This is a genomic window from Bradyrhizobium sp. (assembly GCF_027307225.1).
GTDB lineage: Bacteria > Pseudomonadota > Alphaproteobacteria > Rhizobiales > Xanthobacteraceae > Bradyrhizobium.
Map to the genome: position 1 here is coordinate 1 of NZ_DAHUXJ010000078.1, position 54681 is coordinate 54681.

Genomic DNA, 54681 nt, shown 5'->3' on the forward strand with positions numbered 1-54681 from the left:
GTTTCGCGGTAACCTCGTCATAGGAACTTCAAATTCTAAACCGCACTAGAATCATATAATTGGCTAGTGCTCCTTTGATTCCGAAGTTCGTAAACGTGGAGCCGCAATATGATACGAACTTCGGAATCGGAGCACTAGTGCCGCCCAGGTGAAGGCTGCCTAACGATGGCCGATGAAGACGACTCTGGCGAACGCACAGAAGACCCTACGCAAAAACGTCTCGACGAAGCGCAGGAACGCGGCGACGTCGCCAAGAGCCAGGAGGTCAACACCTGGTTCATGATCTCCGGCGCGACCCTTGTGCTGTCGACCTTTTCCGGCTCCATCGGCGGCATCGAGACGCCGTTGCGCAATCTCGTCGCCAATTCGTGGATGATCCGCACCGATGGCCCGGATCTTTTGCGGCTGGCGCAAAACCTGGAATATGCCGTGTTTGGCGCCGTCGGCGTTCCGATCCTGATGCTGATGCTGGCGGCGATCGCCGCCAACATGCTGCAGCACCGTCTGGTCTGGTCGGGTGAATCGCTCAAGCCCAAGCTCTCGAAGATATCGCCGATGTCCGGTGCCGAACGCATTTTCGGCAAGCAGGCCCTGGCCAATTTCGCTAAGGGCCTGTTCAAGCTGGTGGCGCTCGGCTCGGTGATGACCGCGATCCTGTGGCCGGAGCGGCATCGTCTCGAATCGATGCTGAAGCTTGACCCATCGGCCATGCTGGGCGTGGTCGTCAGCATGGCGCTGCATCTGATGGGAGCCGTGGTGGCAATGCTCGCCGTTGTTGCGATTGCGGATTATTTTTTCCAGTACCGGCAGTGGTACGAGCGGCAGAAGATGTCGCTGCAGGAAATCAAGGACGAATTCAAGCAGTCGGAAGGAGATCCCCATATCAAGGGCCGTATCCGGCAGTTGCGTCATGCACGCATGAAGAAGCGCATGATGGCGGCGGTTCCCAAGGCCTCCGTCATCATCACCAACCCGACCCACTATTCGGTCGCCTTGTCCTACGAGCGTGGCATGCCGGCGCCGATTTGCGTCGCCAAGGGCGTGGACCTGATCGCGTTGAAGATCAGGGAAGTCGCCGGCCAACACAACATTCCGATCGTCGAGAACGTGCCGCTGGCCCGCGCGCTCTATGCCACCGTTGAAATCGACGAGGAGATACCGGTCGAACACTACCATGCGGTCGCCGGGATCATCGGCTACGTGATGGGCCTCAAGGGTGGGGCTTCGGCCCGGCGGTAGCCGTGACAGGCCGCCGGTTCCGGACGGATATCGTTGATTGCCTTGCGAAATACCGAGGGGTGGACTTGCGCTAACGGGGCCGATTCAGGCAGTGAGGGGCTCGTGGTCTGATTCCATCAGCGTGCCGGCACGCCGAATCTAGCGTAAATGTAAATACTGCGCGTTGTTTCCGTGTCGACAGGCTAGTTTCCTTACCTCATGATCGCCGAACCTGACCACTATCCGCCGCAACAACCGGCCGCTGCCCAGGAGCCGGTGCGGCGGAGCGGCAGTATCCTGCTGGTGCTCGTGGTGGCGGGCGCCATCGTGGCGATCGCGCTTGCGCTCACCACCCTCGGACGGGCGCAGGCGCAGCCTTATATTCTGGGCCTGCTCGCACTGCTCGCGATGGTCGGGCTGTTCAACCTCTTTGCCTTTGCCGCCGGCATCGTCCGCTTCGCCGACCGTTCCGCCGACGATCCGGTCGTGCGGCGGATCGCCGATCTCGCCTATGACGGAATTGCCGTCACCGACTCGCGCGGTCATGTCGTCTATTCCAATTCGGCCTATCTGACGCTGACGGGGGCGGCGAGCCCCCATGACGTGCGCCCGGTGGAGCGGGTTTTTATCGGCAATCCGGACGTATCGGAGGCGGTGTTCCGGCTGCTCAAGGCGGCGCGCGAAGGCAAGCGTCAGCAGGAAGAGGTCCGCATCGCCGGCACCGATGGCGGCCTTGGTCGCTGGCTTCGGATGCGGGTCCGTCCGCTCGGTCAGAACAAGGGCGAGGCGAAGTATGCGGTGTGGTCGGTCGCCGATATCACCCGTGACCGCGAGCGGCAGGAGGACGTGTTTCAGGAGCTGCAACACGCGATCGAATATCTCGATCACGCCCCGTGCGGCTTCTTCTCGGTCAACGCGGCCGGCGAAATCGCCTATGTCAACGCGACGCTCGCCAACTGGCTCGATTACGACCTCGCGGAGATCGGATCGGGCGGCTTGAAGCTGACCGATATCGTCGCCGGCGACGGGGCCGCGCTTCTGACGTCGATTACGCCCGCGCCGGGCGCTGTCACGACCGAAGTCTTCGATGTCGATTTGCGGATGCGGACCGGCAAGACGATGCCGGCGCGGCTTTATCACAAGCTCGCTTTCGGTGCCGACGGCGCGCCGGGCGCCTCGCGGACGCTCGTTATCAGCCGCGCACGCGACGAGCGCGCAGACCCGCAGCGGGCGGCCGAAGTGCGCTTCATGCGCTTCTTCGACCATACGCCGATGGCGATTGCGACGGTCGACCGCTCCGGCGCGATCGTGAGCGCCAACGCGCGCTTCGCCAAGCTGGCGCAGGCGCTGGGCTCCGACGGCAAATCGATCTTCAACACGGTCAATGCGCGCGACCGCAATCTCCTGGTGGCGGCCATCAACCAGGCGGCAATGGGGCAGGGCGACATCGCGCCTGCCGAGGTGATGCTCGACGGCGCCAAGGAACGCTGGGGGCAATTCTTCGTCACCGCCGTCGAGGAGGACGAGCGCGAGGCCGAGGCCGCCATCGTCTACATGCTGGAGACGACCGAACGCCGCGCGCTGGAGAACCAGATCAACCAGTCGCAGAAGATGGACATGGTCGGCCAGCTTGCCGGCGGCATCGCGCACGACTTCAATAACGTGCTGTCCGCGATCATGATGGCGAACGACTTCCTGTTGAACGCGCACAAGCCGACCGATCCGTCGTTCCAGGACATCATGCAGATCAAGCAGAACGCGACGCGGGCAGCGACGCTGGTGCGCCAGTTGCTGGCGTTCTCGCGCCGCCAGACGCTGCGGCCGCAGGTGCTCGATCTCGGCGATGCGCTGTCCGATCTCACCATGCTGCTGCGCCGCCTGATTGGCGAGAAGGTGAAACTCGACCTGATCCACGGCCGCGACCTCTGGCCGGTGAAGGTCGACGTCTCGCAATTCGAACAGGTGATCGTCAATCTCGCGGTCAACGCCCGCGACGCCATGGCCGATGGCGGCAAGCTCACGGTGCGAACGGCCAACGTCACGACTGAGGACGCCGCGCAACTCGCCTACAAGGGCATGCCGGCGGCTGAATATGTCCGGATTGACATCATTGACACCGGCACCGGCATTCCAGCCGAGATCATCGACAAGATCTTCGAGCCGTTCTTCTCGACCAAGGATGTCGGCAAGGGCACCGGACTTGGCCTCTCGACGGTCTACGGCATCGTCAAGCAGACCGGCGGCTTCGTCTATGTCGATTCCGAGCCCGGCAAAGGCACGTCATTCCGCATCTTCCTGCCGCGACATCATGCCGAGCAGGAAGTGGCGGTCGAACTCGCCGCCGTCAATGGTTCGGGCAAGGAGGCGCCTGCCGAAGCAAAGCCGCGCACCGAACTGACCGGGCATGGCACGATTCTGCTGGTCGAGGACGAGGAGGGTCTGCGTTCGCTCAATGCGCGCGGCCTGCGTTCGCGGGGCTACAGCGTGATCGAGGCCTCCAACGGCGTCGAGGCGCTGGAGGCGCTGGAAGAGAAGGATGGCGCCGTCGATCTCGTGGTGTCGGACGTGGTGATGCCGGAGATGGATGGCCCGACGCTGCTCAAGACCATGCGCCAGCGCAATCCCGACCTGAAGATCATCTTCGTGTCGGGCTATGCCGAAGACGCTTTCGAGAAGAGCCTGCCCGAGAACCAGCAGTTCGCATTCCTGCCGAAACCCTTCACACTGAGCCAGCTTGTCGCAGCGGTGAAGGAGACCATGGCGCCCTAGTGGTCCGATTCTAACATTTGCATCCCGGTCTGGCTGGCATTTTTGCAAATGTTAGAATCAAAGGACCACTAGCAAATATAGATTCCAGTGGAGTTTTGGATTTGGCATTCGCACTACGCATTCCGGGCGGGAGGGTAGCGAATGCCAAATCCACTCCACTGGTAAGGTTGATAATGAGTTGCAAGACCTGATACCCCGCGACGCCGCGCCGCAGCCTCGCCCCCTCGCTGTGGCTTCCCTTTACAGGCGACTTTGCCCATCTAAGGGGCGCTTCCTCCCAAAGGCATCAAGGCCGTTGGGAAAACGGGTTTCCAGGGAACATCGCCATGAATTTCAGGCAACGTGCTTTCGGTTTGGTGCAGGCGCTCGCCGTCGTTTTATCGCTGGCCGTGCCGCTCGTCGTCGCGGCATCGTCGGCGGACGCGCGGATCGGCCGTGGCGTCAGCTCGGGCTCGCGCGGATCGCGGACGTATTCCGCGCCGCCCTCGACCTCGACGGCACCGAGTGCCGCCCAGCCCTTCAACCGCACGTCCACCAATCCCGGCAGTTCCGGCTTTGGCAGGCCGGGCGGCGGTTTCTTCAACCGTCCCGGCTCAGGCCTGTTCCGCGGCCTCGCGGCGGGATTCCTCGGCGCCGGGCTGCTCGGCATGCTGTTCGGCGGCGGCCTGTTCGGCGGGATCGGCGGATTCTCATCGATCATCGGGCTTCTCCTGCAGATTGCCGTGATCGTGTTCCTGGTGCGGCTTGCGATGTCGTGGTGGCAGCGCCGCCATGAAATGGGCACGGCCTATGCCGGCGGTCCGTCGCCGCTCGGCGCCCAGGCCAGTTCCCGCTCCGCGACGGGTTTTGGACTGGGATCCGGCAGCGCGCCGCTTCAGATTCTCCCCGCCGACTATGAAGCGTTCGAACGGTTGCTTGGGGACACCCAGGCGGCATGGTCGAACGAGGATGTCGGGCGGCTTCGCACACTAGCGACGCCGGAGATGGTGTCGTATTTCTCCCGCGATCTCGACGAGAACAGGTCGCGCAACGTCGTCAACAAGGTTTCCGGCACGAGGCTTCTGCAGGGCGACCTTGCCGAAGCCTGGCGCGAGGGCGGCGCCGATTATGCCAGCGTCGCGATGCGCTATTCGCTGATCGACACGACGCTTGATCGCAACAGCGGCCGCATGGTCGAGGGCAGCGAACAGCCGGAGGAAGTGACGGAAGTATGGACCTTCCTGCGGCCTCGCGGCGGCAACTGGATCCTGTCGGCCATCCAGCAGACTTCCTGATCACTTGAAAACGTGCTGGCGAAAGAGCGACGCCGCGGCAAGACCGTGGCGTTTTTCCTGCCCGTGGAATAATTTCGGCTGGGATTTGTTGGTGTTGATTGGTCCAGCCCGTGGGCAAGCGAAGCAGTAAAGTTGAATCAAGAACGATGGGAGGAATTTCAATGTCTGCATTTGCCAGAGATATTTCTCATCTTGGTCTTCTCTCGGCGGTTGCCTTGTTCGCAGGCCTTGCCGTGCAGCCAGCGCAGGCCCAATCGGCCAATATGACCTTCTTCGTTACCTCCGCCGGCCCCGGCAAGGGCGCCGATCTCGGCGGACTCGACGGCGCCGACAAGCATTGCGCAACGCTGGCGGCTGCCGCCGGCGCGACCGGCAAGACGTGGCACGCCTATCTCTCCACCCAGGCCGCCGACGGCAAGCCCGCCGTGAATGCACGCGACCGTATCGGCAAGGGACCGTGGCAGAACGCGAAGGGCGTCGTGGTCGCCAGGAACGTTGCCGATCTGCACAGCGCCGCCAATAATCTCAGCAAGCAGACGTCGCTTAGTGAAAATGGCGAGGTGATCAATGGCCGCGGCGAAACGCCGAACCGTCATGACGCCCTGACCGGATCGCAAGCCGACGGCACGGCATTTCCGGCCGGCGAAGATCGTACCTGCAAGAACTGGACGAGCGCGACGCAAGGTGCGGCGATGCTCGGTCATATCGACCGCATCGGTCTGCGCGACGATGACGCTTCAAAGTCCTGGAACTCTGCGCATCCCTCGCGTGGTCCGGACGGCGGCTGCTCGCAGTCCGACCTGAAGAGCACTGGCGGTGACGGCCTGCTTTACTGCTTCGCGGCGAACTGACTTCGGCGCTGGTACTTTTCTTCACCTCTTCCTAGGTCGGCGAGCGGCGAAGCGCTCTTGCGCGCCGGCGCGAAGCTGGGGTGCGTGTTTTCAACAACAATTCTGGTCATTCAACGAAACCGGCGCTCCGCCGAGCGGCCTTCGATCGGCCACCCCCTACTGCTCGCTCTCGCTCGCGGGGAGGGATACGGGGTTGCCTCGTCAAACGTGATTTCCCTGCCGCAGGTTTTTCGGAAGCCTCAACCGTTTGGTTGATGCGGGCAAGCCGCGACGCTGGCATTGAGTTAGGTGGCAATATCCGCAAAAACGGTGATGGCTCGCCGCAAGCACATTTCATCATTCGAATCACGCTGGGTCCGCGACGCCGTGATTTTCAGCAGTCGATGCGCGGAAACAACCGCCGCTGTCGCATGCGAGATACCTGCATTGGCACGAATAGCCCATACAGCGATGGCAAAGCTTGCGGAGCGGTATGGGCTGACTCCGACCGAAGCCGGGGTGCTGCGGGCCGTCGTCGAAGAGAACGGCAGCGTGCAGGCGATTGCTGCTGCGATCCGCTGCCGGAGGCGACCGTCAAGACGCATCTGCAACACCTGTTTCAGAAGGCCGGCAGCAGGCGGCCGATCGATCTCGTCAAGCTGGTGCTGACCATGGCCCAGCGCTCGGTCGAGTGATGACGGTCGAACGCCCGTTCAAATTCCCCCCACGATCCACAACAGATGGAGCGCCGCGTGCCAGTTGATTTCGAAAATAGTTCTGCCGCATCCAATCGGATCACAACCACGGATCAGGAGCGTCGCGCCAAGACGCTCGTTTCGGTTCTCGCCTTGGCTGCGGTGGTCTCGCTGGCAATGGCGATATTGGCCAGCTCGCGCATTCCGCCCGAAGGGCGGGCCGAGCTGTTCCAGATGCAATCCGCTCTCGTCGTACCTTAGGACAGCGGCGATTCCGTTGCCGATGTTGTGATCCATTTCACAAAGCGCGCGCGGCCGATCGCATACGATTTCGATCGGCATCGCCGGCAAAGCCGTTGCACGGCTGTTGTTGGCGTGCGCATGTTTCACTAGGATAGCCCTATTTTCTGCGGAGAGATTGCGTTCATTTGTTGTGGGGGAGCGGCGATGCGCGACACCGACAGTTTTGATCACCTCGCCGATATCATCTATGACGCCGCGGTCGATGCGGCAGAGTGGCCTCGCGTGCTTCAGCGGCTTGCGAGCACCTTTGGTGCCTCTTCAGCGCATCTCTCGATCGAGGCAACGCGATCAGCGCCGGCCCGGCTGATCTCTTTCGGTACCGACCCAAGCTGGGATCGGCGCTACGCTGAATATTACGGTCCGCGCAACGTCGCCTGGCAGCGGATGCAGCAACGCAAACTCAACGGAATTGTCTGCGACCGCCAAGTCTTGCCAAAGGAAGAGTTTCGTCGGTCGGAGTTCTACAACGACTTTCTGCGTCCGCAGGATAGCGAAGAGATCCTTGCGTCTCTCGCCGTGCCGCAAACGAACACGACGGGTGCTGGCGTCGTTACTCTCTGGCGGTCGGAGCGCTTCGGACCATGGCAGTCCACGCATATCGAAACACTCACGAGGCTGACGCCGCATCTGCGCCGCGCGATCCGGGTCAACCTGCGGATGGGAGAGCTACAAACCGAGCACCATCTGACCAGAGAGGCGCTCTATCGGCTGAACTCTGGCGTCATCCTGCTCACTGAGCAGGGGACGGTGGAGCTCATCAACAAGGCCGCCGAAGCCGTGCTCGCTGACGGGGCGCTGCGTCTCGAAGGGCGGCAGCTCGCTGCTGCAACGGCATCCGAGGGCACCGCCTTGAAGCAACTGGTCGCGAACGCGGCCCGAGGCGGAGACAGCGGTTCGCTGGTGATTGGCCGCGAAGGAAAGCCTTGCGTGCTGGTGTTCGCGATCCCGGCACGCGCGGAGAGCTGTGGGCTGATTGGCGGAGCGCGGGGCGCGATCGTGTTTCTCCGCGACCTTGAGCGGCCGCTGCGGCGATGCCCGACAGCATTCGCCGATCATTTCGACCTGACGCCTGCGCAAGTCGCGCTCGCCAACGAACTCCTGCAGGGCGGCGGGCTCGCGGCCGTGGCGAGGCGGCTTGGAATCTCCCACGCCACCGCCCGAACGCATCTCATTCATATCTTCCAGAAGACTGGCGTGCGGCGCCAAGCCGAGCTGGTTAGCCTCGTGCTGGAATGGTCGAGGTGACGGACTGAAAGCAACCCGGCGGGCTGGTCCGGTTGACCCCTCAATAGCGGCCATCCGAGCACCCCCCGGACAGACGAGAAAAGGGCCACGGCAGACATCGGGCACAGCCAGTCAGGGCCCAGAAGAGAAATCTTGTTGATAATGTCGGCGCGCCTTAGGCTTCCGCCCTTGAGGGCCCTTATGGAAATCAAGCGTGCACTGCCCCGTTGCCAAATTCGAGACGTCGTGCGCTCGTTCGAAGAGAGACGGGTCGAATTGGGAAGCGCGGTGCTGTCCTGGCCAGTCGCTGCAAGGCCTCATCAGATCCTGAATATTCATCTGGCGGAGCCTTATCGCGTTCGCGTCAATGGTGGTCAGGAAAACACCGCGCCGGAAATGGGTGTGGTGGGGCCGCAAACCTATCGTCGTGCCCATGTTCGTCTGTCGGGCTCGATCCACGTTTTCAACATCTTGTTTCAGCCGACCGGCCTGAACCGTTTGGTCGGAATCAAGATGACGTCCTTGGTCAATCAAGACCCTGCAGCTTCAGACGTTCTTGGCAAATCCGCCGCCGATCTCGGCGATGCCGTACGTATGGCGCCGGACTTTAATCTGCGCGTTGCGGCCGTCGAACGGTGGATCGGGACGATCCTCGACAGGCGCGGCCCGGACGACGTGATCGGCCTCGCCTCACAACGGATGATTGCCGTCCGGGGACAAGTGCGGATCGAGGATTTGGTCGCGAAATCCGGTCTTAGTGCCAGTCAATTCCAGCGTCGTTTCGCGGCACAAGTCGGGATGACACCGAAACTGTTCACACGAACGATCCGGTTCGAAAGAGCGCTGATCGCGCGCCGCGATGCCCCGAACCGCCCCTGGACCGACATCATTCACGAACTCGGCTACTTTGATCAAGCGCATTTCATCCGCGAATGCCACGCCTTTGCTGGCTTGTCGCCGAGCGGGCTCGTCGGCGACTGGGACAACATCTTTTTCCCGGCAGATGACTAAAATCTACAAGCGCTTTCCCCAGTTTTCTCGCAAGCTATGGCCGAACGGGAGCAACGGCGAAGATGATAGTCACGCGGCGCAGATTCGGCATCATCGCAGCTGGAATTGCGGTCGTCGCGGGCAACCCAGACTTGGAGCGATAGGCATGTCGGCAAATCTGGAGCGCTTCAAAGCCATTATCGAGCGCGGCTTTTGTCGGGGGGACCTGACGGTTGCGGACGAAGTTTGCGCTGAGGAGCTGATCGAACATGAATATCTGTCAAAAACCGGCTTCCCCGGTCCACAAATATTGAAAGCGCAGATCGAGGATGCGAGGCACAACATCAAGGATCTTAAACTGACGATAGAGGCGATCGCGGAAACCGGTGATACGGTGTGGGCACGCAGCAAGGCAACGGGCTGCGATCCGCGCTCGGGAAAAACGGTGACCATCGATGTCATCGATATCTGTCGTTTCGCCGATGAAAAACTCGTGGAACATTGGGGGGTGCCCGATAGGTTTGCCCTTCTTCACCAAATCGGAGCGCTGCCGTCCCCACCCAAACCAACCTAACCTAACCTAACCTAACCTAACGCCGGCGATGACCCGATCGCAACCTGGTTCCCATGTCCTCATCGCGCCGCGTGCGGAAACGCCCTGTCTTTGGTCTGCTCCACTGTCGGCCGAAAACAGCAGGCTCGAAATGGACGTACATGACGTGGCTATTCAGCCCACAATGTGAGCGAGCTCAGGTCAGCAGCAATTTAGCGACCGACTGAGTTATAGATTGAAATGCGGAGACGGTGCGCAACTATGCGAGGCGGCTGGGACTGGGTATCAATGGTGAGCGCCATCTTTGTCGCAGGTTATGCAGCGATCGCGATTGGATATGTGGCGCACTACGATCTGGGGTTCTCGCTTAACGAAATTCGCGGCGCGGCAGCGTTAGTTGCGATTGTCATAGCGGCGCTAACTTGCATCGATTTCTTCGGCAAAAGGCTGCGCAAGCACAGATAAGCTTGCGAGACGGCCACTCGTTCCCGATGCTGGTAGTACGTTCACAACAAGGCGTTTTGATTTGCTATGCCGCCTTCCGGCTCAAACTTCCGCATCGGGATCACAACCGTGCTGTCGGTTGCGACGCTCTTGGGATGGCTCTATGCGCTTCGATCTGCGCTGGGGTGAGCCAAACGCCATCCTGCCGCTGAATCCTCGGAAGATCACAGCGGCTCCAGGGCGATGGACCTATTTATATTCGATATGCCAGGAACCGTCCCACTTCGCGGCCGGCGGGTTCTGCTTCAGTTTGGCGACGCGCGCGAGCAGGGCGATCGAAGGGCCGTCTTCGGGCACAGCCTCGAGCGCTGCGGCAAACGCAGCTTCAGCCTCGTCCCAGCGTTGCGCTCGATACGCCGTCAGTCCTGCCGCATAATGCGCGCATACCAGCTTCTGCTGCGGTGAAAGATCGTCTTTCCTGCCCATGATCTCATAGATCGTTTGCTGCCGGCTCTGGCCAGTGACCACCACGCGATCGATCTCGCGAAGCGCGAAGTCGGCCGCGCATATCTTCGCGGTCGCCTCCGAGATCAGGCAGCGGCTGCCATAGGCCTTGTTGGCCGTCTCCAGCCTCGCAGCGAAATTTACGGTGTCGCCCATTACCGTGAAGCTCATCATGTATTCCGAGCCGATGCTGCCGACCAGCGTCTCGCCCGTTGCGATCCCGATCCTGAGATCGCAATTGGCCGCGATCGCGCGTACCCCGAGCAGTTCCGGCAGCTCCTTTCGCAAGCTCGACAGATGGCCGATCATGTCGATGGCGGCAGAACAGGCGCATTTCGCCTGCTCGGCATCCTCAACGAAGGGCGGACCCCAATAGGCCATGATGCCGTCGCCAATATATTTATCGATCACGCCGCGATGGGTATGGATCGGTTCGGACATGGTCGACAGGTAGCGGTTCATGATCTTGACCAGGCCTTGCGGCGTGACGCCTTCGCTCAGCGCCGTGAAGCCCTTCATGTCGCAAAACATCACCGTCATCATCCGCCGCTGCCCCTCGGCGGCGGCAGCGGCAGGTTCGCCGAGCAGGCGTTCGGCGATCCGGGGATCGATATAGCGGCCAAAAGTCTCGCGGACCCGCTGGTTCTGGCGCAGCCGCTCGATCATTCGGTTGAAGGCCGCGGAGAGCTGGCCGATTTCATCGCGAGTGGTCACGCTGATGGATCCGTCCAGCCGGCCCGCCTCGACCTGGCGGGCGCCCTCCAGCAGGCGCAGCACCGGGCCGGTAATGCCGCTGCCCACCATCATCGCGAACACGAAGCCGAGCACCGCCGCGATGCCGGTCACGATCGCCGATATCCAGATCGCCTGCCGTTGTCCGCGGATGACGGTCGCGGCGCTGGCATGGACCTGGCTCAACATGTCCGCTCGGATGCCGTCGATCTTGTGATCGAACTCCGCGCGCAGTGCATCGGCGGTAGCGAGCGTCGATCTCGCCTCGTCGAAATTGCGCGCGTCGAGCTGCTTCAGCAGGATTGCGTCCTGCTCGTCGAGGCGCTGGCGAAGATCGTTGACGGCTGTGTCGATACGGTCGTCGAGACGGCCGAGCGCGGCGTTGTCGGATGGCGTCGAGGTGTCGTCGATGATCGCAGCGATCTGCTTGCGCGCGGCCTGCGCCTCGCGATCGACCTCGGGGTTGACGGACTGGAAGATCTTCAGGTGCGCCGCGTAGCTCGCCTCGTCGGGCGGATTGGCCATTTTGGCGATGGTCATCTGCCGCACCGCCAGCCCGCGCTCGAGCGACCTGACATTGGCCCGCGCCAGATCGCCGTAAGCCAGGACGTAGCGATTGCTCAGTTCGTCGAGCAGGTGGCCGACACGCGCCGCCATGAACATCGACAGGGCAGACGTGATCACGGCCAGCACGATCAACCCGGCGGCGATGCCGACAATCTTTTGCCTGATCGATCTTTGAAACATGCCCCTGGTGGTCCGATGAGTCTGAACCGGAAGAACCCACAATGACCAATTTCGATGCCGCGCGAAAGCCGTCTGGCCGCCCCCGTCCCAAGTATGGACCGTGGATATCGCTCCAGACCTCTTCACCTGATGCGCCGCTTTTCTCGCCGCGGCGGGGCGCGCGGCGGCAAAAGCAGCGGCTGCAACGAGATGCGAATGCGGCGGATTGAAACCGGTCAGGCCGCGACCGTCTCCGGTGCAGCCGCCGTGGCCGGCGCGGGTTCACGGACGAAGCGCGCGGCGGCTTCGATCACGGTCGGCAATTGCGCGACGGCCACCGGCCTTGCGAATAGAAAGCCCTGGCCCTTGGCGCAGCCTGCCTGCGCCAGGAAGTCCCACTGCGCCTCGGTCTCGATGCCCTCGGCGAGAACCGGCATATGCAGGCTTTCGCCGAGTGCGAGCACGGTTCGGACAATGGCGGCGGCCGCTGCGTCATGCGGCAGCCGTTTGACGAAGGTCTGATCGAGCTTGATCTTGTCGAACGGGAAGGCGTGCAGCGTCGCCAGCGACGAATAGCCGGTCCCGAAGTCGTCCATTGCGACCGTAATGCCCATGGCCTTCAGCTTCCGCAGGATGTGCAGCCCGCGGCTCTGATCCGACATGATGGTCGACTCCGTGACCTCGACCTCAAGCCGCGACGGCGACAAGCCGGTCTCCATGAGAATGCCGTGGATCATCTCGGCGAGATCTTCGCGGCCGAACTGCACGGGCGACAGGTTGACCGCGACGGTGCCGGGAATGTTGCCGATCGCGGCGTCGCGGCAGGCGGCGCGCAGCGCCCATTCGCCCATTTCCATGATCGCCTTGGTTTCTTCGGCGAGCGGAATGAATTCGCCCGGCGAGATCATGCCAAACTTCGAATGCTTCCAGCGCATCAAGGCTTCGGCGCCGCAGATCTTGCCGTCATTGAGCGAGGTCTGGAGCTGATAGTATAACATCAGCTCGTCGCGCTCCGTCGCATGGTCGAGGTCGCGGGCGAGCGCGCGGCGCTTGCGGGCGCTGTCGTCCATTTCGCGGCTATAGGCGCAGATCGAGCCCTGTCGCGTGCTCTTGCCGCGCTGCATCGCGAGCTTGGCGTTGCTCAGGAGTTGATCGCGCTCGGGCGTGTCGGTCGGGAATAGCGAGAAGCCGATCGAGGCGGTGAGATCGACGGCGTGGCCCTGGACGGTGAACGGCTCGGCGAAGGCCCGCGAGATGCGCTCCGCGAAGGCTTGCGCATCGTGAGGGTAGTTACCGGAGGTGGCCAGTGCGAGGAATTCGTCGCCGCTCTGGCGCGCCAGGAATTCGCCTCCTGCAAGCTGCTTGCGCATACGCTCGGCGGCTTCGATCAGCAGGAGATCGCCGGCGCCATGACCATAGAGGTCGTTGATGTCCTTGAAGCCGTCGAGGTCGATCGAAAAGGCCGCGAGCTTGTGCGCCTTCTCATGGGCTTCGGCGGCATCGAAGGCGAGTCGCTCGTTGAAGGCGATGCGGTTTGGCAGCCCCGTCATCGAGTCATTGAAAGACAATTGATGGATGCGATCGGCCGATTCCGTGCGCGCGCGCAGATCGATGATGTAGGTCGAAAATCCGCTTCCCATCACCAGAAGCACCGCGCTCACGACGGCAACCGCCAGCAGATTGGCCGGCAGCAGATAGGACGGCAGGCTCACCGAGGCGTCGGGCGCCATCGACGCCGCCGCGGTGAGCGAATAGTGCATCACGCAGATCATAAAGGCGAGCACGATCGCAGCGCCGTGGCGGCACCAGCGAGTGACCGGACGATTGGCGCGGTTGACCGCGAGCGCGCTGAGCCCAAGCCCGAGCACGAAGGTGATCGCCACCGCATAGGCGTTCCACTCGAAGCTGCCTTGTATATGCCAGGCCTTGAGCGCTACGAAGTGCATGGCAAGGACACCGCAGCCCATCACCAGTCCGCCGGCTTCCGGCGCCAGCGTGAAATGGCGGCTTCCGATTTCGAATCCGACGAGGCAGGAAATCACGGCAATGACCAGCACCGCGCCGGTTGCGACCGGTTCGAAGCCGCTGGTCAGCAACGGATCGAGTGCAAGAATCGAAATGAAAGTCGAGGCCCAGAGCGCTGCGCCGGTGCCGACCGATGCCATGAAGAGCCAGCCGTGGCGCGTGGCGCCGTCGGTGGCGCGCGCTCGCGCAAAATGGCGCATGCCGACCCAGGTGCCGAACAGGCAGACGGCGCCTGCAATCAGGACCAGGATCTGTTGGTAGGCAAAGCTATAAGCGGCCGAGTGGAGCATGGCGTTCTCCTCAAGCGCCAACCTTAGAGCCCGTGGTGTTAATCCGCGAAGGATTTACCGGTCCAAATGATGTGAATCCTGCATACTTTGCGAAATAGCGTTGAAATTTTGTAAGAAACACCAGTGAAAGATCGGCGTTGTCGCAGATAATGCCGCTTTCCCTGCGGTTCGCTTTAACGGCCCGTTAAGGAGGAATTTCCCGATGCGATACGAACTCTACTACTGGCCTTCGATCCAGGGCCGCGGCGAGTATGTCCGTCTCGCACTGGAAGAGGCCGGGGCGGATTATGTCGACGTGGCTCGGCAGCGTGGCGTGCCCGCAATGATGCGGATGATGGAAGAGGGCGCTGCGCCGCCTTTCGCGCCGCCCTTTCTCAAGGCGGGCAAGTTCGTGATCGGGCAGACCGCCAACATCCTGTTCTATCTCGGTGCGCGCCACGCTCTCGCGCCGACGACCGAGGCAGGCCGGCTGTGGCTGCATCAATTGCAGTTGACGATCACGGACTTCGTGCTGGAAGCGCACGACACCCATCATCCGCTCGGTCCCTCGCTTTATTATGAGGATCAAAAGGCGGAGGCGAAGAAGCGCACCCGCGAATTCTGGAAGGAGCGCGTGCCGAAATATCTGGGGTATTTCGAATGTTTGAGCGCGAAGAACCGCGGTACCTGGGTGACCGGCCGCAAGGTCACCTATGTCGATCTCTCGCTGTTCCAGCTCGTGGCGGGGCTGCGCTATGCATTTCCGAGGCGGATGAAGGCCTTCGAGGCGAAAATTCCGAAACTATGCGAGCTGCACGATCGCGTTGCCGCCCGCCCGAAGATCGCGGCCTATCTCGCCAGCGACCGCCGCATTCCCTTCAACGAGGACGGCATCTTTCGGCACTACAAGGCGCTGGATGTGTGAATTGAGTTGTCATTCCGGACAGCGGCGAAGCCGCTGATCCGGAATCTCGCGCCGCCATCTCCAGATTCCGGGTTCGCCTCTTGCGAGGCGCCCCGGAATGACAGGTGAATTCTACCTGTTCCTGCCGTCGATCGGCGTCATCTTGAGGCTTGCGAGTTCGATGCCGTCGATGCAGCTCACATTGAGCGCCACCATCGGCGTGCCGTCCGGCTTGTTACCGCGCGCAAACACCTCGACGCCGCAATCGTTGCAGGACTGGTGACGGATCGCGTGTTTGTTGAAGAGATATTCCTTCAGATTGTCTTCGCCGGCGCGGAGTTGAAACCGCTCCGGCGTCACAAAAGCGAAATGCAGGCCGCGCTTGGTGCAGATCGAGCAGTTACAGGCGGTCACGACAGCAAGATCGGTGGTGCATTCGAAGCGCACCAGGCCACAATGGCAGCCGCCGGTTACGGTTTTGCTTTCGGACATCTTCACCACACTCCCGGCAACAGGCGATAGCGCACGCGCGCCGCATAATCGGGATAGCCTGATAGCCCCGTCATCAGTGTCTGCTCCTCGATGCGGATCCGGACGGCAAAGAGAAGGGCGAAAACCGGCGAGATCGCCGTTCCCCACCACGATCCCAAGAGCAACGCGATGCCGACCATGTACAGCACCGCGGCACTATACATGGGATGGCGGACAAAAGCGTAAGGTCCGGTTGAGACGACGTGATGGCCGCGCTCGGACTGAACCTTCACCACCGCTGCCGCAAACGTGTTCTCGGTGAACACCCACATGATGAAGGCGGAGGAGGCGATCAGCAGCAATAGCCCGAGCGCTTGCCACGCCAACGGCATCCGGCCAGGGTGAAAGCGCTCATCAAGGCCCATCACGATGAGCCAGGTCACGTTCACCACCAGGAACACCGCGAGAAACGTTTTGTCGGCGGCGGGCTGGTCGCGCTGGACCGGAGAGCGCATGCGCTCGGCCAGAAGCCCCGGGTTGTGCTTCGCCAGCCACGATCCGAAGCCGAGGCCGGTCGCTACCATAAAGGCCAGAAAAACCCACGCGCCCGGCCAGTGCGACGTGCCGGCCGGCAGGAACAACAGCACGGCAAAGGCGAGGATCCAGGCGAAGGTCTGCAACAGCCATTTCGCGATCATTCGGAGTCCTCCTGTGAGGAAGACACTTAATGATCGCGCGGCTTTTCGGCAAACCAGTCGACTGGAAACACCGGCGACGGTTGGCGGAACTCGCGCTCAGACGAGCTGGTTGACCCGCGTTCCCTGTCCGGGTGGCAGCGGCGGCGGAGCCGGCGGCTGGGCCGAGCTCGCGTCATTGCTGCTGTCGCTGGCGTCGTTGCTGTTGTCGGCCGTCGCGGCGGGCGCGGCTTGCGTGTTGGTGTCGAGATAGTTGAATGGCAGCGGCGCTTGCGTGGAGGAGATGCTTGAAACGCTCATGGGTCGCAAATCCCGAATGTTCAGGTCAGCCTCGACCCTAGCGGGACCTTGCGAAGACCACATGAATCCGGTCGATCAAATGCGATCGGTTTCGCTAACCGGGCGGAAAGCGTGAAGGCGGGCAAGCGCGGCAACGGCGCCTACTCGTCGATCCCGCGCGAAATCGCGATCGCGGCATCTTGCCTGGTCCGCGTGCAATTCATGTTGAGGCGGCGGTAGCGGATCGAGACGTCGTCGCCGCGGAAAATGCCCATTCGCGACAGGCAGCTTGAGACACCCTTGAGCAATTCATCCTTCGGCACGGTGAAGACGATGGCGGCCGCGCCGGCGACGAAGGCGGCGAAGTCGGCTTTCGGCTTGCGCTTGTATCCCTTGACATAGAGCTCGTTGGAATATTTGCGGTTGGGGCAGCCGAGCGACATTTCCTTCGCCATCGGATGCGACAGATAAATGATGTTGGCGGCCGTGATGCCGACCTTCAGCCCTTCGATCTGCTTGAGCTGGTTGGCGATGTCCGTGCAATGATCGGCCCGCGCGGGTGAGGGGGCAGTGGCGGAAAATACCGCCAGCACGGCGGCGAGCAGGATCGATCGGCGGAAAAGCCCTGACGTCATGGTGACAGCCCCTCAATTCCCGGCATCAAAGCCTCAAGCGGGTAGGGAGTGCAAGAGATGTTAGAAAAAGAAGAGGGATGATAGAAAAAGAAGGAGCGGTGCGCGGATCGCGGCGCTCAAAACCTTCCCTTCGGCACAAAAGAGCTTAGAACGATGGGATCGCGGGAGGCCTTCTCAGACGGCTTCCGGCCTAGAACCCTAAGAGCTCACCCCATGAACGCCCCTTCCGCCTTTCCCGATAGCCAAAAGCCCGTTCCGCCCTACAAGCACACGCCGCTGTTTCCATTGGGCGCGGACACCACGCCCTACAAGAAAATCACGACTGAGGGCGTGCGGGTCGAGAAGGTGCTTGGCAAGGACATGCTGGTGGTCTCCCGCGAGGCGATGCGGGCGCTGTCGGAAGCAGCCTTCGGCGACATCAACCATTATCTGCGGCCGGGCCATCTGAAGCAGTTGCGCTCGATCCTCGACGACAAGGAAGCGAGCGACAACGACAAGTTCGTCGCGTTCGATTTCCTGAAGAACGCCAACATCGCGGCCGGCGGCGTGCTGCCGATGTGCCAGGACACCGGCACCGCGATCATCATGGGCAAGAAGGGCTGCAACGTCATCACCGACGGCGAGGACGAGGCCGCGCTCTCGGAAGGCGCGCGCGATGCGTACCTGCGGCGAAACTTGCGCTACTCGCAGGTCGCGCCGCTGTCGATGTATGAGGAAAAGAACACCGCCAACAACATGCCGGCGCAGTGCGAGATCTATGCCGAGGGCGATGACGCCTACAAGTTCATGTTCATGGCCAAGGGCGGCGGCAGCGCGAACAAGAGCTTCCTGTTCCAGGCGACGCCGTCGGTGTTGACGAAAGACCGCCTGCTGGCCTTCCTGAAGGAAAAGATCCTTACCCTCGGCACCGCTGCGTGCCCGCCCTATCACCTCGCGATCGTGATCGGCGGCACCTCGGCCGAATTATGCATGAAGACGGTGAAGCTCGCGTCGGCGCGCTATCTCGATGCGTTGCCGACCCATGGCTCGGCGGATGGCAACGCCTTCCGCGATCTCGAGATGGAGCAAGAGATCCACAAGATGACGCAAAGCCTGGGAGTGGGGGCGCAATTCGGCGGAAAGTATTTCTGCCACGACGTGCGCGTCATCCGCATGCCGCGCCACGGCGCGTCGCTCCCGATCGGGCTTGGCGTGTCCTGTTCGGCCGACCGCCAGGTGCTCGGCAAGATCACCAAAGACGGCGTCTATCTCGAAGAGCTCGAGCACAATCCGGCGCAGTACCTGCCGCAGGTCGAGCAAGCGCTCGGCGGCGAGGTGATCAAGGTCGACCTCGGCAAGCCGATGAAGGAGATTTTGGCGACGCTGTCGAAATATCCGGTCAAAACGCGGCTGTCGCTGTCCGGCACCATGATCGTGGCGCGCGATTCCGCGCATGCCAAGCTGCGCGCGCGGCTGGAGAAGGGCGAGCCGCTGCCCGACTACTTCAAGAACCATCCGATCTATTACGCCGGCCCGGCAAAGACGCCGGAAGGTTACGCGTCGGGCGCGTTCGGCCCGACCACCGCGGGACGCATGGACTCCTTTGTCGACCAATTCCAGGCCGCCGGCGGCTCGATGGTGATGGTCGCCAAGGGCAATCGCGCGGTCGCGGTGCGCGAGGCCTGCAAGAAACACGGCGGCTTCTATCTCGGCTCGATCGGAGGTGCGGCTGCGAATCTCGCCGAGCACTGCATCAAGAAGGTCGAAGTCGTCGAATATCCCGAGCTCGGGATGGAAGCGATCTGGCGCATCGAGGTCGTGGACTTTCCGGCCTTCATCATCATCGACGACAAGGGCAACGACTTCTTCAAGGAGTTGAACCTGGGTTGATGCGTGCCCCGGATGCGGTGCAGCGCTTTAGCGGTGCGCTGCTGATCCGGGGTCCATTCGGTCCCGGGATATGGGTCCGCATCTGCGGTGCACCACTTTCGTGTCGCACCGCGTGCGGGACACGAGAGTAATTGGAAGGGGCGGCAGATGATCGAGTGGTTTGACGACCTCAAGGTCGGCATGCGCTTCAAAAGCGAGAGCAAGACCGTCTCGAAGGAGGAGATCCTGCGCTTTGCGAGCGAGTTCGATCCGCAGCCGTTTCATCTCGACGACGAAGCAGCGAAGCATACGGTTCTCGGCGGGCTTGCCGCTTCCGGCTGGCATACGGCGGCGATCGCCATGCGCCTCGCATTGTCGACCAAACCGTTCGGTCCACATCCGCTGTTCGGGGCGGGGGTCGACGGGTTGCGCTGGATGGTGCCGGTGCGGCCGGGCGACACGCTCCATCTCGAAGGCGAGGTGACCGAACTGATCCCTTCGAAATCAAAACCGATCGGCGTTGCTCGGGTCAAATGGACCACTTTCAACCAGAACGGCGAGGCGGTCTACACCTTCAATCCGATCGGCATCGTGCCGCGCCGGCCGGCATGAGCTGGTTGGGGATTCTATCTGCGGCGGACTATCGCATTTGCGTGGCGCTTTCTTTTCCCTCCCCCTTGCGGGGAGGGTCGGCGAGCTCGGAAGCGCTCTTGCGCTTCAAAGCGAGCCGGGGTGGGGGTTTTCAAAATGACCTCTCAATTCGAGCGCCCCCACCCGACCGTCGCTTCGCGCCGGCCACCCTCCCCACGCGTTCCGCGGGGGAGGGATAAGAAGGAACGGTTCAGGGCCAAGTTGCCTCCCGGTCACAGTCCCCTTTGCCCTTCTCAACGCCGCACTGCTGCCGTTCTGCCATGGAGTGATATGCTGACGTGCGAATCAGGAATCCGGATCATGAGTGCAGACAGCGACAGTCGGATTGCGTGGCACAGGGTTCAGCTCCGGAAAAACCGGGAAGCGTTGAAGGCGCTGGAGAACGCGCGCTTCACGTCGGGGGAAATTGCCGGACGCCGCAAGCAGACGTCGCACGCCATCGCTGACCTGAAGGAAAAGATCGCGGAATCGGAGCGCTGTATCGCCCTGCATGACCGCCCGGCCCGGCGGCCGCTCGCCACCGACTTTCGCAGCCTCGCCGGCGTGAACTGGAGTCATTGGAACGCCAACGGCGGCAGCGAGCGCTAGTCGGCGCAGATCTGATCTCGTCGCGCGCCCGGCAAGTGGGGACGCGCTCCCCGGACACAGCGCAGCGCCTTAAGCGCGTTCACGCGCGTCTTCGACACGCTATGGCGGTGCGCTGTTGATCCGGGGTCCATTGGCAGTGTGGGTCCCGCATCTGCCGTGCACCACTTCGCGTTGCACCGCGTGCGGGACACGAGAGTGCCATTGCCGCATCCGGCGCGTGCTCATGGCCGATTCACTCTTCTTCCGACTTGAAAAATCGGCTGATATCGCGAAGCATTGCCGTGAGCGGCAACACCGGCGATGGAGAATTCCTGTGCGCAAAGTCCTGTTCGTGGCGGCAATCCTGGCGGCGCTGGTGTCAGGCTGTGCAAGCGCTGAAGCCGGGGAACTCACCGGCACGCTCGCCAAGGTCAAGGAGCTCGGATACATCACCATCGGACACCGCGAGGCCTCGGTGCCGTTCTCCTACGTCGACGACAAGCGCCAGCCGGTCGGTTTTGCCATCGACATCTGCGGCAAGATCGTCGATGCCGTGAAGCGCGAATTGGAAATGGAAAAACTCGAAGTACGCTATCAGCTGGTGACGGCCTCGACGCGCATTCCGCTTCTCGCCAACGGCACGATCGATCTTGAATGCGGCAACACGACCAACAATGCCGAGCGGCAGAAGCAGGTCTGGTACACCAACACGCATTTCCTGACGGCGAGCCGTTTCCTCTCGCGGGTTGACGCCAACGTCCGGTTGATCGCTGACCTCAAGGGCAAGACGGTGGTCTCGCCCGCTGGTTCGACCAACATCAGGCAGGCGCTCGAATTCAATAACCGCTTGCACCTCGGGATGACGATCGTGCCGGCGCAGGATCAGGGCGAGGCGTTCCTGATGGTCGAGACGGGGCGGGCAGCCGCCTTCGTCCAGGACGACATCGTGCTCGCCGGCCTGATCGCGATCGCCAAGGACCCGAAGGCGTACATGATTTCCGAAGACGCGTTCTCGAAACCCGAGCCGTACGGAATCATGCTGCGCAAGGATGATGTGGCATTCAAGGCGCTCGCCGACGCCGCCACTTCCGCCCTCTACAAGAGCGCCGAAGGCCGGGCGCTCTATGCCAAGTGGTTTACGCAAGCCATCCCGCCGAAGAACGTCAACCTCAACATCCCGATGAGCGAGGCGATGAAACGGGCGTTCGAAAAGCCGACGGATTCGCCGGATCCGGCGGCTTACTGAGCGGCACGCTGTCAAGTCTCTGCCGCGGCTTCCAGCCTGATTTCCCCCGGCTGCTCCGCGACAAGATTGAGACGTGCGAGCTTTTCGATGGTGAACCAGTTGTCCCGGAAGATGGCGTCAGCGTCGATCCTGCTGACCGCGCGTATGGTGACGCTGCAGGCGTGCCGTGCGCCCGCGTTCGTCATCTGAAAATTGATTTTGAAATCCGCTGCCCTTCGGGCATGCGATAGCGATCGCTGCTCTCGGCGCATTCTGACGCTCCCCTGGCGCAACTCATTTTCCCCAAGTTGCAGCGGTGACTGTACGTTAGCGATTGGGAATCCCGTTGGGCGGGATTGGGGCGGCAGCAAGAACGATTGTGTTTCGTTTGGCTTTGCCGATGCGGCTTCGCGACTGTCCGCGCTAGAGCTGAGGTCCAGCGCGCCTCGTTCAGCTTGAACGACGTTAAGTCTTCGGCCGGTGCACGGCCGCGAAAAATAGTCATTTTTGGGAGATGTTCATATAAGCCGTCCACGCCGCGCTAGCCAGGAGCTGAGATGGATCGGTTATGCATACCCTGGCGACCTCAGCTATTGCCTCTTTTTCGGTAAAGTTCGGTTGGGCTTGTTCACTTGCCGCGGCAACATAATTGAGCCCTGACCAGAATCCAAAGATCCAGACGGTCCCTTCTGCTCGTGTAGCTGCTGATGAGCGCCAATGAGCGCATGTCGAAGCACCGACGCCACTCACATGGACTGCAACCTTCGCATCTTCCGCCTGAGCGATCGAAGAGAGCAAGCATGCTCCAAGCAGGAGAAACAAGATCGGTCTTGGCATGAACTATTTCCGGTAGCCGGGCGATTGAGGTCGGGCGATTGAAGGTCACCGCGACGAAGACGTTGGAGCTGCCAAAAGCTGCGCCGAGGTGGCTTCCTTCGAATCCGAAGGCGCGTGATCCGGCTCCGATGCAGCGGCGGCGGGGCTCTCAAATTGCGCGCGATAGACGTTGACGTTCTCGATCACGCGCTGGACATAATTGCGCGTTTCCGAAAACGGAATGCGTTCCACCCAATCGATCGCGTCCACCCTGGAATCGCGCGGATCGCCATATAGCTTTACCCAGTCTCGCACGCGGCCTCGGCCGGCGTTATAGCCGGCGAAGGCCATGATGTGCGAGCCCGCATATTCCTTCAGCAATGCGCTGAGTTCGGCCGCGCCCATTTGCGTGTTGTAAGCGGGATCGGCGACCATCCTGTCCCAGTCATAGGTGACGCCGAACCGCTTGGCGGTATCGCGCCCGGCCTCCGGCGTGACCTGCATCAGGCCGACGGCGTTGGCGGACGATTTGTCCTTCTGGTTGAACGCACTCTCGGTGCGCACGACAGAATAGATGATGCTCCGCTCGATGGCGGGGGCGATCGGGCTAAATTGCGGAATTCCGATCGTCGGGAACGCGTACCGATCGAACGCGAGCCCGCGGGCGAGCGCCAGCTTGCCGATCTGCAACATGGCGCGCGCATCGTTGTGGCGGCCGGTCAACTCGGCAAGCGCAACCAGCACGGCCACGTCGTTGCTCTGTTCGGCGAGGTTGGCGACCAACGACAGCACGACGTCGCGTTCGCCGAGCGTGTAAAGGATTTCGGCGGCCCGCACGCGTTCGTCGGCAAGCGTTGCGTCACTGACCGGGTCGGGCGCCCGCAGCTCGATCTCGCCGAGGTCGAGCTTGGCGCGGGCAAGCTGTCCATAATAGGCGGTGGGGTACCGGCTGGCGGCCTCGTAGCCGGCGCGCATCGCATCCTTCTGCCCGGTGGCTTCGGCAACGCGCCCTCGCCAATAATTCGCCCGTGCGAGCACGATCGGATCGACCGCACCGTCGTCTATATGTGCGAAATGTGCCCGCGCCGTCGCGGGATCGTTGCGGTAACGCAGGGCGATCCACCCGCACATGAAGTGGAAGTCGGCGCGGTAGTAGGCGCTGGCCGGCATGGCCGCATCGCGCACCACCTGGTAGGCGGTGTCGAACTTGCCCTGATCGAGCAGCTTGCGGGCGAGACTGCGCCGCTCGCGCCACCATTCATCGGTATCCTGAAGCGCCATGGTCGCAGGCTGGGCCGTCAGCATCAGGCGGGTTGCATCCTCGATCCGGTCGTGATGCGTCATCCAGCGGATCCGACAAAGCTTGTATCCGAGATCGCTGCGCGCTTCCGTCGCCACGTCGTTGAGCAGGTCGAGCGCCTTGTCGGTGTTGCCCGCGGCACAGGCCTTCACAATCGAGACCTCGTCGCTGCCGAGCCGTTGCGCAGCGCGCCTGGCGCCTGCAAGGTCCTTGGCGCCGATCCGCTTGTCCATGCGCGCACGATGGTCGGCGGGCGTGAGCAGGTCGCGGAACTGCTCGAATGCATCTGTTTCGGTGCGCTCCGTCAATTCGTCCGAATGCCACGCCTGCCGGACCAGCCTCGCGGCGCCGTCGCGGTCACCCTCGGCGAGCAGGACGCGTGCGAGCGCGAAACGGCCTTTGGCGCTGATCGGGTGATCGCCGATGAAGTTGCGCGTGGTGGTGGCGTCGGCGCGCTCCTGCCACAGGGCCGCTTCCGCCCGCTTGCGCATGAGTGACATGTTTGGCCAGCCGGGGCTGTCGGCGATGAATGCCGCGTAGCGGTCGAAGTTCGCGCGGCATTCCGCATGGCGCAGGATGAACCATTCGACAAGCCGCAGCGCCGCCGGATCGGCGATCGTTTTTTCGATGGCGGTCGCCTCGGAGATCCTGGCCTTGCGCGTCAGATCGATCGCATCCTTGACCGCGGCAAGATCGCCGGACAGCGGCGGAGCATCCGCGATCGGAGACGGCACGTCGCGGGAGGGGGGCGTTTTGTGTCGTTCGGCGCGGACACGCTTTGCATGTCTGTCTCGCTTGAGAGCCGCGCTATTGCGGTGATGCGCTCCGCTCGCTTCGTGCGACTTCTTGTGGTGTTGAGCCTTATGGCCGGCGCGCGCGGCGGCGTCGGTCGAACACAAAACGAGCGCCGCCCAGGTCAAGCAGGACAGCAGGCGCAAGCGCCGGTTCATTGCTTCGTCCCCCAAAATTGCCTCAGCGACCTCTCATCAACTAGTAGAGTGGATTTGACATTCGCTACCCACTTGGCCGCGGGTTCGTCAGGCGAATGTCAAATCCACTGCACTAGGTCCGCCCGTTAAACGCCCCCATCCGCCCACCCTGCCCAGGTGGGAGCACGACGACGGTCGTGCCCTGCTTTACCCGATCATACAGATCGATCACGTCCTCATTGGTCATGCGTATGCAACCGGAAGAAATGGCCTGGCCGATATATTCCGGTTGGTTCGTGCCATGTATGCGGTAGAGGGTGTCTTTGTTGCCCTCGTAAAGGTACAGCGCCCGCGCTCCGAGCGGATTTTCCGCACCTCCCGGAACGCGTTGCGGGTACGGACCAAGCCGTGCCTGAATTTCCGGCGTCGGAATCCAATCGGGCCATTGCGCCATACGGCCGACGGTCGCGGTGCCCGACCAGGCCATCGCTTCTTCTCCGACCGCAACGCCGTAGCGGATCGCCTTACCTTGCGGTAAGACGTAGTAAAGGTAGCGCGCGTCGGAATCGACGAGGATCGTTCCCGGTCTCTGCTGGTACGGGTAGTCGACGATGTGCCGGTGATATTGCTCGGGAATGCTCGCCTGCTTGTAAGGCGGGTTGGCCAATAACTGCCGATCCCTTTGAGTGAAGTTCGCGTCCGACATCGGGGACAGCGTCGATTGCGCGCAACCGGCGAGAACCAAACCCGACAACCCCACGAGCAACCACGCCAGTACGGATTTCGGCACCGTCTGCCCTCCAAAGCGTGACTCCGCATTATCTGCTGCTCGAATGGTGCAGAAATCAAGGCAAAAAGACCGCAGAGGACGAAATCACCGCTGATATCGGCAAGCTTCGGGATCGATGCGGCGGATGTTCACACGGGGTCGCGTAACCATCGAATTCGGCCGCATTTTCGACTCACTGCAACCAGATTTGCAGAAGATGCTACCTTCGGTAGCGTTGGGTTTTGTTTGATCTCTCATGCAATTTCAGTGCTTGAGGTGTTCAATGACAAGGCAGAATCGGTTGACTGTTTTCATCGCCTCCATCGCCACGATCGCATCGATCGACATGCTGGGCGCGCAAGTCAGGCAATGCAGTGCCGAGCGGCCGGCAGGCCAGCATGGCTATTGGTCTTATCGCCTGATCGATGGACGCAAATGCTGGTATGAAGGCAAGAGAATGCTTTCGAAGTCATTGTTGGCGTGGCCGCTGCATGCCCCGGTCAAAACACGTCTCGAAGTAGAACCTGCACCCCAGCTTCGCGACAAGCCCGGCGAACCGTTGGACGCAAACGCGTGGGACCGGAACGACGTCGATACTTTCGAAACGCGATGGCGCGCAATCAGCACGGTGCACTAAATTAGTGGTCCGATTCCAACGTTCGCTTTCAGAGTTTGCGGCCAGGCGGGTAGCGAATGTCAAATCCACTCCAACAGGCGTTGGTTTCACGGGGGAATGACTCCATTGGGACGGGGATCTGGAAGGAGGTTCAACGGTCCGGGATCGTCTGCAAGATCTCGCGTCAACGCCAGACGCATACGGGCGATATCGCTGGCAGCGTTTGCCGTTTGCCTGCTTACCCCTGACATTGCGCACGCCCAGTTTCCGTTTTGGCCCCAGCGGGGGTTCTGGCCGAGTTTCTACGCGCCGCACAGGCATAAGCACGCCCGGCATCTAAACCCTGAAACGGCAAAGAACGTTCGATCCGAGGCTCCAAAGGGACCGCTGCAGATCATCATTTCGATTCCAGACCAGCGGGTGTCGCTTTATGAGAACGACGCGCTGATTGCGCGCTCTTCGGTATCCACCGGAGTCCGGCTTCATCCAACACCTATTGGTGTTTTCAGCGTCATCGGCAAGCAGCGTTGGCACCGGTCCAACATCTATAGCGGCGCTCCGATGCCCTACATGCAGCGCATTACCTGGTCAGGAATAGCGCTGCACGCGGGTGTCCTGCCAGGATATCCGGCGTCACACGGTTGCATCCGCTTGACCAACGACTTTGCGATTCGGCTCTGGCATCTCACAAGGCGCGGCACGCGCGTGATCATCGCGCCTGACGATGTCCGGCCCGTCGAGATAACCAGTTCACGTCTCTTCAAAAGGAAGGTCCCATCCGCTCCTCCCGAACCACCGCTGACCACCGATCCGGGCAATAGCCTCGGAACAGCCGAGGTAGCTGATAGTTCGCCCGCATCGGTCGCCGGGGCGCAGGAAGCCGCCGGCATTCCGATTTCGAGCCCGCCTTCCGCCCCGGCGGTGTCACGGAAGAGTGTCCCTATCTCCGTCTTCATCAGCCGCAGCATGAGCAAGCTGTTCGTCCGCCAGGGCTTCTCGCCCTTGTTCGAAGCGCCGGTCAAAATTCAAAATCCGCAGGAGCCGATTGGCACGCACGTATTTACCGCCGTGGAATCCGCGGACGCCGGAGCGGATCTTCGCTGGATCGTGGTGTCGATGCCGTCCGAGGTTCATCCCGTGATCGGGCGCTCGGCCAAGTGGCGCGGGAAGCCGGAAAGGCAAATGGTCGGGATTTCCCTGCCGACGCCGTCACCCGACACTGCGCTCGAACGCATTGAAATCCCCCAGGACGCCATCGAGCGGATCTCTGAATTATTGACGCCTGCTTCGTCGCTGATCGTGTCGGACAGCGGGTTTAGTCGTGAGACGGGAAGGGACACGGATTTCATCGTCGTGATGCATTGAGCCGCACCGCTGTTGACCATCGAGCGGACGGCCCGTTTGCCGAAGGAATTCGCGGGCGTGCATCAGCCGACGGAGACGCCCGCCTTCGCCCGGCTTATGCCGAGCGTCAGAATGCGATTAAGCAGGGCTGGGTAATCCAGTCCGTCATGCCGTGCCGCCAAGGCGACTTCCTGGCTGCTGGCGATTTCCGGATTTGGGTTCGCTTCGATGAAATACAGCGTGCCGTCGGCCGCGAGGCGAAAGTCGATGCGCGCATATCCATCGAGGCCCAATGTCTTGTAGACGCGTTTTGCCGTGCGCTGAATGCGGGCGCGCAACTCCGGCGCAAGATTCTTGGCTGGCCCATCCACGATTCCGACGCGCTCCTGATAATCGGTATCGTGTTTGACCTTCTCGGTGGCGATGGCCTGGCCGCCCATGGTGCCGAATTTCAATTCCCAGACCGGCAGAACCTGTAACCGGTTGTTGCCGAGTACGCCGACATAGAGCTCGCGTCCCTCGATATATTGCTCGGCGATCGCGGCGGTTCCAACCCGCTCATGGATGAAAGCGACGCGCTCGGCGAGCTTCTCGTCGGTGTCGACGATGGATGCCTGCGAGATGCCCCGCGATCCGTCCTCGTTCAGGCTCTTGACGATCAGCGGCAGCGCAAGACGCCCCGGCCGTTTGACCTTGCGGCGCATCGGGAACACGGCGAAGGCCGGCACCGCGATCCGGCGATGATGCACCAGTGTCTTGGACAGATCCTTGCCGCGCGCCAGGATCAGGCCACGCGGGTTGCATCCGGTGTACGGGATCTTCATCAGCTCGAGAAAGCTCGGGATGTGCTGGTCATACACCGGCTCGTGGTGAAACTGCTCCAGCAGGTTGAACACCACGTGCGGCTTGAAATCGTCGATCGTCTCGCGCACCGGTTTGATTTCTTCCTGCACGCCGAGCGGACGAACGTCATGGCCGGCCGCGCGCAAGGTGCTCACGACATCATATTCTGTCTTCCATTCGTTGATTTCCCGCGTGCTGTATCCTTCGGTCGTCTCCGGCGGCATGAAGTCCGGATGCATGAGCACGAGAATGCGCAGGCGTCTCATAAGGCGATCCATTTCCGCCGCGACGGGCCGAACAGCGCATGCATGGTCTTGGCTGTCAACAGAACGGTGAAGTCGAGCACAAGCTTCCGTTCGGAGCCGACCGCACGCAGATCGAGCTCGCGGCAGCGCGAGATCATGTCGTCAAGCACGGCATCGAGGGTAAGCTGATTCTCGCCGGTCCAGCGCGCGACAAGCTGCCGGATGTGAGCGCGGTGTCGCCTGATGAAGCTTGAGGCCGGTTGCGAGCGGCGGTGCATTGGATCGGCGGAAAACAGCCGCTGGAGGTCGCGGTCGTAGGTCTTCGGTGGTTTGAAGGTGTAGAACGCCTGCTTTTTTGCGTAGTGATCGCCAAGCGTCTCGCCGAGTTCGTGCAGCGGATCGACACGCTCCCGGTTTGCGACCACCAGCCGCTCGCCTGCGATTTCCTCCATCAGCTCGTCGACATATTCGAGCTTCTTCAGCGCCGGCCATCCGGCATAGCGCGTCCGCCAGTTCGAGCGCGGCCGCAGCCACACCGCGAAGGTTTCGGCGAAATCCTCGTCCGGATGGCTCTGCGCATACCACAGCCGAAGATGCTGGACATATTGACGGCTGGCGGGATTGGGCCGGTAGTAGCGCGGGTAGTGTTTCGAGGACCGGCCGAATAATTGCTGCCAGCGCCGGCGGCGCTGCAATTGATAGCCGTGCTGGATGGCATGGCCCGCCTCATGACGGAGGATGGCCATGCACTCGGACCACGTGCCGCCCTCGACATCGAGCATCATCTTGTTCTCGAGCTTCATCAGGCGGGGATTGGTGAGATAGAAGGGGATGGCAATTCCGGGCACATTTCCCGGGCTGAACCATTCGCTCGATATCCAGGCGTGGGGCCGCAGCCGGATGCCCCGCTCTTCGAGCTCCGCATAGAGGGCGTTAAGACAATCCTCGAGCCAGGTGCCTTCGACCGTCACCCTCAGGCTGGAGAGCCGGCGCTTGAGCAACTGCTCGTCCGATAGCTTTTCCCAGGGGTATTTTTTCCGGCGGGGCATCAGGCAATCTGGAGGTCACGACAATGCGGTCGGCGGGATGGTGTCACAGGATTCTGCGGGTCACAACCGCCCGATATGAGTTGGGGCCGGCTAGGGGCTTCGTGTTGCGAGCGCGCGCCGGCAATTTGAAATGCCGATTCGGATTATCCGAAATTGTGCTTGACGGGGCGATAGACACAGGTTTATTGCGATTCGTATCCCGCCTTTGCTTGAGGGACGTTTCGCGATCGAGTGCGGCGCCTGGATGTCACGCGCGGGCATAAGATCCGGCGCGAGAAGCGACCCGTTGAGGTCGGGCGGGAAATACCGATCTGGAGCGTTTTCTTCCGGCCGTTCTGTGATTTTGGCCGTTAAGGATGCATCCCAGTATTGAGCCCGGAATGTTGAACTTCCCGAAAGGAAGGTAAGTTATCTTCCCTTGGTAGCCCCTCGCCAGCTTGCCGATCCTGTGCGAAAGTCCACAATATGCCTGACGTCAATCCAGATATTTTGGTTTGGGCGCGCGAGACCGCCGGTCTTACGCCGGAGGAGGCTGTAAGAAAGCTGGGCTTAAGCTCAAGCAAGAGCATGACCGGTGTTGAAAAGCTAGCCGCCTATGAGAAAGGTGTGCTCAGCCCGTCACGGCCACTACTCCTCAAGATGTCGCAGCAATACCGGCGTCCGCTCGTAGCTTTTTACATGAAAAGCAGGCCGGGACAGGGCACGCGACCAGAGGACTTTCGAAACATTCCTGACCGAGATCCTGACTCGGACATCCTAATTTCCGTTCTTGTGCGCAATGTGAGAGCGAGACAATCAGCAGTTAGAGAGATTCTCGTCGATGACGAATCGCCTGCACTGAAGTTTGTCGCGTCTAAGTCGGTTAAGGATGGTCCAGATTCAGTTTTAGAAAGCATCATCGACGTTACGGGGATTGGACGGGAAGAGTTTCGTGCGAAATCCACGCCGGAACTTGCCTTTGCTTACTTGAGAGCGAAGGTTGAGGCTGCTGGTGTTTTTGTTCTATTGATTGGCAACTTGGGCAGTCATCATACTGCAATTGATGCTGAGGCGTTCAGGGGCTTCGCTCTTGCGGATAAAATCGCGCCGTTCGTAGTCGTAAACGACCAAGATGCAAGAGCCGCGTGGTCATTCACACTAGTTCATGAATTGGCGCACATCTGGCTAGGCGCAAGCGGCATTAGTGGCAAGGTTTCAGATGCAGAGACCGAGAAGTTTTGTAACACCGTTGCCAATCTCTTCTTCCTCTCGGATACAGAACTTGACGCGCTAAAAATTGCCAATAGTTCGCCGCTTCAAGAAACTATTTCGACAATTGCGGACTTCGCGAGGAGGCGGCACGTAAGTGGATCAATGGTCGCCTATGGTCTTCTGCGGAAGGGCGTAATTTCGGTTGAAACTTGGCGAGCCATCACACGTTTTTTTTCTGCGCAATGGCGGAAGGGTCGGGACGCTCAAAAAGATCGAGAACAAGATTCGACGGGACCTAGCTACTACGTTGTGCGGCGCCACCGGTTGGGTCGTGCTCTCATGGAGGCCGTATCGAGGGCGTTAAGCGAGGGTACCTTAAGTCCTACGCGCGCAAGCCAAATCTTGGGCGTCAAGCCGCGAAGCGTTTCTCCGCTACTAAGCGATGAACCTTCCCGAGGTAGAGCGGCTTGAGCATGTTGTACTTGCTAGATGCAAACGTGCTCATTACCGCTCACACCCTCTATTACCCGGTCGACAGTGTGCCCGAGTTCTGGAGTTGGCTAGCCCATCAGGGCGCTGCCGGCTCTTTGAAAATCCCTATCGAGAATTTCGAAGAGGTAAAGGACGGAGGGACGGACGACGAGAAGGATCTGCTCTTTAGTTGGATTTCAGATAAGGGCATTCGGGACGCAATCGTATTGGACGCTCAAAGCGATCCGGCAACCGTGGGAGACGTGATTAGTCGAGGCTATGCGCCCGATCTTACAGAGGATGAACTTCTCACGCTCGGCCGAGATCCATTTCTCATTTCATACGCCCTCTCTTCTCCAAAAGATCGATGCGTTGTCACTACCGAGGTGTCTAAACCGACGCGGCAGCGACAAAATAGGCATATCCCTGATGTCTGCAATTCCCTGGGCGTTCTTTGGTGCGACACCTTTAAGATGACAAAGGCGCTTGGTTTCAAAACGGGATGGAAACCCTAGCTGGTCATCTGATCTCCCGAATAACCAGCGAGGTTCGTCGCACAGGTGGCAAGCTACGCTCCCTAACGTCGTCTCTCGACCGACGCGATGTCGCTTTCTGATTTTCCGAAATTGTGCTTGACGGCGCGGTAGACGCAGCAATAGAAGCGAATCATCCCGCCTTTGCTCGAGGGGCGTTTCGCGATCGTCACGAACGTGAGAAGCGGGGAGCGATGGACGCCTTTATCGCGACTGACGAGCGCGCGCGAGGCGGACGGTGAAGTCGTGTGGTTCTGGCGCCTCGACGCTGGCGTTAACACGGCGACAACGCTTGCGCGTTGCGCCGGGGATGGTGGCAAGAAAGCCCGATCACCAGGAAGAGCACGAAGGAAGCCGTTAAAACCACTCGCGCAGGGAAGGCCGGATCTGTTCGGCGTACCCGTGGTGACTAACTCGTATGCTTTCTACTTTCGCATACGAGGCTGCGGGTGTCACGAACACCCGGCCTTCCCTGTGCCCTCTGATTTAAGGAGGGACAACGATTTGGCATCGCCCGGACGAATCTCGCCGCGGGGAGGCGGAGGTGTGCCTTGAACGAGGTGGTTATTGTGAGTGCGACGAACCAATCCAGTCCCAGTTCAGTCATTCCGGGATGGTGCGTTAGCACCAGACCCGGAATCTCGAGATCCCGGGTTCACACCTAGCGGTGCGCCCCGGAATGACGGCGCGATTTTGGATCGCTTCGCTTACGCTCGCGATGACGCAAAGCGGAATGCGCTGTTTGAAATTCGAATAACGAAGCCGCTGTCTCGCGCCCGGCGAGCCGCGTGTTCATGCGACGTTGGCCTCGACGCTCTCACCCTCCGCGGCAAGCGCATCGAGATCGATGAGTTGCGGATCGTCGGGGCTGGGCTCTCCTTGCGACCCTTCGCTGCCATGAATGTGAATCAGCGTCTGCACGCGCCGGGCATTGAGATGATCCACGTGATGATGCCGCAGCGCGACCGGCACCAACATTTTTGGCAACTCCACCAGCACGAACGCCGGCGCTCTGCGCGCTTCGCCGCTCTCGCGCCAAAGCAGCGGGTTGAGCGTGTAGATCAATTGCCGATCGATCTCGTCAATTGGCAGTTGCTCGGGTTCGGCCGGCACGCCGGTCTCGATATTGGCGTTGCCGGCGCGGGTGCGTACCGCGGCGGACCGCAGCTGCCAGCAGATCAAGTCCGAGGCCGCGAGAACCTCCCGGCGCACCGCATCGACGCTGGTCGAAAACCTCGTCGCCTCCAGCACGGACGCGGGGCTTTTGGTGACGGCGTCCACCAGGGCCATGGCACTGGCGCCAAATCCCGGCGCGGCCTGCTCGATGGCGAGGGCCATGGTCTCGATCTGATCCGCCAGCCTGTCGCGCTCGCGTTGCGCCTTGGCCTCAGCCAATGCGCGCTCGGTCGAGGCGATCTGCTCGTCAAACTCCGCGAGTTCCGCCCGCAGCGCCTTGGCGCGCTCCTCGACGTCGCGCAGCCTGGTCTCCGCCCAGCCAAGCTTGTCGGCGGTCGCACCGGCCACTGCCAGCCGTTCGGCCGCGGCTCGTTTTTCCTCAACAACCGCTTCAATGGCGCTGACCCGGTCGGCCTGCTTCTGGCGGGCCGCACGCCTATCCCTGAGCGCAGTTTCGAACCGCTCAACCGGGGGGAGTTCTCGCTTGAAAAATGCCATCCAATATCCTCAACGCTCCGGACCATCCGCCGAATCAGCAGAGAATCATTGCGCCGGAAACTAGTCGGAAACTGGGATGACATTGCGGCCCGATTTGGCCCGGACCAGCCGATCCACGGGCCGCGCGTTCCCCGGACGCTGTGCAGCGTGAAACGTTGCACAGCTGATCCGGGGTCCATTGAGGGGAGTGGGTTCCGCATCTGCGATGCCCCACTGGGTGGCGCGCCGCGCGGGGGACAGGAGAGGGATTTACGCCCGCGTTCCCGTGAACGGGAAGCTGCCCATCGGGCCGATGCCCATTTCGCCGGAAATGCTGTCGCCGGAAACCTTGCCGGTGAATTCGAGCGTCAGCGGCATCGGGCTCGTGATCGAGACTTTCCAGGACAGATCGTCGCCATTGGCCTTGCCGTCGAAAATCTCGACCGAATTGCCTTCGGCGGATTGGGTGCCCGTGAGCGTGCCGCCTGAACTTTTCAGGCTCAGCGTTGCCTCACGGTCGCCCATCGGCGTCGTCATGGTGATGTTCCAGTTTCCGTCCGCGGCCATTCGCTTGGTCTCCAGCTGTTCTCGCGCCAAACCGTATAGCGTATCTTCCAGCTCAAGCCCAATGCCGGGAAACAGGTTCTCAGGCGTTGGCGGCGCGCTCGCGCCGGCGGCTCTGGATCAGGAGGCGGAAGGAGACATACTGGATGGCGAAGGCCGCGATTTTCGCGCCGACGGTCACGAAGGAGACGTAGATCGCCCAGAGCTTCATGTCGCCGGTCATCGCCACCGCAATGGTGCCCAGCCCCAGTGCGAACATCAGCACCGCCCAGGCAAAACCGGCGATGGTGACGTATTCTGGAATCGTCTCGGACACGATCGGCGGCACGTAGCGCAGCATCCAGCCGCGCTTGAGCATGATGGCGCCGATTGCAAAATGCGCGATCGAGGGTTTTGCGAGCACGAAGCGCGGGTCGTTGGTGAAGAGGGTGGCGGTGCCGAGCACGATGACGAGCCCAAGGCTCGCCCAGGTCATGAAACCGAGTTCACTGCCCTTGATGCGGGCGCGGATCGCCTGCAGAATCGCGCCGGCGATGCCGATCCCGGTCGCGAGCGCGATGTTGCCGGTGATGAAATAAACCGCTGCGAACAGGATCGAGGACAGGAAATCGGTGCCGAGCCTGACAAAGACGTCCCGCATGGTGTTCTCCTTCGAATGAGCCAGCTCCGCGCCTCAGGCAGCGTTCACCCAGTTGCCGTGAAACCCGTCGGGGACGCGGTGGCCGAGATGCACCAGCGCGATGGGGCCGGACTCGATGTCGGTCGCGTTGAAAACGGCTAGGTCGCTCGTGTTCTCGCCTGCGCGCCAGACCGCCGCAAGCAGCCAGCCGTCGCCTTCCGCGGCATCCACGGCTTTCTCGACAAACACGGGCTCGGAGATGGCGTCGCCCGCGGGCAGCAGATATTTGGCGAGACGCTTGCCCTTGCCGTTGACATGGGCGATGCCGGAAAATCCCTCGAACATCGGCAGATCGGGATTGGCGCAGGCGTACCAGCCGTGATGGTTGGCAAGGCCCGCGCGGCGATCGTCAATGCGGGGGAATTCGCCGGTGAGATCGTCGTCGAGATAAGTCTGGAGGAAGCGGTCGGTGTTGCCGGCGAGGTCGAAGGTCCAGCGCGAAAGACGCGCGCGCGACTTGTTCGGATCGGTGCGCGTGCCATCCGGGTACGGAAACAGCGGCGCTTCCTCGAACTGCATGACGTCGGCGATGATGCGGTCGCTTTCTTCCCAGGCGTTCATGACGTGGAAGACGTAGCAGCTCTCGCCGCGAAACCAGGCGATGTCCTTGGCGTCGCCGTTGCGCTTCATGACGCCGACGTAAGCGCCCTTGTCGGGCTCCCAGGCATAGGGCGGCTGGCCACGCATGGCGCGCTTCATGCTGCCGGTGATGGGGAGGATCGGAAACAGCAGGTGACGTTCGGTGACGATGAAGTCGTGCACCATGCTGGCATAGGGGGCTTCAAAACGGTCGAAGCGCGTCGCGTTGCCCCTGGCGTCGATCGATCCGAACGAAAGGGTAGGGGTGAGAGGACCGCTCGCATTATAGCCAAAGAAGAACAATTCCCCGGTGACGGGATCGACCTTGGGGTGGGCCGTAAAGGGGCCATCGATTGCGCCGTCGAAATTGCTGTAGCCGCGCGTGGCGAGCGTTCCCGGCTCGATCTCGGTCGGCAGATGCGCTTCTTCCAGCGCCAGCAACCTGCCGCCGTGGAAGACGATGTTGGTATTGGCGACGCCGCCATCGGCCAGCGAAGCCGGCGCGTCGGCCAGCTTGCGCCCGAAACCGCCGAACAGCGCGCGGCCGGCGTTGTGCTCGGCCAGCCATTTTGGCGTGCGTACCCAGCGATTGCGGTAACTGGCGCGGCCGTTCTCCAGATGGAAGGCGTGCAGCATGCCGTCGCCGACAAACCAGTGTGCGCCTGGGGAATCGAACTGCGGATTGGGGCCGTTGCGGTACAGCGTGCCGTTCAGCTCGCGCGGCAATTCGCCGGTAATCCGCAAATAGGGCGCGTCGGATTCGAACGAGATCGGGCCACGGTTGCTACGGATCGTCTTGCTTGCGACTTCCTCTCGCATCAGGTGGCTCCCATGCCCAAATCTTTACGATGTAAAGATATCATTAGGCTTTGGCGCAGGGCGCGTCAAGCAAAATCTTTACAGTGTAAACATCAGACCTTATATTGGCGTCATGACAGTCAGGGCTGAATCGAAGGCGCAATCATCGCGCGGCCGGGCGCGGCGCGTGACGGCAGCGCGTCCGGCGCGCGCGAAGGGCACGGCGAGGTCGAAAATCTCGGGCGAGAGCGCGCCCTATCACCATGGCGCGCTGCATGCCGCGCTGCTGGAAGCAGCGGAGCGATTGCTGGAGCGCGACGGGCTTTCCGGATTGACGCTGCGGGCAGTGGCGCGCGAAGCCGGCGTGTCCCATGCGGCGCCCACTCATCATTTTGGCGACCTCACGGGTCTCGTCAGCGAACTCGCGGCAATCGGGTTCAGGCAGTTCAACGCGGCCATGGCTGCTGCTGATTTCGGTGGCGATACCGCGACGGAAAAGGCGCTGGCGCGCGCCAGGGCCTATGTCGCCTACGCGCAGGCGCATCCCGGCATGTACGGATTGATGTTTCGCACCGAACGTCTCGACATGAAGCGGCCGGCGCTCCATGAGGCGGCGAATGCCGCTTTCGCGGGGCTTGCGGGTGCGATCGGTGCCCAGCGTCACGAGGCGATTGAGACCAGGGCGCTGTCGCTCGTCCAGGCGGCGGCGATTGCACGGGCCTGGTCGCTGGTGCATGGCTTTACGATGCTGCTGCTCGATGGCAGGCTTGGCGACATCCTCGATCGGCTGCCCAAGGGTACCGACGTCGTGACGTTGCTTGATGCGATGCTCACGACATCGGTGACGAGGCCGTCCTAAAGGAACCATGCGAAGCTGGGTAAGGTTCATGCCGATCCTGCGAAGGGCCTGACATTTGCATGGAATCGTCCTAGAACGTTTCCCCTAGCTCTCAGCGTCGCAGTTGTCCCATCGCATGCCTGACATTTCATCGAAGAAGCCCTTTCGCATTGGCCGCTCCCGTACCGGACTTGGCCTCTTCGCTACCAAAAGGATCAAGAAGGGCGCCAAAATCATCCGCTATTTTGGGCCGCTGCTGGATTCCAGGAAGAAAAAAGACGATGCGATCGAGAACAAATACCTGTTCGAGCTGAACAATCGCTGGACCATCGACGGTTCGGTGCGCGCGAACGTCGCCCGCTACATCAACCATGCCTGCAGGCCGAATGCGGAAAGCGACGTCAAACCGCGCAAGCGCAAGGTTTTCATCCGTGCGATCAAGAACATCGAGCCGGGCGACGAGATCAATTACGATTACGGCACCGATTATTTCAAAGCCTATCTGAAGCCGATCGGCTGCAAGTGCGACGCCTGCGAGAAAAAGCGCAAGAAGAAGCGCGCCGAGGCGAGGGCTGAACGGCTGCGGCTGAAGGCCAGGGAGCAGAAAAAGGCCGAGCGAAAGGCCAAAAAAGAGGCGGAGGAAGAAGCGGCCAGGCGCGTCAGGGCCAAGAGAGCCAAAGAGAGAGCCAAAGAACAGAGCAAGGCAGAGGCTGAGCTCAAGCCCGACCGCAAGCGCAAGCTCGATAGCAAATCCAAGACGCCCAATGTCCGCCTCAAGGCTGGAAGCAACCGGACCAAACGCAAGGTCGCCGACGGCGTTCGCCGGAATGGTGTAACCGCCCGGCGCAGCCGATCGAAACCGGCCGCCGCTGCTCCTGTGGCGCCTCAGGCTGCGAGCATGCCTGCCGTCACAGAGGTGACCCGCGCAACGGCGGAGGCGTCGACGGTCTTCACGGCTTCAAATTTCGCCGCGCCAGCAGCGACCACCGATGAGGCTCAGCAGGCCTCTGGGTAAGACGCGCCGGGCAGTGACGCTCCGATCCCGACGTTCGCTCACATCATGCTGCGGGTTTCCGGCGCGGGCGCGCGGGGTAGGCGCATTCGGCGAGCGTCGTCCCGTCGAGCTCGCGCATAAAGGCTTCGCGGGCCGCGGCGAGCCGCGCTTTCAGGCGGCAGCGGGGCGTGAGCGCGCAATCGCCTCCATCTTCCCTGAAACATTCGACCAGCGCACTCGAACCTTCCAGCGCGCGGACCACCTGGCCCAATGTGATCGATTGCGGCGGCCGCGCCAGGCTGAAACCCCCGCGCGCACCGCGCTGGGTGGAGATGAAGCCTCCGTCGGCGAGATCGCCCACCACCTTGGAGAGGTGATTACGCGAGATGCCGAATTCCGCCGCGATCTCGCTGGTGGCGAAGATCCGCTCCGGTTCGGCGGAGAGCCGCATCAGCGCGCGCAGCGCGAAATCGGTGAACGACGTCAGGCGCATGGCAGCCTCTCAAAAACCAATCTCTGAAACCGGACGCGGGACTTTGCAAATTCATCCTAGCCTGTTAAATAGGTATTTGAAATACCTATTTAAGCTTTCACGTTCCATGGAGAGATCATGACGCCTTTAGAACGGCGCGAACAGATCGTCGCCGACATTACCGCCCGGACCGGCATCACCGAGGCCATGATCGATCGTCTGGTGCGCAGCTTTTACGAGCGGGTCCGCGCCGACGAGATGCTCGGGCCGATCTTCGATGCGCGCATCCGCGATTGGGAGCCGCATTTGCAGCAGATGTGCGCGTTCTGGTCGTCGGTCGCGCTGATGTCCGGCCGCTACCACGGGGCGCCGATGCCGAAGCATCTGCCGCTTCCGATCGATGCTGCGCATTTCGACCGCTGGCTGGCGCTGTTCGAGGCGACTGCCGCTGAGGTCTGTCCGCCCGAAGCTGCCGCTCATTTCGTCGAACGGGCGCACCGCATCGCGGCAAGCCTTGAACTCGGCGTTGCCGGTGCGAATGGCGTGTTGCTCGGTCTCGGCGAAAGGTTTCGGCGCAAAGAGGAGGTTGCTCGATGAACAACCATAGCAAGCTCATGACCACGAAAAACGCTGGTAATCCTTATTCCGGCAGCAGTTTGGTGCCGATGTTGGTGGCCGGGCTCGCATTGACGCTCGTCGGAATGGTCGCGGCGGTGATGTTGAGCTAACCCAATCACCGCCGCGACCATCGGCGAGACCCTGCGTTCAGGCCGCGACCATTCCGCCACTCCGGCGCAGGCCGAGGAATTGCAGCTCGGCCAATGCGCCGACTATGATCGCCTGTGCAGCGAGCGCTATTTCACCCAGTGCGTTGGGCGTAACAGCGCCGCTGAAGATCAGGACGATGCTGGAGAGCGTCCAGGCAGCATTGCCCGCGACCACCGCCACAACCAGAATCTTCGGAAAGCCGGTGCGCGTGCTAAGCCAACCGACAAAAGCCGAATAGACAATCAGGAAGAGGCCGGCTTCGCGCAAGAGTGCCTCGGGCAAATTGAGCAGCGGAGCGAACTCGCCAGCGCCCAGCGTCAGCAATACGGCCGCTGTGCCGCTGAAGATGGCGTCGGCTTGGAGGGCGCGGTGCAGTAGCGGGGACGGATAGATCATCGGGGTCTCCTTCGTGGGGCGGAGATGGATCGGCACGCCGGGATGACGTGTCATCTCCTCTGACCCCGACGATGATCTGTGGCGCGCCGCAATTCCATTACGTAGAAGGTAATGGAAGGTGAGAGGCGACGTGTTACGTTCTCCCGCATGAATGCTCAGACTACGACAAGCTACGCCGAGCGGACCGCGCCGCGCCATGTCGGCGAACATTTGCGCCAGTGGCGGCAGCGGCGGCATCTGAGCCAGCTCGATCTGGCAGGTGATGCCGAGATTTCGACGCGGCATTTGAGCTTCGTGGAAACCGGCCGTTCGACGCCCTCGCGCGACATGGTCTTGAGATTGGCGGAGCGGCTCAACGTGCCCTTGCGGGAGCGTAACATCATGTTGGTCGCGGCAGGCTTTGCCCCCGCTTTTCCGCAGCGCGCACTCGACGATCCGGCGCTGAAATCGGCGCGCGCCGCGATCGATCTCGTGCTGCGGGCGCATGAGCCAAATCCCGCGCTCGCTTATGACCGGCATTGGAATCTGGTCTCGGCCAACCGCATGGTGATGCCGCTGCTTGCGGGCGTACCGCAGCGGCTGCTGTCTCCGCCTATCAACATCATGCGACTCGCCTTTCATCCCGAGGCGCTCGCGGGCCGCACCGTCAATGTCGCCGAGTGGTGCGGGCATTTGCTCGAACGTGTTCGTCACCAATGCGAAGCCACCGCCGACCCCGGCCTCATCAAGCTCCATGATGAACTGAAATCCTATCCGCTTCCCGCGAGATCGGCGCCGTTGCCGCCCGACAACGTCGCCATCCCGTTCAAGCTCAAATTCGGCGGCGATGTCCTGAGCTTCATGTCGGCGACGATGATCTTCGGCACGCCGGTCGACGTCACATTGTCGGAACTGGCGCTGGAGACGTTCTTTCCGGTGGATGAACTCACCGCCGAGCGCTTGCGGAAGCTAGCGGAGCGGATTTGACATTCGCCGCCCCTAGCCGCGAGTCGGAAAGCGAATGTCAAATCCAAAGCTCCGCTAGAATCCAATGTTTGCTAGCGGTCCTTTGATTCTAACATTCGCAAAAGTGGCCGCTGAGGAGGGATGCGAATGTTAGAATCGGACCGCTAGTCGGAGAGCCTGAAATAGGCTCCTTGTTTGTGGCCGTCCGCCGGCCTATCTCTGGGCGAGCATCCGAAAGGAGGGCGCGCCATGAGCACCCCAAAACCGCTTCGACTGGACATAGTTTCCGATGTTGTCTGCCCCTGGTGCTACATCGGCAAACGCCGCATCGAGAATGCGCTCAAGCTGGCGACGGATGTTCCGGTCGAGGTGCATTGGCGGCCGTTCTTCCTCAATCCGTGGGTGCCGCGCGAGGGTATCAGCCGCGAGGATTATCTCACCACCAAGTTCGGCTCGGTCGATGCCTATAAGGGCATCGCGGGACGCGTCGTCGCTGCGGCGGGCGAGGAGGGGCTGACTTATCACCCGGACCTGGTGAAGCGGCAGCCGAACACGATCGATTGCCATCGCCTGATCTACTGGGCTGAAGCCAAGGGCAACGCGGCCGAGATGAAGCAGCGGTTGATGGAGCTCTATTTCCGCGATGGCGGCGATCTCACCGACCTCAACGTGCTGGTTCAGGCCGCGGCCGAATGTGGACTGGACGCGGAAGAGACGCGCCGGCGTCTTGCGACCGACGAAGATGTCGCAGTCATTTCGGCGCAGGCCGAGGAAGCCGCGAGCAAGGGTATTTCAGGCGTGCCGACCTACGTCTTCGCCCAGAAATACGCGGTCTCGGGCGCGCAGCCGCCGGAGCAGCTCGCCCGCGCCATTCGCCAGGTTTCGGCGGAAATCAACGCGCAGGCAGCGGAATAGGTGGTGACTCCCATGTCCCGGACGCGGCGCAGCGCGACGTTGCGGATCAGCAGCGCACCGCAAGCACGTTGCACAACATCCGGGGAACGGTGGGTTAGGCCAACGAAAACAGGAAGCGTCGCATTTTAGAGATGGCGTGAAGAAGCGAGTATGATTTATCCGCTAGACGAGAGTGCATGAGCACACTCTCGATTGCGACTTCCGGGCTTTCTGCGGCCAGTCTGCGTCTCGACGTGACCGCAAGCAACATCGCCAACGCCCTCACGACGGGTCCGTTGCCTGCGACCGATGGATCGAACACATCAGGCGGCACGGCAGTTCGAATTTTTCGGCCTATGTGCCGTTGCAGGTCAACCAGGTCGATCAGACCAATGGCTCGACGCCCGGCGGCACGGCCGCGACCGTGTCGGCGGTCTCGCCGAGCTATCTGCCGCAATATGAACCGGCCTCGCCCTTCGCCAACCAGGATGGCCTGATCGCCGCGCCGAATGTCGATCTCGCCACCCAGTTCGTTCAGCTGCTCACCGCGAAATACAGCTTCGCGGCCAATGCGAAGGTCATTCAGGCTTACGCTGACACGACAAAATCGCTGCTCGATATCACGGCGTGATGGCCGATACTGGTGGTGCCCCGGGGGCGCGAGCAAGTGGATTCCGGCTCGCTAAAACGCGTCATGCGCGGGCTTGACATCGTCTTTATCGATTGCGAATGAGATGCACCGCGCGCCGTGCCACTTCGCGCAAGCCATGCCGCAGTTTCATCGCCGCATGGACGGCTGAGACGACGGGATCGTTGCGGCGTAGCGGCAGGATGACGTCGCCGATCCGCAAGCGCCCGCGCCAGATCGGATTGATCATCGGATGATGGGCGCTCGCCGTCGAATCGGCGGTGACCAGCACGGCGTCGGCGCAAAGATGCCGCGTCAGGTCCAGCGTGAGCTGAACGCCGGGTGAAAACCTCGAGAAACTCTCGTCGATGCCGAGCTTGAAATAGAAGGCGCGGTCCTGGTGGCGAAGCACGACCGCGGCCGCAACCGGGGTTTCGCCGGCCCGCATGGTCACGATTTCGCACTGGGCGGTTTCGGCAAGGCCTCGAGTGGCTCGCCGTATAAAGTTCAGATCGCCTTCGTCCTGCCCGAGCGCGGTGCCGCGTTCGCCCTTCCAGCCGCTGGCTTCGAGGGCGAGGAAAATTTCGATCGCCTCAGCGACTTCGTCAACGCTGCGCGCGACCTCGAACCGCACGGCGCCATGCTGTTCGGCCAGTCGATTGCGCTGGCGGCGCAGCTCCTTCAGTTTTTTGGCGCTCAGCGCATCACACAAGACGTCATTGGCGGGACGCCGGGCGTCGAGGCAGGCGCGCAGATGCGAATGCAAGACGATCGGATGCAAGCCCTCCTGGCGCAGCACGCGGGTGAAAGCTTTCATCGCAGTGCCGCTGAGCGACACATCACGCAGGATCAGCGCGCGGGCGCCGGCGGCGCGGGCCTGCTTCATCAGGCGCCTAACGGCTTCGTCGGTATGGCTGCGGTCGAGCAGCGGCGTGCAGAGCGTGCCGTAGGGGCTGGCGCTGGCCCAGGCGGGCAGCGGGATCTTGTAGGCGCGCCACAGCGAGATGACCGGGAGCAGGCCGATCAGCGGCGCTGCTTCGGTCGCCGCCGAGGCGTCTTGCCAGGCGCTGAGCGCAAAGGCGCCGGTTCGGCCGGGGGCCGTGGCGTTCACCGCTAGCTCCCATGCCGGCAGATAGTAACCGTTTGGTTCAATGGCGCGCTCGGCAAGGTTGCGCCATTGCTCGACCGGAACGCTCGTCAGCGGCTTTAATCCGGCGCGCGGTGAGTTTTGTGTAGGAGCAGCGGCGGCATGCGCACGTTTGCTCTCGCCATCGTTGACCGATGGGCGAGACAGGCCAGCGATGTCAGCCGTTTCAGCCACGTTCCGCATCCCCGTCGCAAGGCCTGCTGGTTCAAGCCTTATTTGCGCGTCTTTCAAAGACGCAACGCTAGCGGAAAGTTCGGAAAATGCTGTTGGCGGGGAGATCCAATTTGACCTTTATCGTTAATCGGGCATTGACGACACGCCTCCACACGCGTCCTCGCGCCGGAGCCGGGCAGAACATTGGCCTCCCGTGGGCTTGCTGCACGACGCGCAAATTCGGCCGTCGCCTGACCCCGGGCAGCCTCCCCGTTTGGCTGGCTCGCTTGCTGCATGCGCGGCAGCTACCCGCTGGCTTTTTCGATTACATTTTCGTGATCGGGGAATGTTCGTGCGGCTCCGTGGGTCTTCATGCTGCGCATCATATGACGAGTGTTGGCTCTTAACATGATGGCCACAAGATAACGGTCGGCCGGGCGCGATCGGAGCCACGGTGATCGCCAACATATGGACCAGCAACATCACGCGCTGAGCTATTCAGCGTGGTTACGGGGGTGAAATGGGTACGCAGACGCAGCACCGCGAACAGGTACGGCAGAAAATCATTCAGAGTGCACTGCAACTCTTCAACAGGCACGGCTTCACCGCGGCTTCCATCGACGACATCATGGCCGGGGCAGGAATGACGCGCGGCGGCTTCTACAGCTATTTCCAGAGCAAAAGCGACCTTTATGCCGAGGCGATCAGCTGCTTTGTCACCGAGAAGCAGGAGGTGATTGCAAGCTCCGCGAAAGCGTCGGACCGCGCGGTCACGCTCCTGCGCGACTATCTCTCACGCAAGCATTTCGAAGACTTTGAAGGAACTTGCCCACTGATCGGTCTTCCCAACGACGTCTCGCGTAGCGACCAGTCGGTGAGGGAAGCGCAGGAGGCTGCGCTTCGAATGATGGTGGAGACGTTCCTGCAGGGCATGACGCCGAACGGCCACGCTTCCAGACAGGTCGCGCTCGCGCTGACGTCACTCTGTCTCGGCGGCATGGTGCTCGCGCGCGCGATCGAGGACCAGACACTCGCGGACGAACTGCGCGAGGCCACCATGGCGGTCGGGCTGCGCCTCGGACACTGGACTTGAGGTGCCAGCGGCAAAGAAGACGTTGCGTGTCCCGGACGCGGTGCAGCGGAACGATGCTCCGCAGAGCCGGGACCAAGGTGGACCCCGGATCAGGAGCGCCGCACGCCGCTCGCGCGACGTGAATTTGCGCTGCGTGGGAACGATCCGCTCAGATCGGCTGATAGGTCTGGGTGTCGCAGCCGTCTTCGGGCAAAGCGCGGCGACGATCGATGATGACGCCGCCGTTGATCGATATCCGGTAGGTTTCCTCGCCCAGCGGTTTTCCGTTGGCCGATGTCAATTCGGCCCTCACACAAGCCGTCCAGCCCAGCCCGCGAAGTTCGTGCCGCGCCTCGGAGACCCTGACGTTCTGCGGATTGGACTGGGCCGTGAATACTGAATCCAGTTTTTCGTGCACCATCCGGCGCACGTCAGGTATCGGCTCGGGCGGTGGCGGATCGGCAGGCTTGGCGCGCATGAAATCCGGCAGCGGCGACCGGCTGTCGGCCAGGCCGCAATCAGCCAGCGCGAGCGTGCAGCCGGCGAGCGCGATTGATAAAGCGAGGCGTCGCATCAGCCCTCTTTAAAGCGCTTTCAAGCGATTTGGGGAACCGTTCGCGTAAAGAAAACGCGTCAAACAAAGAAAATCAGAGCGCGGTTTCGATTCGTCAGAACCGGACACGCTCCAGATACGAAGTGAGCCGGATCGCGTTTTAACTTTCATGCCAGCCCCCGCAAGCACGTTCATAACATCGCGAACGCGCTCGAGACCATCGCCACCGGCTTGTTATCGCTGCTGCTCGATATCGTGATGCGGCCAAAGCTCATGGTTCGTCCGAGCCGGACTACCCGCGCATCGGCGATCACGTCGGACTGTGCGACCGGACGCATGAAGTGGGTGGTCTGGTCCACCGTTGTCATCGGACGATAGCCGCGGTTGGCGGAAAGAACGGCAATCACCATGGTCGTATCGGCAAGCGCCATCAGCGCCTGGCCGCAGACGACGCCGCCGTGCCGGCACAGCCGCTCCGAGAATGGCATGCGCAGGATGGCGCCGGGCTGCCAGTCGGCAGACGCATTCGCCGGCGGTTCATATTCGACCCCAATAACCGACAGGCCGAGATCCTGCACCCACGGAGCAAAGACTTCGGCAAGGACGCGCCTGGCCTCCTCGATATCAAATGTCGCGGAAGGGATATGGTCACCTGCCATTACAGAGTGCTCCTGGCGCGTCTCATCTCAATCTCCGATTCCGAAGTTCGCAAGCTCGCCGCGCTAGTGCCCACTTTCCGAAGTCCGTGTTACATCTCAGCGCGCACCTTTCACGGACTTCGGAAAGTTATGGGCACTAGCAGGCCTATGATTCTAGTGCCGCTTTGCTATTTGACGTTCCTGGATCGGATTTGCCGCTTGTGGTGCAGGAACGTCAAATAGGCGGCACTAGTGCCGGATTTCAGTGCGATACGCCAGCCCCCCAAAACAGCTGAAAGAAGTTGAGGGCCTGGCCTTCAGCAGTCGGGCCAGCTTGAAAATGGCAGTGCTTCGGCGCTATGATGGCACACAACGGGGAGTAGTTTTTCCAAATGTTTCGCCGGCTGTTCTTGCTGTTGTGCCTGATCGCGTTTGGTCTCGCCCTCAATGGCTGCACCAAATGCGGCCCGATCTGGGACGATTGGTTTCCGTCCCAGAAATCCTGCAGATCCGACCATCTCTAAAGGCTGGCCGTCGCGACCGGAATCGGAACACTAGCTAACACCCACGAGCGCTTGGCGGGCCGGGCGGCGCGATGCTAATATGCAGGGAAATGATGGGGGAGTTGTTCATGAGAGCGTTGCGCCTTGCGGCCGCGGTTATGTTGCTGGCATCGCCGGCCATTGCCCAATCGCTTCCGCCGATCAATCTATTGCAGGACAAGCCTTCGAAGACGCAGGATCAGCTTGATGCCGAGGCCGTGCAGCAAAAAGCCTACAAAGAATCCTTGAAGAAGATTCCGGACGCCAAGCAGCCCAGCGATCCCTGGGGCGCCGTGCGAACGGATGCGCCGGCACAGGCCAAAACTACGTCGCCAACCAAGAAGGCCAGAACCGGGGCGACCGCGAAAAGCAGCTCGACCAACTAGAGCTCCGATTCCGAAGTTCGCAAACCATCGTGGTGACCTCTGATGCGAACTTCGGAATCAAAGGAGCTCTAGCAACTTGTTGATTTGAGTGCGGCTGAGGCTTTCGTCCGGTCAGGAGCGTTCCGGGCGACGCCGCCGTTGCTGGCCTGCGGTTGATTTCGATCCGGCGTTATTGAGGGAATCGGCCACAAGGCAAATCCGGAAAACCGGCTGCTTGCGCTCGTCGAGCAATTCCATTTCCCACTGCGTGTCCCGGCCGAGCTTGCGGCAGATTCCGCCGACCATATCGGCGCAGGAACTGGTTAGCTCCTGCCAGGCGGCGTTGTTGTCGGCAAGCTCGATACCGTGCTCCGACGCACCGGAATAACGGCCATTTCGAATCCGAAAAAAATAGAGCGGCATGAATACGACCTACAAAATGACCGCCCGCGGGGGCCGGGTTCGGGGCCCCTCTCGGTAATGGCGTTATTTGACGCCCAATATGGCTGTGGATCAATTCCGGTAGGCTACGGGTGAGGCGCGCCGCAACGCGGCCCTATTCGCTTTCGGTGATACGAATCAGCCCATCGCCGGTGACGACGATTCCATTTGTAGTCTCAATTACATACCCGAGATTTATGAGTTTTGACAGGTGCTGCGGCGGCAAGGTCGGGTTGTCAGAGGCGATCGCGATTTCGATCAGGGAAGCGAACTCCTCGGGAGTGAGAAGCTTGGGGGAGTGAACCGTCATATCTTCTACTCGCGATCCATGCAGGCCACAGACAACCGTCGCGAAACGCCCTGCCGGACTTCCGCAAGCGGGATCGTCGGTGATGATATCATTTATTTCCAAAAATTGCTGAATGTAACTTTAGCTGCAGCCGCCGTGGCGGCGACGCCAGCGGCCGGAAAACAGCCTCAATTGATGCAGGCCGCCGGCGTTGGCGGCGCTTGAGACGCTGACCGGCGGATTGGGTGGGGTCGTCGACCCCTTCGAAACGAGCCGACGACCCCTGCCGCGCAATTGAAATTGTGGCCCACACGGGTCATCTCTGCGCGACCGACCAGCTAACACCTGATCGTCACCGCAACCGCTACTCAGTAAGCGCCTGCGGGGGACAGAATACGGAGACTGGCGTTCGGGGCTTCCTTCGCCGTGGCGTCACGCGCGGCGATGCGTCGGAAGCCGGCACTTGGCCAGGCCAATTCCGGCCGCCCCGATTGATCTATGAGAATGCGGGAACCGCCGGCATCTGCAACGATGGTGGTGATCCGAGACGGAAACATGCCCTTTGGATCGACCCCGGACGGCCTCAGCATCCTATCGATGCTGAGGCCGTGCCACTGTGTGCGGAGGCGGCGGCCCCGTTCCGACGAAACCCTGACGCTGAAACCCGGCCGGAGGCATGGCCGTATCCATCCAGATGGCGCGGGCGGGGTGCGGTGTGCGCTCCGGACAGCCGTCAGGCCCCACTGCGATTCCAGCGCATCGCGGTGGGGCTCTTGTCGGTGGCTCGCCCAAGGTGCGGTGCCGGCTGAATCGGGCCGGTGTCCATCCGTGGACCGGGATGCATCTGTGAACTGGTTCACAGACTCGTTTCCGCCTGCCGCGTAGGAATGGCCGGATGGTCCCGGCGAGTGCCCCTCAAACGAACCGGCCAGCCATCGGCGGCTCCGTCGACTCAACCCGGCGGGGCCGTCTTGCGTTCAGGCTTCGCCGCCCCCCGGAGGCGGCGCCGATCCGATTCATCGATGAGATTGCGGGAGCGAGTGGCGGTTGCATCACTCTTTTCGCGTCGCAGCCAATTCGCCCTTGAGCCAGGCCTGTGTCGTTTCCGACGTGAGCGGGTCCGGGCGGTCGCAATCGAAACACCGCCAGGTGCGTTTGCCGTTGCCGCCGGGCGGCAGCGCCGCATCCATCTTGCGTCCGCACCTGGGGCAAAGCTTCGTCTTCATGGCCCGTCCTCTCCGCGTCTACTCTCTTGGCATGACGACGGTCGCGCCGCAGTGATCGCATCGGTAGACGGTGACGGATGGCCGGTCGTCTGCCTTGGGCAGCGTCGCGTAGTGCGCCATTCGGCCTCCGCATTCCTCGCAGATGGGCGCGGGTTTCCTGTCTTCTTTCTTCGCCATGGCGCCGTCAGATCGTCGTCATTCGGGTTGCCCATTATTTCCTAATATTTTCAGGAAAAAGTGGCAATTGCCTTGGTTGCGACAAATTGGGATTGTTCTCGGAGGGAGCCATGCGCGAAGGTGAGGGATTGCCGATCAAGGGCTTGATCGGGGGCCGTCACGGTCGGGGTCGGCGGTGTCGAGACACCCGGGCATGCGCTAATCCAGCGGCGGGATAGCGATGACCTCCTGGCGGGAAGCGGGCTTGTAGAGCGGGGCTCGTCCGGTGCGGGAACACCGTGATTCTACGGAATCCTCGAAAGCTGTGGATAGGCGTAATCTTTCCCTTGCCGGAGGAGGAATTTCATCACCCACAAATTTTTGCCGGTAGGGTCGCGCGAATGCGGCCCTTTTCGATTCCCGCCTCACGCCGGCAAAGGCAGATCAGGACACTTCGCCCCTGCTTCGGTTCCGGGCTGTTTCAAAGCGCCTGCGCCGTTCCGCCTCGGCGTCCAGCCATTTATCCATGAAGTCTGAGTTCGCAATCCAGGAATTTTTCGATGAGTTGAAGGGCACGGGGCAGCGAAGAAAGCGATCTCGCGCCAGTGCCTCCCGAGAGTCATTCAGCTGCCGCTCTTGGGCGGCTCCAGTTCGTTTTGGATCAGAATTTGAATGTCGTCGCGCTCCCTCGGGTCTTCCCCCGATGGGAACGGCTCTCCCGTCTTGCGGCCGGCAAATGTATCCGGCAGCGGAGTGTTGGCTAACAACTCCCGGCTTCGCTTGATGACATTTCGCACCTGATCAAGATGCATCATGTCGAAGTTCCTGTCGGCAAGCCAAGTGCGGAACCGAACCATAGCGGCACTCCCATTGTAGCGGGCGGGAGCGCAACTGGCGTTCTCATCACAGATGAAGGCCGCGGTCCGGGCTGTGATTGCTAAAGCAGATTCTCTTCCCGCATGAGAGTCGAGATAAATCAGGGTTCCATTCTGCGAAACTTCCGTGCGAAGAGAGGCCGCCCACTGAGGCGGCCTCTAAGTGCTCAATCTTCGGTAATTCCTGCCAGCAGTCGCTCTCGTTCGTCTTCTGCTTCTCTCTCAGATGCAATTTGAAGCACAAGCTCACCAAGCCTGTCTGCGGGAACGGGAATCTTCCCTTGCAGAACAAGGCTTCCAATGAATCGACTAGCAATGCCCAGGTTGTGTTCGGCGATACGTCGCCGAGACTTTTCTTGTTTCAGATCGCTTTGGGCTTCTGATAGCCAGTGACGATACTGATCCTTAGTAGGTTGCAGCATGTAGCTGCCGTAGGTTCGGGCCATTCAAGTCTCCTTAGTTGGCCAACCCCGTCCGTTAAATGGTTAACATTTGAAACGTGTTCCAGAGCCGGAACTGAAATTAGGCCACTGTTAACTTCAAACTAGGCCACTGCGGTCGGAAATAGGCCAGTACGCGGTGCAACAAAAAGAACATATTGCGAACAAGGAACAAATAGTGTACATCTGCTCCCACACTGATTCAAACATTTGTCCCGCTCGCGAATCCCGCCATAAGGAGCACCGAAATGTCCGTTACCGCCCTGCGCATCGTCGAAGGATCCTCCATGGATAAGAGTAAGGCCCTTGCTGCTGCGCTGTCCCAGATCGAGCGCCAGTTCGGCAAGGGTTCGGTGATGAAGCTGGGCAAGAACGACCGCTCGATGGATGTCGAGACGGTGTCGTCGGGCTCGCTCGGGCTCGACATCGCGCTTGGCGTCGGCGGCCTGCCGAAGGGGCGGGTGGTTGAAATCTACGGGCCGGAATCGTCGGGCAAGACCACGCTGGCGCTGCATACGGTGGCGGAGGGCCAGAAGAAGGGCGGCATTTGCGCCTTCATCGATGCCGAACACGCGCTCGATCCGGTCTATGCGCGAAAACTCGGCGTCAATATCGACGAACTCCTGATCTCCCAGCCGGACACCGGCGAGCAGGCGCTGGAAATCTGCGACACGCTGGTGCGCTCCGGCGCGGTCGATGTGCTGGTGATCGATTCGGTGGCGGCGCTGGTGCCGAAGGCCGAACTCGAGGGCGAAATGGGCGATGCGCTGCCGGGTTTGCAGGCGCGGCTGATGAGCCAGGCGCTGCGCAAGCTCACGGCGTCGATCAACAAGTCCAACACCATGGTGATCTTCATCAACCAGATCCGGATGAAGATCGGCGTGATGTATGGCTCGCCGGAAACCACCACCGGCGGCAATGCGCTGAAATTCTACGCCTCCGTCCGCCTCGACATCCGCCGCATCGGCGCGATCAAGGAGCGCGACGAGGTGGTCGGCAACACCACCCGCGTCAAGGTGGTGAAGAACAAGCTGGCGCCACCGTTCAAGCAGGTCGAGTTCGACATCATGTACGGCGAGGGCGTCTCCAAGATGGGCGAAATCCTCGACCTCGGCGTCAAGGCCGGCATCGTGGAAAAGTCCGGCGCCTGGTTCTCCTATGACAGCCAGCGGCTCGGGCAGGGCCGGGAAAACTCCAAGGCGTTTTTGAAGGCCAATCCGGACATCACCACCAAGATTGAAGCTGCGATCCGCCAGAACTCCGGCCTGATCTCCGAGCAGATCCTCGCCGGCACGCCCGAGCGCGACGCCGACGGCGAGGAGCCGGCGGAGGAGTAGGACAGTCGGCGTCATTCCGGACGTCGCGAAGCGACGATCCGGAATCTCGAAGTAATGTCCCCAATTTCGAGATTCCGGGTTCGCGCCGATGGCGCGCCCCGGAATGACGTTATTGTGCGACATCTCCGCGCTCCGGGACACGAGAGCGTCCTTCGCGCGGGAAAGATTGTCGCCTCACTCCGCGGCTTGCGCGTAATCACTCACCGGCGGGCAGGAGCAGACGAGGTTGCGGTCGCCATAGACGTTGTCGACCCGCCCGACCGGGCACCAGTATTTGTCTGATCGCGACGTGCCGGCCGGGAAACAGCCCTCGGCGCGGCCGTAGGCGCGCGCCCACCCATCGTCCGCAATGTCGTGCACGGTGTGCGGCGCGTGGCGCAGCGGCGAGGCTTCGATCTTGAAGCGGCCGCTCTCGATCTCTGCGATCTCGCGCCGGATTGCGATCATGGCGTCGCAGAAACGATCAATCTCCGCCCTGGATTCGGATTCCGTCGGCTCGATCATCAGCGTCCCCGGCACCGGGAAACTCATGGTCGGCGCGTGGAAGCCGTAATCGATCAGGCGTTTCGCAATATCGTCGACGGTGACGCCGGTGGAGTTTTTCAGAAGCCTGGGATCGATGATGCATTCATGGGCGACGCGGCCCTTGGCGTTCCGATACAGCACGGGGAAATGCCCCTCCAGCCGTGCGGCGACGTAGTTCGCGTTGAGGATTGCGATTTCGGTCGCACGCGTCAGGCCTTCGCCGCCCATCATCAGGATGTAGACGTAGGAGATGGTCAGGATCGAGGCCGAGCCAAAGGGCGCGGCCGAGACCGGACCGATCGCGCTACTGCCGTTCTCGGGATGACAAATCTGGGGATGACCAGGCAGGAAGGCTTTGAGATGCGCTCTGACGCCGATCGGTCCCATGCCGGGGCCGCCGCCGCCATGCGGGATGCAGAAGGTCTTGTGCAAATTGAGGTGGCTCACATCGGCGCCGTATTCGCCGGGCCGCGCGAGGCCCACCTGCGCATTCAGGTTGGCGCCGTCGAGATAGACCTGTCCGCCATGGTCATGGACGATGTCGCAGATCTCGCGGATATGCTCCTCGAACACGCCATGGGTCGACGGATACGTGATCATCACGGCGGCGAGGTTCTTGCCGTGCTGTTCGGCCTTGGCGCGCAGATCCATGACGTCGACGTCGCCGCGCGCATCGCATGCCACCACCACGACCTGCATGCCGGCCATCTGGGCCGAGGCCGGATTGGTGCCGTGGGCGGAAGAAGGGATCAGGCAGACATTGCGATGGCCTTCGCCGCGGCTCGCATGATAGCCGCGGATCGCGAGCAGCCCGGCATATTCGCCTTGCGCACCTGAATTCGGCTGCAGCGAGATCGCGTCATAGCCGGTGATGTCGCATAGCCACTTTTCAAGCCGCGCAAACAGCGCGTGATAGCCTTCCGCCTGCTCTCGCGGCGCGAACGGGTGCAGCGAGCCGAACGCGTCCCACGTCAGCGGTATCATCTCGGTCGTCGCGTTGAGTTTCATGGTGCAGGAGCCGAGCGGGATCATCGCGCGGTCGAGCGCGAGATCGCGATCGCTGAGCTTGCGCATGTAGCGCAACAGCTCCGTCTCCGAGCGATGGGCATGGAATACCGGATGGGTGAGGAACGCGCTCGCGCGCGTCAAGGCTGCCGGCAACGCATCATCGGCCGTCTGTTCGATCTCGGCATAATTGAGTTTGCCGCCGAAGGCGCGCCACACCGCCTCGACGGTCTCATCACCCGTGGTCTCGTCGAGCGCGATGCCGAGTACGCCGTTGCCGATCCGCAAGTTGATCTTCTCGGCCAGCGCTCGCGCAACAATGTCGGCCTGCCTTTCGCCGACGTTGATCGACACCGTATCGAAAAACGCGTCTGACTTGGGCGCAAAGCCGAGCTTCCGCAGTCCCGCGGCCAGCACGGCCGTGCGACGATGCACAACGCGCGCGATGTGGGTCAGTCCTTCGGGCCCGTGATAGACCGCGTACATGGATGCGATGATCGCCAGCAGCACCTGCGCGGTGCAGATGTTGGAAGTCGCCTTCTCGCGGCGGATGTGCTGTTCGCGGGTCTGCAGTGCGAGCCGATAGGCCGGCTGCCCGCGCGAATCCACCGACAATCCCACAAGCCGGCCGGGCAGCGAGCGCTTCAGCGCATCGCCCACCGCCATATAGGCCGCGTGCGGGCCGCCATAACCCATCGGCACGCCAAAGCGTTGCGCCGAGCCGATCGCGATATCGGCGCCAAGTTCGCCCGGTGATGCCAGCAGCGTCAGCGCCAAGAGATCGGCGGCGACGATCGCGAGCGCGCCCTTGGCGTGAAGCGCTGCGATCGCGGGCCTGAGGTCGCTTAACCGCCCGGAAGAGCCCGGATATTGCAGCAGGCCGCCGAAGACGTCGGCGCCGTCAAGCTCAGTCAAGGGATCGCCGACGACGATTTTCCATCCAAGCGGCTCGGCGCGGGTGCGCAGCACGGCCAGCGTCTGCGGATGCACGTCATGATCGACAAAGAACGATTTGCTTTGGCTTGCGGAGACGCGCTCGCTAAGCGCCATCGCTTCCGCCGCCGCCGTTGCCTCATCGAGCAGCGAAGCGTTGGCGACGTCCAGTCCGGTGAGGTCGGCGATCATGGTCTGGAAGTTGAACAACGCTTCCAGCCGGCCCTGGCTGATTTCAGGCTGGTAGGGCGTATAGGCCGTGTACCAGGCCGGGTTCTCCAGGATGTTGCGCTGGATCACGGCGGGCAAAATCGTGCCGGAGTAGCCTTGGCCGATCAGCGAGGTGAAGACCTGGTTTTTTGCAGCGAGCTCGCGCATGTGTGCCAGCGCCTCGGTTTCGCTCAAGGCGCGCCCGAGATCGAGCGGGGTTTGCTGCCGGATCGAAATAGGCAGCGTCTCCGCCACCAGCGCCGCGAGGCTGGTCGCGCCTGCGGTTTTCAGCATCGCGGCCACGTCGTGCGGGGCAGGGCCGATATGACGGCGCGCGAAACTCGTGGCGGGCTCGGTCAACGGTTTGATGGGCACGGTCATGGGCTTTTCCTCTCGCGATCAGGCGATATGTTTCCGGTAAGCGGCCTCGTCCATCAGGCCTTCGAGTTCGCTCTCGTCCGCGATCTTCACCTTGAAGAACCAGGCTCGGCCTGCGGCATCGGAATTGACCAGCGCGGGTTCGGCGGCGAGGTCGTCATTGATTTCCAGCACCTCGCCGGAAATCGGCGCATAAACGTCCGACGCAGCCTTCACCGATTCGACGACGGCGACCGCTTCGGTCTTCTTCA

Annotated in this window: 59 protein-coding genes (1 of these 59 only partly in view); 30 read left to right on the forward strand and 29 right to left on the reverse strand. The window is 61.6% G+C overall.

Translation table 11 applies throughout. The features are described from left to right. Positions 1 to 165: 165 nt before the first annotated feature. The 5 genes from flhB to M6D32_RS13275 all read left to right on the forward strand — a co-directional run bounded on the left by flhB (position 166) and on the right by M6D32_RS13275 (position 6786). A complete protein-coding gene (gene flhB / locus M6D32_RS13255) occupies positions 166 to 1239 on the forward strand; it encodes a flagellar biosynthesis protein FlhB (RefSeq protein WP_298256800.1) in 1074 nt (357 codons plus the stop codon). A gap of 198 nt (positions 1240 to 1437) precedes the next feature. Then, positions 1438 to 3987, forward strand: a complete 2550-nt coding sequence (gene cckA, locus M6D32_RS13260) for a cell cycle histidine kinase CckA (protein WP_298256802.1) — start codon at positions 1438 to 1440, stop codon at positions 3985 to 3987. Positions 3988 to 4313: 326 nt separating this feature from the next. Further along, positions 4314 to 5261: a TIM44-like domain-containing protein gene (locus M6D32_RS13265; RefSeq protein ID WP_298256804.1), complete on the forward strand. Its 948-nt coding sequence runs from the start codon at positions 4314 to 4316 to the stop codon at positions 5259 to 5261. 161 nt (positions 5262 to 5422) lie between these two features. Continuing rightward, positions 5423 to 6112 carry a lectin gene (locus M6D32_RS13270; protein WP_298256806.1) on the forward strand — a complete coding sequence of 230 codons (690 nt, stop codon included), beginning with the start codon at positions 5423 to 5425 and terminating at the stop codon, positions 6110 to 6112. A 251-nt stretch (positions 6113 to 6363) separates the two neighbouring features. Further along, on the forward strand, positions 6364 to 6786 hold the full coding sequence (locus M6D32_RS13275) for a hypothetical protein (RefSeq protein ID WP_298256808.1): 423 nt from the start codon (positions 6364 to 6366) through the stop codon (positions 6784 to 6786). Positions 6787 to 6804: 18 nt separating this feature from the next. On the opposite strand, the gene M6D32_RS13280 is transcribed toward M6D32_RS13275, so the two are convergent. Beyond that, the gene (locus tag M6D32_RS13280; RefSeq protein WP_298256810.1) at positions 6805 to 7260 is read right to left on the reverse strand and encodes a hypothetical protein; all 456 of its coding nucleotides are present in this window, start codon (positions 7258 to 7260) and stop codon (positions 6805 to 6807) included. Between M6D32_RS13280 and M6D32_RS13285 the strand changes: the two genes are divergently transcribed. The 4 genes from M6D32_RS13285 to M6D32_RS13300 all read left to right on the forward strand — a co-directional run bounded on the left by M6D32_RS13285 (position 7234) and on the right by M6D32_RS13300 (position 10321). Continuing rightward, positions 7234 to 8334 (forward strand): hypothetical protein, encoded by a 1101-nt coding sequence (locus M6D32_RS13285; protein ID WP_298256811.1) that lies wholly within the window; start codon positions 7234 to 7236, stop codon positions 8332 to 8334. The genes M6D32_RS13280 and M6D32_RS13285 overlap by 27 nt on opposite strands. 180 nt (positions 8335 to 8514) lie before the next feature. Further along, positions 8515 to 9324 (forward strand): helix-turn-helix transcriptional regulator, encoded by an 810-nt coding sequence (locus M6D32_RS13290; RefSeq protein WP_298256814.1) that lies wholly within the window; start codon positions 8515 to 8517, stop codon positions 9322 to 9324. Positions 9325 to 9469: 145 nt separating this feature from the next. Continuing rightward, a complete protein-coding gene (locus tag M6D32_RS13295; RefSeq protein ID WP_298256816.1) occupies positions 9470 to 9877 on the forward strand; it encodes an ester cyclase in 408 nt (135 codons plus the stop codon). Between the two features lie 267 nt (positions 9878 to 10144). Then, positions 10145 to 10321 (forward strand): hypothetical protein, encoded by a 177-nt coding sequence (locus M6D32_RS13300; protein ID WP_298256818.1) that lies wholly within the window; start codon positions 10145 to 10147, stop codon positions 10319 to 10321. A 228-nt stretch (positions 10322 to 10549) separates the two neighbouring features. Here M6D32_RS13300 and M6D32_RS13305 read toward each other — a convergent pair whose 3' ends face one another. Both M6D32_RS13305 and M6D32_RS13310 read right to left on the reverse strand, forming a co-directional pair. Continuing rightward, positions 10550 to 12283 carry an adenylate/guanylate cyclase domain-containing protein gene (locus tag M6D32_RS13305; protein WP_298256820.1) on the reverse strand — a complete coding sequence of 578 codons (1734 nt, stop codon included), beginning with the start codon at positions 12281 to 12283 and terminating at the stop codon, positions 10550 to 10552. Between the two features lie 215 nt (positions 12284 to 12498). Further along, on the reverse strand, positions 12499 to 14577 hold the full coding sequence (locus M6D32_RS13310) for an EAL domain-containing protein (protein WP_298256822.1): 2079 nt from the start codon (positions 14575 to 14577) through the stop codon (positions 12499 to 12501). A 202-nt stretch (positions 14578 to 14779) separates the two neighbouring features. Here M6D32_RS13310 and M6D32_RS13315 point away from each other — a divergent pair, with 202 nt between their 5' ends. Continuing rightward, positions 14780 to 15481 carry a glutathione S-transferase gene (locus tag M6D32_RS13315; protein WP_298256824.1) on the forward strand — a complete coding sequence of 234 codons (702 nt, stop codon included), beginning with the start codon at positions 14780 to 14782 and terminating at the stop codon, positions 15479 to 15481. Between the two features lie 111 nt (positions 15482 to 15592). On the opposite strand, the gene M6D32_RS13320 is transcribed toward M6D32_RS13315, so the two are convergent. The 4 genes from M6D32_RS13320 to M6D32_RS13335 all read right to left on the reverse strand — a co-directional run bounded on the left by M6D32_RS13320 (position 15593) and on the right by M6D32_RS13335 (position 17540). Then, on the reverse strand, positions 15593 to 15952 hold the full coding sequence (locus M6D32_RS13320) for a GFA family protein (protein ID WP_298256826.1): 360 nt from the start codon (positions 15950 to 15952) through the stop codon (positions 15593 to 15595). 2 nt (positions 15953 to 15954) lie between these two features. After that, entirely contained in the window at positions 15955 to 16629 is a 675-nt protein-coding gene (locus tag M6D32_RS13325) for an isoprenylcysteine carboxylmethyltransferase family protein (RefSeq protein ID WP_298256828.1), read from the reverse strand. 96 nt (positions 16630 to 16725) lie between these two features. Continuing rightward, positions 16726 to 16926 (reverse strand): hypothetical protein, encoded by a 201-nt coding sequence (locus M6D32_RS13330; RefSeq protein ID WP_298256830.1) that lies wholly within the window; start codon positions 16924 to 16926, stop codon positions 16726 to 16728. A 140-nt stretch (positions 16927 to 17066) separates the two neighbouring features. After that, positions 17067 to 17540 (reverse strand): hypothetical protein, encoded by a 474-nt coding sequence (locus M6D32_RS13335; RefSeq protein WP_298256832.1) that lies wholly within the window; start codon positions 17538 to 17540, stop codon positions 17067 to 17069. 213 nt (positions 17541 to 17753) lie between these two features. On the opposite strand from M6D32_RS13335, the gene M6D32_RS13340 reads away from it, so the two are divergent. From M6D32_RS13340 to M6D32_RS13355, 4 genes are all read left to right on the forward strand, one after another. Further along, entirely contained in the window at positions 17754 to 19409 is a 1656-nt protein-coding gene (locus M6D32_RS13340; RefSeq protein WP_298256834.1) for a fumarate hydratase, read from the forward strand. Positions 19410 to 19556: 147 nt separating this feature from the next. Next, on the forward strand, positions 19557 to 20000 hold the full coding sequence (locus M6D32_RS13345; RefSeq protein ID WP_298256836.1) for a MaoC family dehydratase: 444 nt from the start codon (positions 19557 to 19559) through the stop codon (positions 19998 to 20000). A gap of 339 nt (positions 20001 to 20339) precedes the next feature. Continuing rightward, positions 20340 to 20627, forward strand: coding sequence for a hypothetical protein (locus tag M6D32_RS13350; protein ID WP_298256838.1), 288 nt, complete (start codon positions 20340 to 20342; stop codon positions 20625 to 20627). A 313-nt stretch (positions 20628 to 20940) separates the two neighbouring features. After that, positions 20941 to 21852: an amino acid ABC transporter substrate-binding protein gene (locus tag M6D32_RS13355; protein WP_298256840.1), complete on the forward strand. Its 912-nt coding sequence runs from the start codon at positions 20941 to 20943 to the stop codon at positions 21850 to 21852. A gap of 11 nt (positions 21853 to 21863) precedes the next feature. On the opposite strand, the gene M6D32_RS13360 is transcribed toward M6D32_RS13355, so the two are convergent. The 3 genes from M6D32_RS13360 to M6D32_RS13370 form a co-directional block, all read right to left on the reverse strand. Beyond that, the gene (locus M6D32_RS13360; protein WP_298256842.1) at positions 21864 to 22037 is read right to left on the reverse strand and encodes a hypothetical protein; all 174 of its coding nucleotides are present in this window, start codon (positions 22035 to 22037) and stop codon (positions 21864 to 21866) included. Positions 22038 to 22713: 676 nt separating this feature from the next. Beyond that, positions 22714 to 24897 carry a lytic transglycosylase domain-containing protein gene (locus tag M6D32_RS13365; RefSeq protein WP_298256845.1) on the reverse strand — a complete coding sequence of 728 codons (2184 nt, stop codon included), beginning with the start codon at positions 24895 to 24897 and terminating at the stop codon, positions 22714 to 22716. 112 nt (positions 24898 to 25009) lie between these two features. Beyond that, positions 25010 to 25666 carry a L,D-transpeptidase gene (locus tag M6D32_RS13370; RefSeq protein WP_298256847.1) on the reverse strand — a complete coding sequence of 219 codons (657 nt, stop codon included), beginning with the start codon at positions 25664 to 25666 and terminating at the stop codon, positions 25010 to 25012. A 262-nt stretch (positions 25667 to 25928) separates the two neighbouring features. On the opposite strand from M6D32_RS13370, the gene M6D32_RS13375 reads away from it, so the two are divergent. Both M6D32_RS13375 and M6D32_RS13380 read left to right on the forward strand, forming a co-directional pair. Beyond that, on the forward strand, positions 25929 to 26282 hold the full coding sequence (locus M6D32_RS13375; RefSeq protein ID WP_298256849.1) for a hypothetical protein: 354 nt from the start codon (positions 25929 to 25931) through the stop codon (positions 26280 to 26282). 228 nt (positions 26283 to 26510) lie between these two features. Continuing rightward, positions 26511 to 27626, forward strand: a complete 1116-nt coding sequence (locus tag M6D32_RS13380; protein WP_298257063.1) for a L,D-transpeptidase — start codon at positions 26511 to 26513, stop codon at positions 27624 to 27626. Between the two features lie 62 nt (positions 27627 to 27688). Here M6D32_RS13380 and M6D32_RS13385 read toward each other — a convergent pair whose 3' ends face one another. Next, complete coding sequence (locus M6D32_RS13385) at positions 27689 to 28714, reverse strand: ATP-grasp domain-containing protein (RefSeq protein ID WP_298256851.1); 1026 nt, start codon at positions 28712 to 28714, stop codon at positions 27689 to 27691. Then, positions 28711 to 29742 (reverse strand): putative zinc-binding metallopeptidase, encoded by a 1032-nt coding sequence (locus tag M6D32_RS13390; RefSeq protein WP_298256853.1) that lies wholly within the window; start codon positions 29740 to 29742, stop codon positions 28711 to 28713. Before M6D32_RS13390 ends, M6D32_RS13385 begins: the two co-directional genes overlap by 4 nt. A 465-nt stretch (positions 29743 to 30207) precedes the next feature. Here M6D32_RS13390 and M6D32_RS13395 point away from each other — a divergent pair, with 465 nt between their 5' ends. Next, positions 30208 to 31404, forward strand: coding sequence for an XRE family transcriptional regulator (locus M6D32_RS13395; RefSeq protein ID WP_298256855.1), 1197 nt, complete (start codon positions 30208 to 30210; stop codon positions 31402 to 31404). A 2-nt stretch (positions 31405 to 31406) separates the two neighbouring features. Next, positions 31407 to 31919, forward strand: a complete 513-nt coding sequence (locus M6D32_RS13400) for a DUF4411 family protein (RefSeq protein ID WP_366145834.1) — start codon at positions 31407 to 31409, stop codon at positions 31917 to 31919. Positions 31920 to 32729: 810 nt separating this feature from the next. Here M6D32_RS13400 and M6D32_RS13405 read toward each other — a convergent pair. The 4 genes from M6D32_RS13405 to M6D32_RS13420 form a co-directional block, all read right to left on the reverse strand. Beyond that, positions 32730 to 33611, reverse strand: coding sequence for a hypothetical protein (locus tag M6D32_RS13405; RefSeq protein WP_298256857.1), 882 nt, complete (start codon positions 33609 to 33611; stop codon positions 32730 to 32732). A 249-nt stretch (positions 33612 to 33860) separates the two neighbouring features. Then, positions 33861 to 34157 carry a hypothetical protein gene (locus M6D32_RS13410; protein ID WP_298256859.1) on the reverse strand — a complete coding sequence of 99 codons (297 nt, stop codon included), beginning with the start codon at positions 34155 to 34157 and terminating at the stop codon, positions 33861 to 33863. 79 nt (positions 34158 to 34236) lie between these two features. Continuing rightward, on the reverse strand, positions 34237 to 34794 hold the full coding sequence (locus tag M6D32_RS13415; RefSeq protein ID WP_298256861.1) for a septation protein IspZ: 558 nt from the start codon (positions 34792 to 34794) through the stop codon (positions 34237 to 34239). A gap of 33 nt (positions 34795 to 34827) precedes the next feature. Next, on the reverse strand, positions 34828 to 36231 hold the full coding sequence (locus tag M6D32_RS13420) for a carotenoid oxygenase family protein (RefSeq protein WP_298256863.1): 1404 nt from the start codon (positions 36229 to 36231) through the stop codon (positions 34828 to 34830). Positions 36232 to 36343: 112 nt separating this feature from the next. Here M6D32_RS13420 and M6D32_RS13425 point away from each other — a divergent pair, with 112 nt between their 5' ends. Continuing rightward, positions 36344 to 37069, forward strand: a complete 726-nt coding sequence (locus M6D32_RS13425; protein WP_298256865.1) for a TetR/AcrR family transcriptional regulator — start codon at positions 36344 to 36346, stop codon at positions 37067 to 37069. 115 nt (positions 37070 to 37184) lie between these two features. Further along, complete coding sequence (locus M6D32_RS13430) at positions 37185 to 38063, forward strand: SET domain-containing protein (protein ID WP_298256867.1); 879 nt, start codon at positions 37185 to 37187, stop codon at positions 38061 to 38063. Positions 38064 to 38106: 43 nt separating this feature from the next. On the opposite strand, the gene M6D32_RS13435 is transcribed toward M6D32_RS13430, so the two are convergent. Continuing rightward, the gene (locus tag M6D32_RS13435; RefSeq protein WP_298256869.1) at positions 38107 to 38535 is read right to left on the reverse strand and encodes an Rrf2 family transcriptional regulator; all 429 of its coding nucleotides are present in this window, start codon (positions 38533 to 38535) and stop codon (positions 38107 to 38109) included. Between the two features lie 117 nt (positions 38536 to 38652). Between M6D32_RS13435 and M6D32_RS13440 the strand changes: the two genes are divergently transcribed. Both M6D32_RS13440 and M6D32_RS13445 read left to right on the forward strand, forming a co-directional pair. Further along, on the forward strand, positions 38653 to 39111 hold the full coding sequence (locus M6D32_RS13440; protein WP_298256871.1) for a group III truncated hemoglobin: 459 nt from the start codon (positions 38653 to 38655) through the stop codon (positions 39109 to 39111). After that, entirely contained in the window at positions 39108 to 39242 is a 135-nt protein-coding gene (locus tag M6D32_RS13445) for a hypothetical protein (RefSeq protein ID WP_298256873.1), read from the forward strand. Before M6D32_RS13440 ends, M6D32_RS13445 begins: the two co-directional genes overlap by 4 nt. Positions 39243 to 39279: 37 nt before the next feature. Here M6D32_RS13445 and M6D32_RS13450 read toward each other — a convergent pair whose 3' ends face one another. Further along, on the reverse strand, positions 39280 to 39678 hold the full coding sequence (locus M6D32_RS13450; protein WP_298256876.1) for a hypothetical protein: 399 nt from the start codon (positions 39676 to 39678) through the stop codon (positions 39280 to 39282). A 147-nt stretch (positions 39679 to 39825) separates the two neighbouring features. Here M6D32_RS13450 and M6D32_RS13455 point away from each other — a divergent pair, with 147 nt between their 5' ends. From M6D32_RS13455 to M6D32_RS13470, 4 genes are all read left to right on the forward strand, one after another. Next, on the forward strand, positions 39826 to 40644 hold the full coding sequence (locus tag M6D32_RS13455) for a helix-turn-helix transcriptional regulator (protein WP_298256878.1): 819 nt from the start codon (positions 39826 to 39828) through the stop codon (positions 40642 to 40644). Positions 40645 to 40872: 228 nt separating this feature from the next. Beyond that, entirely contained in the window at positions 40873 to 41538 is a 666-nt protein-coding gene (locus tag M6D32_RS13460; protein ID WP_298256880.1) for a DsbA family oxidoreductase, read from the forward strand. 176 nt (positions 41539 to 41714) lie between these two features. Then, positions 41715 to 42014, forward strand: coding sequence for a flagellar basal body protein (locus M6D32_RS13465; RefSeq protein ID WP_298256882.1), 300 nt, complete (start codon positions 41715 to 41717; stop codon positions 42012 to 42014). Then, positions 41942 to 42148: a flagellar basal body rod C-terminal domain-containing protein gene (locus M6D32_RS13470; protein ID WP_298256884.1), complete on the forward strand. Its 207-nt coding sequence runs from the start codon at positions 41942 to 41944 to the stop codon at positions 42146 to 42148. Before M6D32_RS13465 ends, M6D32_RS13470 begins: the two co-directional genes overlap by 73 nt. Positions 42149 to 42233: 85 nt before the next feature. On the opposite strand, the gene M6D32_RS13475 is transcribed toward M6D32_RS13470, so the two are convergent. Continuing rightward, positions 42234 to 43466, reverse strand: coding sequence for a GNAT family N-acetyltransferase (locus M6D32_RS13475; RefSeq protein WP_298256886.1), 1233 nt, complete (start codon positions 43464 to 43466; stop codon positions 42234 to 42236). A 499-nt stretch (positions 43467 to 43965) separates the two neighbouring features. Between M6D32_RS13475 and M6D32_RS13480 the strand changes: the two genes are divergently transcribed. Then, a complete protein-coding gene (locus tag M6D32_RS13480; protein WP_298256888.1) occupies positions 43966 to 44538 on the forward strand; it encodes a TetR/AcrR family transcriptional regulator in 573 nt (190 codons plus the stop codon). Between the two features lie 148 nt (positions 44539 to 44686). On the opposite strand, the gene M6D32_RS13485 is transcribed toward M6D32_RS13480, so the two are convergent. Continuing rightward, the gene (locus M6D32_RS13485) at positions 44687 to 45091 is read right to left on the reverse strand and encodes a hypothetical protein (protein ID WP_298256890.1); all 405 of its coding nucleotides are present in this window, start codon (positions 45089 to 45091) and stop codon (positions 44687 to 44689) included. Between the two features lie 170 nt (positions 45092 to 45261). Next, positions 45262 to 45729: a PaaI family thioesterase gene (locus M6D32_RS13490; protein WP_298256892.1), complete on the reverse strand. Its 468-nt coding sequence runs from the start codon at positions 45727 to 45729 to the stop codon at positions 45262 to 45264. Positions 45730 to 46339: 610 nt separating this feature from the next. On the opposite strand from M6D32_RS13490, the gene M6D32_RS13495 reads away from it, so the two are divergent. Then, positions 46340 to 46636: a hypothetical protein gene (locus tag M6D32_RS13495; protein WP_298256894.1), complete on the forward strand. Its 297-nt coding sequence runs from the start codon at positions 46340 to 46342 to the stop codon at positions 46634 to 46636. Positions 46637 to 46747: 111 nt separating this feature from the next. Here M6D32_RS13495 and M6D32_RS13500 read toward each other — a convergent pair whose 3' ends face one another. Further along, a complete protein-coding gene (locus tag M6D32_RS13500) occupies positions 46748 to 47038 on the reverse strand; it encodes a hypothetical protein (RefSeq protein ID WP_298256896.1) in 291 nt (96 codons plus the stop codon). 133 nt (positions 47039 to 47171) lie between these two features. Beyond that, positions 47172 to 47366 carry a hypothetical protein gene (locus M6D32_RS13505; RefSeq protein ID WP_298256898.1) on the reverse strand — a complete coding sequence of 65 codons (195 nt, stop codon included), beginning with the start codon at positions 47364 to 47366 and terminating at the stop codon, positions 47172 to 47174. A gap of 18 nt (positions 47367 to 47384) precedes the next feature. On the opposite strand from M6D32_RS13505, the gene M6D32_RS13510 reads away from it, so the two are divergent. Further along, a complete protein-coding gene (locus tag M6D32_RS13510; RefSeq protein ID WP_298256900.1) occupies positions 47385 to 47570 on the forward strand; it encodes a hypothetical protein in 186 nt (61 codons plus the stop codon). A gap of 827 nt (positions 47571 to 48397) precedes the next feature. Here M6D32_RS13510 and M6D32_RS13515 read toward each other — a convergent pair. The 4 genes from M6D32_RS13515 to M6D32_RS13530 all read right to left on the reverse strand — a co-directional run bounded on the left by M6D32_RS13515 (position 48398) and on the right by M6D32_RS13530 (position 50048). Then, positions 48398 to 48571 carry a hypothetical protein gene (locus M6D32_RS13515; RefSeq protein WP_298256902.1) on the reverse strand — a complete coding sequence of 58 codons (174 nt, stop codon included), beginning with the start codon at positions 48569 to 48571 and terminating at the stop codon, positions 48398 to 48400. Positions 48572 to 48589: 18 nt separating this feature from the next. Then, complete coding sequence (locus M6D32_RS13520) at positions 48590 to 48748, reverse strand: hypothetical protein (RefSeq protein WP_298256904.1); 159 nt, start codon at positions 48746 to 48748, stop codon at positions 48590 to 48592. 602 nt (positions 48749 to 49350) lie between these two features. After that, a complete protein-coding gene (locus M6D32_RS13525; RefSeq protein WP_298256906.1) occupies positions 49351 to 49542 on the reverse strand; it encodes a hypothetical protein in 192 nt (63 codons plus the stop codon). A gap of 227 nt (positions 49543 to 49769) precedes the next feature. Then, on the reverse strand, positions 49770 to 50048 hold the full coding sequence (locus M6D32_RS13530; protein WP_298256908.1) for a hypothetical protein: 279 nt from the start codon (positions 50046 to 50048) through the stop codon (positions 49770 to 49772). A gap of 242 nt (positions 50049 to 50290) precedes the next feature. Here M6D32_RS13530 and recA point away from each other — a divergent pair, with 242 nt between their 5' ends. Then, complete coding sequence (gene recA, locus M6D32_RS13535; RefSeq protein WP_298256910.1) at positions 50291 to 51379, forward strand: recombinase RecA; 1089 nt, start codon at positions 50291 to 50293, stop codon at positions 51377 to 51379. Positions 51380 to 51553: 174 nt separating this feature from the next. On the opposite strand, the gene gcvP is transcribed toward recA, so the two are convergent. Continuing rightward, positions 51554 to 54433, reverse strand: a complete 2880-nt coding sequence (gcvP, locus tag M6D32_RS13540) for an aminomethyl-transferring glycine dehydrogenase (RefSeq protein WP_298256912.1) — start codon at positions 54431 to 54433, stop codon at positions 51554 to 51556. A gap of 18 nt (positions 54434 to 54451) precedes the next feature. After that, positions 54452 to 54681: the 3' portion of a glycine cleavage system protein GcvH gene (gene gcvH / locus M6D32_RS13545; protein ID WP_298256914.1), read on the reverse strand. The gene runs 136 nt beyond the window's last position; only the last 230 of its 366 coding nucleotides appear in the window; the start codon falls outside the window, past its right edge; its stop codon occupies positions 54452 to 54454.

What these genes read in the sequence shown, in the direction of transcription:
- M6D32_RS13490 (WP_298256892.1), bottom strand. Translation starts at nt 45,729, where the DNA reads ATGGCAGGTGACCATATCCCTTCCGCGACATTTGATATCGAGGAGGCC.
- M6D32_RS13420 (WP_298256863.1), bottom strand. Translation starts at nt 36,231, where the DNA reads ATGCGAGAGGAAGTCGCAAGCAAGACGATCCGTAGCAACCGTGGCCCG.
- M6D32_RS13480 (WP_298256888.1), top strand. Translation starts at nt 43,966, where the DNA reads ATGGGTACGCAGACGCAGCACCGCGAACAGGTACGGCAGAAAATCATT.
- M6D32_RS13330 (WP_298256830.1), bottom strand. Translation starts at nt 16,926, where the DNA reads ATGAGCGTTTCAAGCATCTCCTCCACGCAAGCGCCGCTGCCATTCAAC.
- M6D32_RS13385 (WP_298256851.1), bottom strand. Translation starts at nt 28,714, where the DNA reads ATGAGACGCCTGCGCATTCTCGTGCTCATGCATCCGGACTTCATGCCG.
- M6D32_RS13405 (WP_298256857.1), bottom strand. Translation starts at nt 33,611, where the DNA reads ATGGCATTTTTCAAGCGAGAACTCCCCCCGGTTGAGCGGTTCGAAACT.
- flhB (WP_298256800.1), top strand. Translation starts at nt 166, where the DNA reads ATGGCCGATGAAGACGACTCTGGCGAACGCACAGAAGACCCTACGCAA.
- M6D32_RS13285 (WP_298256811.1), top strand. Translation starts at nt 7,234, where the DNA reads ATGCGCGACACCGACAGTTTTGATCACCTCGCCGATATCATCTATGAC.
- M6D32_RS13465 (WP_298256882.1), top strand. Translation starts at nt 41,715, where the DNA reads ATGAGCACACTCTCGATTGCGACTTCCGGGCTTTCTGCGGCCAGTCTG.
- gcvP (WP_298256912.1), bottom strand. Translation starts at nt 54,433, where the DNA reads ATGACCGTGCCCATCAAACCGTTGACCGAGCCCGCCACGAGTTTCGCG.
- M6D32_RS13435 (WP_298256869.1), bottom strand. Translation starts at nt 38,535, where the DNA reads ATGCGCCTGACGTCGTTCACCGATTTCGCGCTGCGCGCGCTGATGCGG.
- M6D32_RS13335 (WP_298256832.1), bottom strand. Translation starts at nt 17,540, where the DNA reads ATGACGTCAGGGCTTTTCCGCCGATCGATCCTGCTCGCCGCCGTGCTG.
- M6D32_RS13290 (WP_298256814.1), top strand. Translation starts at nt 8,515, where the DNA reads ATGGAAATCAAGCGTGCACTGCCCCGTTGCCAAATTCGAGACGTCGTG.
- M6D32_RS13345 (WP_298256836.1), top strand. Translation starts at nt 19,557, where the DNA reads ATGATCGAGTGGTTTGACGACCTCAAGGTCGGCATGCGCTTCAAAAGC.
- M6D32_RS13295 (WP_298256816.1), top strand. Translation starts at nt 9,470, where the DNA reads ATGTCGGCAAATCTGGAGCGCTTCAAAGCCATTATCGAGCGCGGCTTT.
- M6D32_RS13495 (WP_298256894.1), top strand. Translation starts at nt 46,340, where the DNA reads ATGAGAGCGTTGCGCCTTGCGGCCGCGGTTATGTTGCTGGCATCGCCG.
- M6D32_RS13425 (WP_298256865.1), top strand. Translation starts at nt 36,344, where the DNA reads ATGACAGTCAGGGCTGAATCGAAGGCGCAATCATCGCGCGGCCGGGCG.
- M6D32_RS13530 (WP_298256908.1), bottom strand. Translation starts at nt 50,048, where the DNA reads ATGGCCCGAACCTACGGCAGCTACATGCTGCAACCTACTAAGGATCAG.
- M6D32_RS13510 (WP_298256900.1), top strand. Translation starts at nt 47,385, where the DNA reads ATGCAGGCCACAGACAACCGTCGCGAAACGCCCTGCCGGACTTCCGCA.
- M6D32_RS13305 (WP_298256820.1), bottom strand. Translation starts at nt 12,283, where the DNA reads ATGTTTCAAAGATCGATCAGGCAAAAGATTGTCGGCATCGCCGCCGGG.
- M6D32_RS13430 (WP_298256867.1), top strand. Translation starts at nt 37,185, where the DNA reads ATGCCTGACATTTCATCGAAGAAGCCCTTTCGCATTGGCCGCTCCCGT.
- M6D32_RS13455 (WP_298256878.1), top strand. Translation starts at nt 39,826, where the DNA reads ATGAATGCTCAGACTACGACAAGCTACGCCGAGCGGACCGCGCCGCGC.
- recA (WP_298256910.1), top strand. Translation starts at nt 50,291, where the DNA reads ATGTCCGTTACCGCCCTGCGCATCGTCGAAGGATCCTCCATGGATAAG.
- M6D32_RS13415 (WP_298256861.1), bottom strand. Translation starts at nt 34,794, where the DNA reads ATGCGGGACGTCTTTGTCAGGCTCGGCACCGATTTCCTGTCCTCGATC.
- M6D32_RS13300 (WP_298256818.1), top strand. Translation starts at nt 10,145, where the DNA reads ATGGTGAGCGCCATCTTTGTCGCAGGTTATGCAGCGATCGCGATTGGA.
- M6D32_RS13400 (WP_366145834.1), top strand. Translation starts at nt 31,407, where the DNA reads ATGTTGTACTTGCTAGATGCAAACGTGCTCATTACCGCTCACACCCTC.
- M6D32_RS13440 (WP_298256871.1), top strand. Translation starts at nt 38,653, where the DNA reads ATGACGCCTTTAGAACGGCGCGAACAGATCGTCGCCGACATTACCGCC.
- M6D32_RS13270 (WP_298256806.1), top strand. Translation starts at nt 5,423, where the DNA reads ATGTCTGCATTTGCCAGAGATATTTCTCATCTTGGTCTTCTCTCGGCG.
- M6D32_RS13515 (WP_298256902.1), bottom strand. Translation starts at nt 48,571, where the DNA reads ATGAAGACGAAGCTTTGCCCCAGGTGCGGACGCAAGATGGATGCGGCG.
- M6D32_RS13375 (WP_298256849.1), top strand. Translation starts at nt 25,929, where the DNA reads ATGACAAGGCAGAATCGGTTGACTGTTTTCATCGCCTCCATCGCCACG.
- M6D32_RS13525 (WP_298256906.1), bottom strand. Translation starts at nt 49,542, where the DNA reads ATGATGCATCTTGATCAGGTGCGAAATGTCATCAAGCGAAGCCGGGAG.
- cckA (WP_298256802.1), top strand. Translation starts at nt 1,438, where the DNA reads ATGATCGCCGAACCTGACCACTATCCGCCGCAACAACCGGCCGCTGCC.
- M6D32_RS13395 (WP_298256855.1), top strand. Translation starts at nt 30,208, where the DNA reads ATGCCTGACGTCAATCCAGATATTTTGGTTTGGGCGCGCGAGACCGCC.
- M6D32_RS13410 (WP_298256859.1), bottom strand. Translation starts at nt 34,157, where the DNA reads ATGGCCGCGGACGGAAACTGGAACATCACCATGACGACGCCGATGGGC.
- M6D32_RS13315 (WP_298256824.1), top strand. Translation starts at nt 14,780, where the DNA reads ATGCGATACGAACTCTACTACTGGCCTTCGATCCAGGGCCGCGGCGAG.
- M6D32_RS13360 (WP_298256842.1), bottom strand. Translation starts at nt 22,037, where the DNA reads ATGACGAACGCGGGCGCACGGCACGCCTGCAGCGTCACCATACGCGCG.
- M6D32_RS13325 (WP_298256828.1), bottom strand. Translation starts at nt 16,629, where the DNA reads ATGATCGCGAAATGGCTGTTGCAGACCTTCGCCTGGATCCTCGCCTTT.
- M6D32_RS13320 (WP_298256826.1), bottom strand. Translation starts at nt 15,952, where the DNA reads ATGTCCGAAAGCAAAACCGTAACCGGCGGCTGCCATTGTGGCCTGGTG.
- M6D32_RS13520 (WP_298256904.1), bottom strand. Translation starts at nt 48,748, where the DNA reads ATGGCGAAGAAAGAAGACAGGAAACCCGCGCCCATCTGCGAGGAATGC.
- M6D32_RS13310 (WP_298256822.1), bottom strand. Translation starts at nt 14,577, where the DNA reads ATGCTCCACTCGGCCGCTTATAGCTTTGCCTACCAACAGATCCTGGTC.
- M6D32_RS13365 (WP_298256845.1), bottom strand. Translation starts at nt 24,897, where the DNA reads ATGAACCGGCGCTTGCGCCTGCTGTCCTGCTTGACCTGGGCGGCGCTC.
- M6D32_RS13505 (WP_298256898.1), bottom strand. Translation starts at nt 47,366, where the DNA reads ATGACGGTTCACTCCCCCAAGCTTCTCACTCCCGAGGAGTTCGCTTCC.
- M6D32_RS13265 (WP_298256804.1), top strand. Translation starts at nt 4,314, where the DNA reads ATGAATTTCAGGCAACGTGCTTTCGGTTTGGTGCAGGCGCTCGCCGTC.
- M6D32_RS13340 (WP_298256834.1), top strand. Translation starts at nt 17,754, where the DNA reads ATGAACGCCCCTTCCGCCTTTCCCGATAGCCAAAAGCCCGTTCCGCCC.
- M6D32_RS13460 (WP_298256880.1), top strand. Translation starts at nt 40,873, where the DNA reads ATGAGCACCCCAAAACCGCTTCGACTGGACATAGTTTCCGATGTTGTC.
- M6D32_RS13485 (WP_298256890.1), bottom strand. Translation starts at nt 45,091, where the DNA reads ATGCGACGCCTCGCTTTATCAATCGCGCTCGCCGGCTGCACGCTCGCG.
- M6D32_RS13390 (WP_298256853.1), bottom strand. Translation starts at nt 29,742, where the DNA reads ATGCCCCGCCGGAAAAAATACCCCTGGGAAAAGCTATCGGACGAGCAG.
- M6D32_RS13500 (WP_298256896.1), bottom strand. Translation starts at nt 47,038, where the DNA reads ATGCCGCTCTATTTTTTTCGGATTCGAAATGGCCGTTATTCCGGTGCG.
- M6D32_RS13450 (WP_298256876.1), bottom strand. Translation starts at nt 39,678, where the DNA reads ATGATCTATCCGTCCCCGCTACTGCACCGCGCCCTCCAAGCCGACGCC.
- M6D32_RS13445 (WP_298256873.1), top strand. Translation starts at nt 39,108, where the DNA reads ATGAACAACCATAGCAAGCTCATGACCACGAAAAACGCTGGTAATCCT.
- M6D32_RS13350 (WP_298256838.1), top strand. Translation starts at nt 20,340, where the DNA reads ATGAGTGCAGACAGCGACAGTCGGATTGCGTGGCACAGGGTTCAGCTC.